We start from the raw sequence: 56,361 nt of genomic DNA on the forward strand, positions 1-56,361 counted from the left end.
GCCGTAGTGCGAGGGGTGGACGTCACGGACCTCCATGCCCGCGCGGTCGCGCGAGAGGCCGCCGGGGCCCAGCGCGGAGAGGCGGCGCTTGTGGGTCAGACCCGCGAGCGGGTTGTTCTGGTCCATGAACTGGGACAGCTGGGAGGTTCCGAAGAACTCCTTGATCGCGGCCACCACGGGACGGATGTTGATCAGGGTCTGGGGCGTGATCGCCTCGACGTCCTGGGTGGTCATCCGCTCGCGCACCACGCGCTCCATGCGGGAGAGGCCGGTGCGGATCTGGTTCTCGATCAGCTCGCCCACGGCGCGGATGCGACGGTTGCCGAAGTGGTCGATGTCGTCCACGTCCACGTGGATCTCGCGGGCCTCGCCGTCACGGGTGCCGGGCATGGTGGAACCGCCGTCGTGCAGGGTGACGAGGTAGCGGATCATGGCCACGATGTCGTCCAGGGACAGCACGGAGGCGTCCGGGTCCGAGAACGGCTTGTCCAGGCCCAGCTTGCGGTTGAGCTTGTAGCGGCCCACCTTGGCGAGGTCGTAGCGCTTGGGGTTGAAGTACATGTTGTCCAGCAGGGACTGCGCGGCGTCGACCGTGGGCGGCTCCCCCGGGCGCAGCTTGCGGTAGATGTCCAGCAGGGCGTCCTCGCGGGACTCCGTGGTGTCCTTCTCCAGGGTTGCGCGGATGGAGTCGAACTCGCCGAACTCCTCCAGGATCTTGGCCTCGCTCCAGCCCAGCGCCTTGAGCAGCACCGTGACGGACTGCTTGCGCTTGCGGTCCAGGCGGACGCCCACCTGGTCGCGCTTGTCGATCTCGAGCTCGAACCACGCACCGCGGGAGGGGATGATCTTGGCGGAGTAGATGTCCTTGTCGGACGTCCGGTCCTGGCCCTTCTCGAAGTAGGCACCCGGGGAGCGCACCAGCTGCGACACCACGACGCGCTCGGACCCGTTGATCACGAACGTGCCCTTCTCCGTCATCAGCGGGAAGTCTCCCATGAACACGGTCTGCTGCTTGATCTCGCCCGTGTTGTTGTTCATGAACTCGGCCTTGACGTACAGCGGCGCCGAGTAGGTGGCGTCGCGGTCCTTGCACTCGTCCATGGTGTACTTCGGGTCGTAGAACTCCGGCTCGGAGAACGAGAGGGACATGGTCCCCTGGAAGTCCTCGATCGGGGAGATCTCCTCGAAGATGTCCGAGAGCCCGGACGTGGTGGACACGCTGGTGTCACCGGTCTCCTGGGCCTCGACCACGCGGGTCTGCCAGCGCTCGTTGCCCACCAGGCGGTCGAAGCTGTCGGTCTGCAGCGCGAGCAGGTTGGGGACGTCCAGCGGTTCGTGGATCTTCGCGAAGGAGATGCGACGCGGAATGTTGTCGCTCGTGGGGTGGTTGGCGGAGACGTTCGTATCGGTGCTCGAGGCGACCAAGATGTGATCCTTCCACAGACATGCAGTGAATACGCGAGGTTCCCGGGGAGAGAGAAAGGGGCCGGTGACGACGAGTGTCGCGGACCGCCCCTGCGGCGCCCACCGCTATATGAAGGCACGCATGTATAAGGGACAACGCAAAGCACTAGCTTAGGCGAACCACCGGGGCTTGTCCACACCCTTGCTGGACGAAACCCCGCCCGGGCCGTAAGATGCCCGGTCGGCGCTCAGGCGACGCCGTTCGCGCGCGCCTCCGACGCCGCCCGGACCGCACCGAGGCGCCACGGATCTCCGTGACCGGGCAGCACCAGCCCCGCCCCGGTGTCCGCGATCGCCGCGAGGGAAGCCAGGGCCATGTCCGCATCCGCGGTGGCCGCGCCGGCCACGATGCGCGGCCCGGTCAGACCGGTGTAGGGGTCGAGGGTCACGAGGGCGTCCCCCGTGATCACGGCGTCGGCGTCCGGAAGGTGCAGCGCGCAGTGCCCCCAGGTGTGCCCCGCGGTGGCCACCACCCGGGGGCTTCCCGGGACGGGCACCGTCTGTCCCGCGGTGAGCTCCCGGGTGACGTCCACCCCGCGCACGGCGGCGGCCCCGCCCGCCAGCATGGATCCCAGGACGGGGACGGCCCGGGGGTGGCGCAGCGGGTACACCGCCGTGGGGCGTTCGTGGGCGTAGGAGTAGGGGTGCGCCGCGAGGTGGCGCTCCTTCTCGTGGGCGTAGACGGGGATCCCCAGGCGTCGCACGAGCTTGGCCGCGACTCCCACGTGGTCGAAGTGCGCGTGGGTCAGCACGAGAGCCCGAATGTCCTGCGGTGCCCGCCCGAGCTCGCGCACCGCCCACCCCAGCTCGTTCCACACCCGCGGCAGCCCCGCGTCCACGAGCGTCAGCCCGCGCGAGTCCTCCAGCAGGTAGCAGTTGACGTGGTGGTTCTGGATCATGTGGATCCCGGGGGCGACGTCTCGCAGGAACACGGTGTCTCCTTCTCCGCCCACCCCGCTCCCGCGCGGTGGGCCTGTCCCGGCCCGCACGGTGGTCGGGTGTCGTACGACGGAGCGGGCCTGCCAGGAGGCTACTCCCGACAGGCCCGCTCGTGGCACCACCCCTGGGGGTCGTGCGTGGTGCGCTCAGCCCCGCTTGTAGAACGGCATCGCGGTCTGCGCCACCTCGACGCCGCGGCCGCGGGCGTCCTGGACACTCACGTTCCCGGCGGCGATCTCCTCCAGGGCGTCCGTGGCCACGAGGGCCATGGCCACGGGCTTGCCGAGGGTGGGCGAGGGCAGGCCACTGGTGACCTCACCGACGGTCCGCTCCCCCGCGAGCACCGTGTACCCGGCACGGATGGGCTTGCGCCCGAGACCCTCCAGCCCGATCAGGGTGCGCTCGGGAGCGTTCTGCAGCATGGCAGCCAGGGCGTCGTGGCCCACGGTGCGGGTCCCGGCCTCGTCCTTCTTGCGCAGGGCGACCTCCACGAGCTTGCCCAGTCCCGCCTCCACGGGCGTGATCTCGGTCGAGAGCTCGTGACCGTAGAGCGGCATGCCCGCCTCCAGGCGCAGGGAGTCCCGTGCCGCCAGTCCCGCGGGCTGCACGGGTGCGTCCTCGGTGCCGAGCTCCTCGGCGGTCGCGAGCAGGGCGTTCCACAGCGTCCCGGCATCCGCGTTCGCGCAGTACAGCTCGAAGCCGTCCTCACCGGTGTAGCCCGTGCGGGCGGCCAGCACGTCCGCACCGCCGCAGCGGGCGACGGCGCACGCGTAGTACTTCAGGCCCGCCACCTCCTCGGCGGGGTCCAGTCCGGTGGCCCGGAGCACCTCGAGCGCCCGGGGTCCCTGCACAGCGATCAGGGACGTCTCAGGGCCCTGGTTCTGCACCGTGACGTCGAAGCCCTCGGCCCGCTGCTGCAGCGCCTCGACCACCGTGTCCTGGTTGCCGGCGTTCGGCACCACGAGGTAGCGGTCCTCGCCCAGGCGGTAGGTGATGAGGTCGTCCAGCACGCGGCCGTCCTCGTCCACGATCACCGAGTACTTGGCCCGGCCCACGCCGATGCCGGACAGCACACCCACGAGGGCGTGGTCCAGGAAGGCCCCGGCCTGCGGCCCGGTCACCTCCACCTCGCCCATGTGGGAGAGGTCGAAGATCCCGGCGCCACGGCGCACGGCATGGTGCTCGGCGGTGTCACTCGCGTAGCGCACGGGCATGGACCAGCCGCCGAAGTCGGTGAACCGGGCCTCCAGGCGCTCGTGGGCCGCGTGCAGTGCGGTCTGACGCTCGCTCATCACTTCTCCTCTCCGGACGCGGCGGCGTGCGCGGCGTCGAACGCTTCGATCGGCGGGCACTCGCACACCAGGTTCCTGTCACCGGCGGCGTTGTCGATGCGCCCCACGGGGGGCCAGTACTTCACGCGGCGCAGCCCGGACACGGGGTAGCCGGCCTGGCTGCGGGAGTAGGACCGGTCCCACTCGTCCGCGGTGAGCACCTGGGCGGTGTGCGGCGCGTGGCGGATCACGGACTCTTCCAGGGAGACCTTCCCGTCCGCGATCTCCTGCATCTCCGCGTGGATGGTCCGCATGGCCTCGATGAAGCGGTCCAGCTCCTCGATCCCCTCGGACTCGGTGGGCTCCACCATGAGGGTGCCCGCCACGGGGAACGCGAGCGTGGGCGCGTGGAAGCCGAAGTCCACGAGCCGCTTGCACACGTCCTCGGCCGTGACGCCCGAGGCCTTGGTCATGGGGCGCAGGTCCAGGATGCACTCGTGGGCCACCAGCCCGCCGTCCCCCGTGTAGAGCGTGGGGAACACGTCCGAGAGGCGGCGGGAGATGTAGTTCGCACCCAGCACGGCCGTGCGGGAGGACTCGGTGAGCCCCTGCGCGCCGGTCATGGCGATGTACATCCACGTGATGGGCAGCACGCCTGCGGAGCCGTGGGGCGCCTGGGCCACGGGGAAGCCCGCGCCGCGCTCGTCGAGGTCCGCCGTGGCGGGGTTGCCGGGCAGGTACGGCACGAGGTGCTCGGCCACGGCCACGGGGCCCACGCCAGGCCCGCCGCCACCGTGCGGGATGCAGAACGTCTTGTGCAGGTTCAGGTGGGAGACGTCCCCGCCGAAGCGGCCGGGACGTGCGAGGCCCATGAGCGCGTTCAGGTTGGCACCGTCCACGTAGACCTGCCCGCCGGCGTCGTGCACCGCGGCGCAGACCTCGGTGATGTCGGTGTCGTACACGCCGTGGGTGGAGGGGTAGGTGACCATGATGCCGGCCAGCTCGTCCCCCACGGAGTCGATCTTCGCCCGGAGGTCGTCCTGGTCGATCGTGCCGTCCTGGGCGGTGGCCACCACCACGACCTTGAGGTCCGCGAGCACCGCGGACGCCGCGTTGGTGCCGTGGGCCGAGGAGGGGATCAGGATGGTCTTGCGCTGGTGCTCGCCGCGGTCCACCTGGTAGCGGCGGATGGCCAGCAGACCGGCCAGCTCGCCCTGGGAACCCGCGTTCGGCTGAACGGAGACCGCGGCGTAGCCGGTGATCTCCGCGAGCCAGCCCTGCAGCTGCTCGATGAGATCGGTCCACCCGCGGGTCTGGTCCTCGGGGGCCAGGGGGTGGATGCTCGCGAACTCGGGCCACGAGATGGGCTCCATCTCCGCGGCCGCATTGAGCTTCATGGTGCACGAGCCCAGCGGGATCATGGTGCGGTCCAGCGCGAGGTCCTTGTCGGAGAGCTCGCGCAGCCAGCGCATGAGCGAGGTCTCCGAGCGGTGGGTGTGGAACACCGGGTGGGTCAGGTACTCGTCCGTGCGCAGCAGCGCCTCCGGCAGCTCGAACGCGGAGCCGTCCGGCTCGGACTCGCCCTCGGCGGCGCCGCACGCCTCGGCCACGGCGGAGAGGACCTCCACGACGTCCCGGTCCGTGTGGGGCTCGCCGAAGCTCACGCCCACGGTGTCCCCGTCCACGCGGCGCAGGTTGTAGCCGCGGTCCGCCGCGGCGGCCACCACGGTGTCGGCCTGGCCCGGCACCGAGAAGGTCACGGTGTCGAAGAACTGCTCGTGGGCCACCTCGACGCCCCGGGCGCGCAGCCCGGCGGCGAGGTCCGCGGCCATGCCGTGCAGCCGCTCGGCCAGGGCACGCAGGGCCACCGGCCCGTGGTGCACGGCGTACGCCGCGGCCACGATGGCCAGCAGCGCCTGGGCGGTGCAGATGTTGGAGGTGGCCTTCTCACGGCGGATGTGCTGCTCGCGGGTCTGCAGCGCCAGGCGGTAGGCGGGGGCGCCGGAGGAGTCCGTGGACACGCCCACGATGCGCCCGGGCAGGGAGCGCTCCGTACCCTTGCGGGACGCCAGGAACGCGGCGTGGGGCCCGCCGAAGAACAGGGGCACACCGAAGCGCTGGGCGGAGCCCACCGCGATGTCCGCACCCATCTCCCCCGGGCTGCGCAGCATGGTCAGGGCGAGCAGGTCAGTGCTCACGCTCACGAGCGCTCCGGCCTCGTGGGCGGCCTCGATCACGGCGGTGGGATCGGTGACGTCCCCGTCCGCGCCGATCTGGGCGACGACGACGCCGAAGAAGTCACCGTCCGAGATCGCCTGCGCGGCGGCGTCGGGATCGCCGAGGTCCGCGAGCACCAGCTCGATGCCCGCGGCGCGCGTGCGTCCGGTGAGCACGGCCAGCGTCTGCGGCAGGCTGCGGCTGTCCACCAGAACACGCATGCTCTTGGAACGGCGGTTGGCGCGGCGCATCATGAGCACCGCCTCGGCCACGGCGGAGGACTCGTCCAGCAGCGACGCGTTCGCGACCTCCAGACCGGTGAGGTCGATGACGGCGTTCTGGAAGGTCAGCAGCAGCTCCAGGCGGCCCTGGGAGATCTCCGGCTGGTACGGGGTGTAGGACGTGTAGAAGCCCGGGTTCTCCAGGATGTTGCGGCGGATCGCGGCGGGCGTCACGGTGTCGTGGTAGCCCTGGCCGATCATCTGGCGCATCACGGTGTTGCGGGAGGCGATCCGGCGCAGCGCGGACAGCGCCTCGGGCTCGTCCAGGGGCTCCGGCAGGTCGAGGGACTCGCGCATCCGGATGCTCTCCGGGACGGCTCGGTCGATCAGCTGGTCCAGGCTCTCGGCGCCCACGGCGCCGAGCATGGTGGTGAGGTCATCGGCGTCGGGGCCGATGTGGCGTGACAGGAAGGACATGCGAAAGTCTCCTGGGCTGCTCGTGGGCACGGCGTGCCCGATGAGTCCTCCCCGCTCTGTTCCATGACCTGAGAGATTTCGCCGGGGCCGCCCGCGGCGTGCCACCGACCTGCCCCGCCGGTGCTCCCCGTCCCGCAGGACGGTGAGCTCTTCAGAGTGGCCTGGTGCGGCGGTACGGGTGCCTGAGAGATTCCCGGGGAGGGTTTGCTCCTTCGGCGGTGGCGCGGTCCTGGACGGTTCCCCGCCCCTGACCCACCACGCTCTCCCGCCGCACTGTGACGGCCGAATGGTCAGGAGACAGTTTCGCACATCACACCGACGACGTGAATGCCCCCGTCCGGGGGCGACGCACGAGGCCCGGGATGCGCAGAACCCCGCACCGTGCGGTGCGGGGTTCTGGGGTGAGCCGGTCGAGCGGCGTCAGAGCACGCTCACTCGGGCTCGGCAGGCGCGCGAGGCGCCCCGGATCACTTGACGGTGACGGTGGCGCCGGCGCCCTCGAGGGCTTCCTTCGCCTTGTCAGCGGCTTCCTTGGTGGCGCCTTCGAGGACGGCCTTGGGGGCGCTGTCCACGAGGTCCTTGGCTTCCTTCAGGCCCAGGGAGGTCAGGCCACGAACTTCCTTGATGACCTGGATCTTCTTGTCACCGGCGGACTCGAGGATGACGTCGAACTCGGTCTTCTCCTCCTCAGCGGCACCGGCGTCGCCGCCGGCGGGGGCCGCACCGGCCACGGCCACGGGGGCGGCAGCGGTGACGTCGAAGGTCTCCTCGAAGGCCTTCACGAAGTCGGACAGCTCGATGAGGGACAGTTCCTTGAAGGCCTCGATGAGCTCTTCGGTGGTCAGCTTAGCCATGGTGTTGGCTCCTTACTTGTACGTGGTGCCGGAGCGGGTGGCTCCGACGAGGTGTGCGTGGGAAGAACACGGGTCTGTGCGGGACGGGGCCCGACCACCCGGAACCTGGGGTTCCCCGAAGGGGATCAGGCAGCGCTCTCGCCCTGCTCGTCCAGCTTGGCGCGCAGCGCATCCGCGGTGCGCACGGTCTTGGACAGCGGGGCCTGGAACAGCGCGGCGGCCTTGGACATCGACGCCTTCGCGGCACCGGCGACCTTGGCCAGCAGAACCTCGCGGGACTCGAGGTCCGCAAGCTTCTTGATCTCGTTCTCGTCCATTGCGACGCCGTCCAGGTAACCGCCCTTGACGACCAGCTGGGGGTTGTCCTTGGCGAAGTCACGCAGGCTCTTGGCGGCCTCGACGGCGTCACCGGACACGAAGGCGATGGCCGAGGGGCCGGTGAGCTGGCCCTCGAACGCCTCGATGCCCGATTCACGCGCGGCAATGGCGGTGAGCGTGTTCTTCACCACGGCGTATTCGGCGTTCTCACCGAGTGCACGGCGCAGCGTCTTCAGCTGAGCCACGGTGAGCCCGCGGTACTCCGTCAGGACGGCAGCGTGCGAGTTGGAGAACAAGTCCTTCAACTCTGCAACCGCGGCAGCCTTTTCAGGATTCGCCATGGTGCTCCTTCCTTACATGTGGATGCCGGCTCCGTGTCCGCCGGAGGCTGACACGACAAAAGCCCCGCGCAGATGCCCGGGGCTCGACCATGCTCGGATGCGCACATGTGAGTACGTGCTCCGATGAAGGGTTCGTGCTGGTTCACCTGCGCTGGACGGTTCTCGATGCCGAGAACCTCTTAGACCACGCACACCGAAGTGCGCATGATGACCGGCGGTCTTTGGTGCCACCACCGTACCCCACGGGTGTGCCACCGTGCAATGTGCCTTTGCCCGCCCCTGCACCCGGTGCGGTGGCCGTGGGTGCGGGCAGCCACGAACTGTCCCGCCCGCGCTGCACGGCACGCCTGTGCAGCGGGGTGCCGCTCAGCAAGGGGGCCGCGCGGCACCACGGTCGCGCGGGTCACCGCCCCGTGATGCGCTCCGGGAAGCTGTAGACGTTGCACCGGCCCCGTCGGTTGAAGCCCACCACGGTCACGCCGCGCTCCCGCCCCGCGCTCACCGCGAGCGCCGAGGGCGCGCTGACCGCCGAGAGCACGGGGATCCCGGCCATGGCCGCCTTTCCCACGAGCTCGAAGGATGCTCGCGCGGAGACCTGCAGCACCACCTCGTCCAGCGGGAGCAGCTCTCGTTGAACGGCCCACCCGACCACCTTGTCCACGGCGTTGTGGCGGCCCACGTCCTCCCGCACCACGAGCGGCTCGTCCTGCCCCACGGGGAAGAGAGCGGCGGCGTGGACTCCCCCCGTGGCGTCGAAGATCCGCTGGTGCCCGCGCAGCTCGTCGGGCAGGGAGACGAGCCGTGCCGCACTCACGAGGGGCCGGGGCGGGGCCACCAGGTGCGCACTCGGTTTCACCACGGAGTCCAGGGACGGCGTGCCGCACACCCCGCACGAGGAGCTCGTGAACACCTGGCGCCGCGCGCCGCGGTCCGGGCCTGGAGCACGGGGGGAGAGCCGCACGTCCACCACGTTGTACGTGCGGTGCCCGTCCTGGTCCACCCCCGAGCGGTAGTCCATCTTGAGCACGTGGGAGATCTCCGTGATCACGGCCTCGCTCAGCAGCAGGCCGGTCACGAGTTCGAAGTCGTCCCCGGGAGTGCGCATGGTCACGGTGAACGGCTCACCGTCCAGGCGGATCTCCAGCGGCTCCTCCCCCGCGAGCCGGTCCGGCCCCGCGGCGAGCACTCCGGTGGCGTCGAAGCTCCGCACACGGGCGGGGACGATTCTGCGCGCCACCATCTCAGGCGTCCAGTCCCACCCAGGTGTGCCGCCCGTCCTCGAAGCTCTCCCGCTTCCAGATGGGCACGCACTCCTTGATGCGGTCCACGAGCCGGGAGCACGCCGCGAAGGCCTCCGCTCGGTGGGCCGCGGCCACGGCCACCTCCAGGGCGCTGTCCCCCACGGCGAGCGCCCCGATGCGGTGCTCGGCCCACAGCCGGACCCCCGGGTGCTCACGGGCGACCTCCCGCACCGTGTCCGTCATGACCTGCTGGGCCGCGGGGTGCGCACTGTACTCGAGCCCCGTCACACCGCTCCTGCCGCCGTCGTGGTCCCGGATCACCCCGCTGAAGCCGACCACCGCACCGCAGCCGGGGTCGGCCACCTCGCGCCGGGCGAGGTCCCCGTCGAGCGGTTCCTCCGTGATCCGAGCCCGGAGCACGGGGTCTTCCGCCGCGGGCGCGTAGCGCGGGTCACCGCCCGGGGACGACGCCGCCGCGTCCGGGACCGCGGCCCGGGCGGCGTCGTGTGCCGGCCCCGGCCCGCAGGTGGCAGTGGTGCCGGCGACCACCCTGGCGTCCGCGTCGTCCGGGTGGGAGTCGTCCTCGGCCGCGGGGAGCACCTCGTCACCGGAGCGGGTCACCGAGCGGTCCTCCCCGTGGCCGTGGACGTCCTCCAGCTGCGCGCTGATGTGGTCGATGAGGGGATCCAGCACCGCCATCCCGTCCTTGACCCCGCCGCGGGAGCCCGGGAGGTTCACCACGAACGTCCGCCCCACGTGACCGGCCACGCCGCGGCTCATCGCGGCGGTGGGAGTCTTCTGAAGTCCCTGCGCCCACAGCGCGTGCACGATGCCCGGGGACTGACGTTCCAGCACCGCGGCAGTGGCCTCGGGAGTCACGTCGTCCGAGTTCAGCCCCGTTCCCCCAGAGGTGACCACGAACCGCGGCCCCTCCTCCGTGTGGGAGTGCGCAGTGAGACGCCGCAGTGCGGTAAGCACCTCCGGTCCGTCCGGAACCACGTGCACCCTGGTCCGCAGACCCCTGCCCTCGAGCCAGTCCCGCAGCACAGGTCCGCACAGGTCCTGCGCCGTTCCCGCGGCCGCGGAACTGGAGACGATCACGACCTCCGCCCGGCGTCCCACCAGGTGGAAGTCGCCGATCTCGTCCCGGTGGGCGGGACGCTGGGCGCCCACGTTCCGCTCGCCGTGTCCGCTCACGATGCGCTCCAGTCACCGCTCTTGCCGCCCGACTTGGCCAGCACCCGGGTGTCCTCGATGCTGGCGGCCTTGTCGACGGCCTTGACCATGTCGTACAGCGTGAGAGCTGCCACGCTCGCGGCGGTCAGCGCCTCCATCTCCACACCGGTGACACCGCGGGTGCGCACGGTGGCCTGCACGACCACCCTGTCCCGCTGCGGCTCGAGGTCCACGGTCACCTTGCTCAACGGCAACGGATGGCACAGGGGCACCAGCTCCGGCGTGCGCTTGGCCGCCATGATGCCCGCGATCCGAGCCACGGCCAGGGCGTCGCCCTTGGGCAGGTCCCCGTTCGCGAGCAGCTCGACCACGTCCGGGCGCGTGACGAGCACGGCCTGGGCCGTGGCCTCCCGGGACGTCACGGCCTTCTCGCTGACATCCACCATGTGCGCCGTGCCGTCCTCGCGCACGTGCGTGAGACGCTGCGGCGTCCTGTCCTCGGGCTGATCGCTCACTGTTCTCCTTGGGGTCGTGGGCCGTGGGGCGCCGTGCGTGGTGGGGCGTGGTGCGGGCGGGCGTGGTGCGGGCGGGTGTGCGTGCGGGCGGGTGTGCGTGCGGGCAGGCTTTCCGGGTTCAGGGGCCGTTCCAGGCTCCGCGAGGTGCTCCGGTCGCCGCATCCGAGGTCTCCGAGCGACAGGCCATCGCTCCGGCCGCCTCGTACGAGGTCTCCGAGCACCGGGCCACCACCCCGCCGTCGAGGACGAGCACGTCCACCTCGGTCCCCCGGGGCAGGGTACCGGTGCCGGGCGGGACGCGGACGAGCACGTCCGCCCGGGCGGCCGCGGTCAGCAGGTGGGAGGACGCGCCACCCACCAGCGCGACCCGCGGCGGCGCGCTGGGCAGCAGCGTGGCCCGACGCAGCTGGGTGCGGGACTCCAGGGGCTCCACCGGGGCGTCCAGCCGGGCAGAAGCCCAGCGCGCGGGCGGGCAGCAGGCCCACACGTCCGCGAGCGCGGCGCGCACGAACACCTCGCACGAGACCCACGTGCTCACGGGATTGCCCGGCAGGCACAGCACGGGTGTCCCCCAGAGCAGCCCGCAGCCCTGCGGACCTCCGGGCTGCATGTCCACGTGACCGAACCACATCTGCGTGCCCGCCCGTTCGAGGCCCTGACGCACCACCTCGAAGGCGCCCGCGCTGATGCCTCCGCTCGTGACCACGAGGTCCGCGCGTGACTCCTCCAGTCCCTCGCGGAGGGCCGTGAGGAACGCGTGGGGGTCGTCGTCCACGCGCAGCCGGCTCACGTGCTCGGCACCGTGGCCTGTCAGCCACGCTTCGAGCAGCGGCCCGTTCGCGTCGTGCACGGACCCCGCGGGCAGCGGTCTGCCGGCGGGCACCACCTCGTCCCCGCCACTGACCACGAGCACACGCGGACCGTGCTGCACCGTCACCGGGTCCTCCCCCGTGAGCCCGAGCGCCGCGCACGCCCCCAGCGCGGCGGCTCCGAGCACCGTTCCGGCGGGCAGTGCCACCTCCCCCCGGGCGACGTCGCTGCCGGCCTCCCGCACGAAGCTGCCCTCCCGCGGGACGTCGGCGGCGGCGACCGTGACGGTGGGGGTGTCGAAGCGCGGGGGCAGGACGCGCTCCACGGGGATCACGGCATCGGCTCCCTCGGGGAGCACTGCCCCGGTCATCACGGCGGTCGCGGTGCCGGGGACGTGGGGCGCCGGGGCGGCCCCGGCGGCGCGGGTGCCGTGCACGGGGAGCGTGACCTGCCCTGCCCTGTGCGCGGGGGCGAGGTCCGCGACCCGCACCGCGAAGCCGTCCATCTGCGAGTTCGTGTGGGGTGGCAGGTCCAGAGGAGCCACGAGATCCTCCGCAAGCACGCGCCCGCGAGCCGCCGCCAGTGGAACCGGCCGTGCGGCGTCGTCCTCGCGGCCCCGGGCGCGGGCGCAGCGGAGCAGGGCCCGGACCGCCTCCCGGTGCTCGGAGATGGTGCGGTGCGCGGACGGGGTGCGGGACATGGGTCCAGGGTAGTCACCCTCCCGGGGGCGGCGAGGGTGTCGGGGTGGAGACCTACACTGGGGCGCATGTCCGTTTTCCTCGGCAACCCCCAAGTGCTTCCCACGCGGGGAGTGCCCACGCAGGGACCGCTGACGGACCGTTTCGGACGAACCGCCACGGACCTGCGCATCTCCATCACCGACAAGTGCAACCTGCGGTGCACCTACTGCATGCCCGCGGAGGGCATGCAGTGGCTCCCCCGGGAGTCCCTGCTGACGGTCGAGGAGATCGTGCGGCTCGCACGCATCGCCGTGACCGAGTTCGCAGTGCGGGAGATCCGCCTCACCGGGGGTGAACCTCTCATCAGGCCGGATCTCGAGCAGCTGGTGCAGGCCCTGTACACCGCACTGCCGGGCGTGCCCGTGTCCATGACGAGCAACGGGATCGGCCTGGCCGCCCGGGCACAGGGGCTCGCGGACGCCGGAATGACGCGGATCAACATCTCCCTGGACACCCTGTGCGCGGAGACCTACGAACGTCTCGCTCGCCGTGGGCGGCTCACCGAGGCGCTGGACGGCGTCGCCGCGGCCCGACGCGCGGGGATGAGCCCCGTGAAGATCAACGCGGTGCTCATGCGGGGCGTCAACGAGCACGAGGCGCCCGAGCTGCTGCACTGGGCGCTCGAGAACGCGTGCGACCTGCGCTTCATAGAGCAGATGCCCCTGGACGCGGACCACGGCTGGACCCGGGAGAACATGGTGAGCGCCGCGCAGATCCGCGAGAGCCTCTCCCGGGACTTCGACCTCACCCCGGACACCGCACCCCGGGCCGGTGCGCCCGCCGAGAAGTACCTCGTGCGCCGGAGGGCCGAGGACCGGGTGGTGGGCACCGTGGGCATCATCGCCTCGGTGACCGAGCCGTTCTGCGAGGACTGCACGCGCACCCGCATCACCGCCGAGGGCCACGTGCGCTCGTGCCTGTTCTCCCAACACGAGACCGACCTGATGCACCTCCTGCGCTCCGGCGCCACCGACGCCCAGGTGACCCAGCGCTGGCGCGAGGCCATGTGGGTCAAACCCAGGGCGCACGGGATGGAGCACACCGGCCTGGACTCCGGGGACTACATCCAGCCGGACCGCAGCATGAGCGCGATCGGGGGCTGACGCGGTGCGCGTGAGGTATTTCGCCGCGGCGGCCGCCGCCGCCGGCACCGACGAGGAGCACGTGGCCACGCCGTTGGCGCTGAGCCGTACCGACCTGGCGCAGCTGCTCGTGAGCCTGCACCCCGTGGCTCCGCCCGGTGAGCCCGCCCTCGCGCAGGTGCTCCCCCGCTGCTCGTGGCTCGTGGACGGCGTGGCCGCCAAGGATCCGCTCTCGCCCGTGGCTCCCGGCGCCACCGTGGACGTCCTGCCGCCCTTTGCCGGTGGCTGAGCCCGTGCCCACCCCAGCTGATCCCCCGTGGGCCCGCGGCCTCCCGGTACGACGTCACGCGGGACGCGACGACGCCCGGGACCTCGCCCACCGCGTCGGAGCGGCGCTCGCCCACCGCGCCGGAGCTGATCCTGCCACCGAGCCGCGTGGGGCACCCCGTGGCCCCGGAGGTGCCCCCACCGAGCACGTGCCGCTGCCACGGGTCACCGGCCGGGTCCTGGCCGAGGACGTCGAGGCCGCCTGCGCCGTGCCGCACTACGTCTCCAGCGCCATGGACGGCTACGCGGTCCGCGGTCCCGGACCGTGGGAGCTGGTGGGCGGTGACTCGCCGTCAGCCCCCTCGGGGCCCGACGCCCCGGTGCCTCTTCCCAGCGCGGCGTCGGCGGTGGCCCTCGCACCGGGCACTGCCGTCCCGGTGGTCACGGGTGGCGTGATCCCCGAGGGCACCACGAGCGTGGTCCGGGAGGAGTTCTCGTGCCGCTCCGGCTCCATCGTGCGCCTGGCGCCGGGCGCCCCTCCCTCCGAGCTGGAGGGCCGCCACATCCGCGCGACGGGCACGGAGTGCCAGGTCCACGAGGTGCTGTTCCACGCCGGCCGGGTGCTGTCCCCCGCGGACGCCGCCTTCGCCGCCGTGGCCGGGCTGGACCACCTCCCCGTCCGGCGGGCACCCCGGGTTGCCCTGCTGCTCACGGGCTCCGAGGTGCGCACGAGCGGTGTGCCCGCGCCCGGTCTGGTGCGCGACGCGTTCAGCATGTCCGTGCCCCACGCGGTCACCGCATACGGAGGCGTGCCGGGCACGGTGCACCGGGTGCACGACGATCCCGCATCCCTGAGCACGGCCTTCCGGGAGGTGTGCGCAGAGCACGACGTGGTGCTCACCACCGGGGGAACGTCCCGCTCCGGTGTGGACCACGTCCGCCCCATGCTCGAACGGGAGACCCGGGTGCTCGTGGACCAGCTCGACCTGCAGCCGGGGCACCCCGCCCTGCTGGGTGCCGCGCGGCGCAGCGCCGTGCTGGCTCTTCCCGGCAATCCGCTGGCCGCGCTCGTGGTCGTGCTCCTCGTGGGTGGCCCGTTGCTCGCCGGGTTCTCGGGGCGCGCCGCGCCGGGCCTCGTTCCCGTCACCGTGGGCGTCGACGCCGCGGGCGGACGCCGGGAGAAACTCGTGCCCGCACGACGCCGCGGGGACGCGTGGGAGCCGTGCCGCGCCGTCGGCCCCAACATGCTGCGGGGTCTGAGCGAGGCGGAGGGGCTGCTGAGCATTCCGCGCGCGGGCCTCGTGCCCGGAGACCGCTCTGTGGTGCTGCCGCTGCCCTGGTGACCTCCGGTGGACCGCCCCGCGCGGGCGGCACGTCCCCCGAGGGGTCAGACGACGCTGAAGTCCTGCTCCCAGATCGCGGACTGCCCGGCCTCCTGGAACCCGAGCTGCGCGTTCACCCAGTTCATGCGGTCGTTGCCGCTGTGGGTCCACGAGTACACGGTGGTGACCTCCGGGGCCACGGCCGTGAGCTGCTCCAGATTCGCCAGCTTGAGGCGCATGCCCAACCGGTGGCCTCGGTGCTCCCGCACCACGAGCGTCTCGTCCTGCAGCGCCAGCACGGGGCGGTGCTGCGCGAGGATCAGCTCCGTCATGCCCACGAGCTCACCGGTGCGCAGGTCCTGGACCACGGCCATGAGCGAACGGTCGCCGTCCTCCTGGCGCAGCTGCTCGGTGCGGCGCACCCGGTCCCCGTCCCAGGGATCCGGATCCGCCACGATGGGGCGCACGAACGAGTCCGTGGGGATCTTCGCGTGCAGCTGCGCGAGCGGGGCGAGCAGCTCCTCGGGGGCCTCTCCCACCCACGTGTGCATGCGGTAGTGCTCGGCGAACGGGCTCGAGCTCAGGGACTCCTGGATGCGCTGCAGCCGGGTCTCCGCCAGGGGAACGGGCAGCAGGGCGAAGCTGCTCACCGTGCGCAGGCCGTACCCGGCGTGCTGGGCGAAACGGGTCTGACGGTGGCTCGCCGGCAGCCGGCCGGAGCCGTCCGCGGCATCCAGCCACGCCACCGGCGCACCGGCACCGCCGGAGGGCTCCTCGCCGTCCGAGCTGCCGTCCACGCTGCCGTCCCCCGGGCCCGCCGGATCCCGGGCCTCCGACGCGGGGTGCTCGGTGACGAGCCGGACCACGCGGCGTGACTCGCCGTGCGCCAGCTGCTCAGCGGCCCCCAGAAGGCCGCGTCCAATGCCCTCCGACGTCTCGTCCGGGTCCACGTGCACCACGATCTGCGCCATCCCGGTGTCCGCGATGAGCGGCATCCGCACCTCGGCGCGCCCCACCAGCCGGTCCTCCAGGAAGGCGCACAGGATGTTGACGCGCTCGTAGGGGTCCTTGAGGTCCCGGAAGATGTCATGGGCCTCGTTGCTCAGCTGGTCCGTGCCCCACACGTGGCGTCGGGAGGACTGCACCAGGGAGGCGACGTCCCCCAGCAGCCGCTGGGCGTCCGCGTCGAACGCCTCGGGGATGCGCAAGAGCTCGATACGTACCGGTGACGACTGCGTCACTGTGTTCTCCTTCCGTGCCGTCCACAGCCCGGACGGCACCCGGTGGCGGATCCGCGCCGGGATCCAACCTCCAGTACATCATGGAACGCCCATCGCGATCCGGCCCCGAACATGGCAGTAGGGCCCGGCCTGGGACGGCACGGACCCTACTGTCACTGCTGCACCGTGGCACCCTGCGGGGCCCCACGGCGAGCCGGGATCACGCCTGGGCGTTCACCTCGGTGGCGTTCGGGTCCACGGGGATGCCCGGGCCGAACGTGGTGGCCACGGTGGCCTTGGTGATGTAGCGACCCTTGGAGGCGGAGGGCTTCAGACGAAGCACCTCCTCCAGGGCTGCACCGTAGTTCTCGGCGAGCTTCTGCGCGTCGAAGGACGCCTTGCCGATGATGAAGTGCAGGTTGGAGTGCTTGTCGACGCGGAAGTCGATCTTGCCGCCCTTGATGTCGTTGACGGCCTTGGCCACGTCCATGGTCACGGTGCCGGTCTTGGGGTTCGGCATGAGGTTGCGGGGACCCAGGATCTTGCCCAGGCGACCCACCTTGCCCATCATGTCCGGGGTGGCCACGGCGGCGTCGAAGTCCGTCCAGCCGCCCTGGATCTTGGCAATCAGGTCGTCGTTGCCCACGAAGTCGGCGCCGGCGGCCTCGGCCGCGGCGGCCTTGTCACCGGTGGCGAAGACGACCACGCGGGCGGTCTTGCCGGTGCCGTTGGGCAGGTTCACGGTGCCGCGGACCATCTGGTCCGCCTTGCGGGGATCCACGCCGAGACGCATGGAGACCTCCACGGTGGGATCGGACTTGCTGCCCTCGGCCAGTTCCTTGGCCAGGGCGACCGCCTCGGCGGGAGCGTAGAACTTGCCCGCCTCGATCTTCTCGGCAGCTGCCCGGTATGCCTTGCTGCGCTGTGCCATCTGCTTCTTCTCCTTGTGCAGTTGTGGTCTGCGGACCGCGCTCGGCCCTGCCACGATGAAGTGTGTTGCTGGTGAGTCGGGAGGACTCAGTTGACCTCGATGCCCATGGAGCGGGCGGTGCCGGCGATGATCTTCGCGGCGGCGTCGATGTCGTTGGCGTTGAGGTCTTCCTTCTTGGTCTCGGCGATCTCACGGACCTGGTCCATGGTGATCTTGCCCACCTTGGTGGTGTGGGGGACGCCGGAACCCTTGGCGACGCCGGCGGCCTTCTTGATCAGCTGCGCGGCGGGCGGGGTCTTGGTGACGAACGAGAACGAGCGGTCCTCGTAGACGGTGATCTCCACCGGCACGATGTTGCCGCGCTGGGATTCCGTGGCCGCGTTGTAGGCCTTGCAGAACTCCATGATGTTGACGCCGTGCTGACCCAGCGCCGGACCCACGGGAGGAGCCGGGTTGGCGGCGCCTGCCTGGATCTGCAGCTTGATCAGGCCTGCGACCTTCTTCTTCTTGGGAGCCATGTGATGGTCCTCTTTCTGGCTGTGCGTACCGCCGCACAGGAGCGTACGACGGCGGGTGGTCGCCGTGGCGCGGCGACCGGACGGAGAAGCCCCGGACCAAAGCGCATCCGGGGAACTCCGAAGTCTGGGGTGCTAGATCTTGGTGACCTGGTTGAAGCCCAGGGTCACGGGGGTCTCGCGCTCGAAGATGGAGACCAGCACCACGAGCTGCTGGGATTCCACCTTGATCTCGGAGATCGTGGCCGGGAGGGTCTCGAACGGGCCCTCCTTCACGATCACGGACTCGCCCACCTCGAAGTCCACCGTGACCTGCGGGGCGGCGCCACCCTGGGCGCCCGCACCGGAGCCGGCGGTCTCGCCGAGGCCCTTGGCCTTCTCCGGGGTCTCGAACGTGGGGGCCAGCATGTCGAACACCTCGTCGAGGCGCAGCGGCGCGGGGTTGTAGGCGTCCTGGCCCACGAAGCCCGTGACGCCCGGGGTGTGGCGCACCGCGCCCCAGGAGGCGTCGGTGAGGTTCATGCGGACCAGCACGTACCCGGGGATGCGCACGCGGCGCACGGTCTTGCGCTGGGAGTTCTTGATCTCCACGACCTCTTCCATGGGCACCTCGATCTGGAAGATGTCCTCTTCCATGTTGAGGGACTGGATGCGGGTCTCGAGGTTGGTCTTCACGCGGTTCTCGTAACCGGCGTAGGTGTGGATGACGAACCAGTCGCCCTCCTGGCGGCGCAGGTTGGCCTTGAACTCGGCCACGGGATCCACCTGGTCCTCGGCCGCCTCCTCGGAGACCTCGACCTCCACGAGCGGCACCGGAGTGGCCTGGCCGTTGCCCTCGGCGACGTCGAGGTCCGCCTCCTGGACGGCCTTCCCGTCGGTGACGTCCTGCGAGTCCGTGGGCTCGGCGGACGCGACAGTGTCGGACACGCTCTCCGCCGACTCCTCGCGCGCAGCGTCCCCGGACGGGGTGTCGAGCTGCGCGGGCTGAGTGTCGTCGTTCTCGAGCTCGTGATCGGTCACTGGCTTCTCCTGCTTTCTGTGGACGGCTGGACGTGCTGCGCGGTCTTACTGGGCCTGGTCGCCGTTACCGAAGAGCCAGAGGGCCAGCTGCCCGAAGGCCAGGTCCAGCAGGGAGATCAGCACCATCATGAAAGCGACGAACACCAGCACGACCAGGACGTAGTTGACGAGTTCCCGCCGGGACGGGGTGACGACCTTCTTGAGCTCCCCCACGACCTGGCGGATGAACAGCCAGATCCGTCCGAAGAAGCCGCGCTTGCGCTCCGAACCGGCGGGTTGACCCGGGGTCTGTCCTGTGACGGTGTGCGACATCGGCTCTCCCCTGCGTCAAGCAGCTTCTCGGCGGTGGTGTTCGTGCCGTTGTGGGTCGTGAAGCAGGGCAGACAGGACTCGAACCTGCAACCTGCGGTTTTGGAGACCGCTGCGCTACCAATTGCGCCACTGCCCTTCATCTGTCGCGTCGTGGGAACCACGACCGCGGCAACGGTGCCCGAGCCTATCACCGGCTCGTGTCACCCGGATCCGTTCCGCCGTGGGGCAACGGGGTCCCGGGTGGCGGCACCAACCAACTATGGTACGCGGCCGCCTCGTTCCGTGCAAAGCCGGGGGCGGGGCACCTAAGCTGGGAGACCAGCGCCCGGGTTCCGCCGCGGGCGACGCCAGCCAGCCCAGGAGAGATGATCCCCATGTCACCAGCGCAGCAGCGCATCTCGCACCGGATCGCGGCGATCGCGGAGTCCGCGACCCTTGCGGTGGACGCGAAGGCCAAGGCCCTCAAGGCCGAGGGTCGTCCCGTGATCGGGTTCGGTGCGGGCGAACCGGACTTCTCCACACCCGAGGACATCGTGGCGGCCGCGGCCGAGGCCCTGCAGGACCCGGCGAACTTCCGCTACTCCCCCGCCGCCGGTCAGCCGAAGCTGCGCGAGGCGATCGCCCGGGCCACCGCGCGCGACAGCGGCTGGGACGTCAAGAGCTCGCAGGTGCTCGTGACGAACGGCGGCAAGCAGGCCGTGTACCAGGCCTTCCAGACCGTGGTGGACGACGGCGACGACGTCCTGCTCCCCGCCCCGTACTGGACCACCTACCCCGAGGCCATCCGCCTGGCCGGCGGCAACCCCGTGGAGGTCTTCGCGGGCGCGGAGAACGACTACAAGGTCACCCCCGAGCAGCTCGAGGCCGCCTGCACCCCCGCCACCAAGGCGCTGCTGTTCTGCTCCCCGTCCAACCCCACGGGCTCGGTGTACACCGAGGAGGAGACCCGGGCGATCGGCGAGTGGGCCGCGGCCAAGGGCATCTTCGTCATCAGCGACGAGATCTACCAGCACCTCACCTACGACGACGTGCAGTTCGTGTCCATGGCCCAGGCCGTTCCCGCGCTGCACGAGCACCTGATCCTGCTCAACGGTGTGGCCAAGACCTACGCCATGACGGGGTGGCGCGTGGGCTGGATGGTCGGTCCCGAGGACGTGGTCAAGGCCGCCACCAACCTGCAGTCCCACCTCACGTCCAACGTGAACAACGTGGCGCAGGCCGCCGCACTCGCCGCCCTGGAGGGCCCCATGGACAAGGTGGCCGAGATGCGGGAGGCGTTCGACCGGCGCCGTCGGACGATCGTGGACGGGCTGAACGCGATCGAGGGCGTGAACTGCCCCGTGCCCACGGGCGCCTTCTACGCGTACCCGGACGTGACCGCCCTGCTCGGACGCGAGGTCGACGGCGTCACGCCGCAGACCTCCGCCGAACTCGCGGAGCTGATCCTCGAGAAGGCCGAGGTGGCCGTGGTCCCGGGCGAGGCGTTCGGCCCGTCCGGCTACCTGAGGCTGTCCTACGCGCTGGGTGACGACGACCTCGCCGAGGGGCTCTCCCGGCTGCAGGCGTTCCTGGGAGGGAAGAACTGACATGGCAGCCACCGACACCGTGAAGAACCTGGACGCGCACCTGCCGTCCCCCGTGGCCGTGCCGAGTTCGCTCCTCGTGGGCGCCGGACTGATCGGCGGCTACGGCATCGCCCGCCTCACCGGCGTGCGCGCCCTGGGCGGCGTGGTCCTCGCGGCGTGCGGCGCCGCAGCGGGCCGCACGTGGCTCGCGTCCGCCGGGCCCTCGACCGCCACGACCCTCGGGATGCTCTACGGCGGGAGCTTCGGCGCGTCCCACCCGCTGGCCAAGAAGATGGGCGCGTGGCCCTCGGTGCTCACGGTGGCCGCGGTCAACGCCGCGGCCTCCTGGGCGCTCGTGGACCGTCACAACTTCGGGCCCGACGCCGCCTGAGACCGTTCCCGGCGCGCCGCACCGCGCGCACCACCTGGCACCGCGCTGAAGCGCACCACGGCCGTGGGCCCCACCGAACGGTGGGGCCCACGGCCTTCGTCACCCCGTGCGCGGGTGGCGGGGACGGGCCGGGGCCGGGTGACGGGCCGGGCGTCGGGACCCGACCCCCGGTCCGTCCCCTCCGGTGGGGTGCCGGAAGCGGAGCACCGTCCTCTCCCGGGTCAGCGCCTGCGATGCCCCCGCGCCCTCACTCCTGTGAGGCGGCCCGGGCCGCGGTGCCGTCCGAGCGGCGTCGTGCCCGGAGCCCCAGCAGCAGGTCCACGGCCAGGAAACCCAGCAGCGAGAGACCCAGCAGCGGGACGAACAGCCCCACGGCGACCGTTCCCAGCCCCAGCGCGAGCCACGCCCACACCGGGGTGGCGCGCAGGGCCCCGCGCGGTGGCAGCGGCCCGAACTGCACGCCCGCGGCCCGGGTGGGGCGGCGCCGCCACCACATGGTGTACCCGCTCACCACCAGCACCACGATCGCCGCGGCAAGTGCGAGCAGCACGAGCTGGTTGGGCAGCCCGAACAGCAGCCCCATGTGCGCGGCGATGGCCCACTGGGTGAGCTTCGCGGGAAGGCCCCACTCGGAGAACCGCACCTGGTCGGTGACGTGCAACCGCTGCGGGTCCACCGCCACGCTGTCCACCTGGGTGGGCCAGGAGCGCTCGTTCTCGGAGACCGTCCACGCCGCCCCGTCCGCGGAGGCGGGCTTGAGCTCCACGATCCGCGAGTCCAGACCCGCCTCCCGGGCGGTGGCCAGCACCGCGTCGAAGGAGCCCTGCGCCCCGGCGTCGTCGGGTCCCTGGTGACCCTGGTGCCCGTCGTGACCGTGGTGACCGGCGTGCTCGTCCTCGGCCCCGCCGCCGGAGGCCCCGCCGAGGTCGGTGGAGACCTTGGGCGTGGTCCAGTTCAGCGCGGTGCGCAGCTGCGCCACGTTCTCCCCCGCGTGCGCGGACCACGTGAGGCCCGACGCCGCGAGGAACAGGAAGCCCACCGCGAGCCACACGCCGGTGGCGGTGTGCCAGGAGCGGGTCCGCCGGTAGGCGTTCGCCTCTGCGGGCCGGGGCACCAGCGTCACCCGGGCGCGGCGGCCCCGCGCCACACGACGCCGGTGCAGAACCACCATGCAGAGACCGCTCAGGGCGAGGACCCACAGCCACGAGGCCGCCAGTTCGCTGTAGAGCCGACCGGGCTCGCCGAGGAGCAGGTCCCGGTGGAGCCGGTCGATGGTGGTGCGCAGCGGCAGGGCCCCGCTGGTGCCGTACACGGTCATGTCCCCCGTGACGCGTCCCGTGCCGGGATCCACGAACACCGCACGGGACTCGCCCCGTTCCAGTGCGGGATCCGCGAACATTACCCGCGTGGTCCCGCCGTCGGACGCGGGCCGGACGTTCACCGGCGAGTCGGGTGAGCCGATCGAGCGCCGGGCGGCGTCGACCTGATCGTCCAGGCTCAGGGGCTGTGTCGAGGCGGTGCCGGTGAGCGCATTCGCGTAGACCACCCGCTCCAGCTGGGGCGTGAACACGTACAGGGCCCCGGTGACCGCGGCGACCACCAGGAAGGGGCCCACGAGGAGCCCCGCGTAGAAGTGCAGCCGTCGCAGCAGCGGCAGCAGCCACACGGACATGATGGGTGCGCCGGTGCGGGCGCGTTCGGACGACGATGCATCCAGTGCTGTGGACATGGTGAAGTACCTCTCGATGAAAGACAGGCCGACGGCACCCCGTGCCTGACGGGGTGTGGTCGGTGGTGGACTGCTCAGATCGAGAGGAGGGGCGGCCCGCGCCGCGAGATCACGCGCACGGGCGACCACGTGCGCGGTGGCAGGAGGTAGGCCAGCGGGACCGGGCGCAGCCCGTGGCACGGCACGAGCACCGGGCGCAGCAGCACCACGGCCGAGAAGAGGAGCTGGACGGCGGCGTGCAGCAGGCGCCACCAGCCGTCCTCGGCGTGGCGCAGCAGCACGAAGGTCACGGCCGCGGCCGCCAGGTGGGCCCAGATCATGGGGCCGTGGAGCATCTCCGCGCCGTGGGACATCCCCGGGACCGGGCTCGCGGCCGCGGCCTCCGTCAGACCGGCGCCGCCGTGACCGGCCAGGGAGTGCAGCACGGACGGGTCGTGGTGCGCGTGGGAGCTCACCCCGGCGGCGTGGCGGGTGGATGCCGGGGAGCCCGAGTGACCACCTGCCGAGAACATCACGTGGAACGGCACCTGGCTCAGCAGTACTGCGAACCCTGTGCGCAGCGCGCCCATGCGGTGCCCGGCGAGCAGCACGCAGGCCATCCCCGCCAGCGTGAACGCGACCCCGAGCAGGAGCGCGCTGGGCGGGCTGGGATCGATCGCGTAGTGGGACGTGGCCGCGCAGAGGATGCTGATGCCAGCGGCCGCCCAGCCTCGGAGGAACCGGGCGGGGCGGCTCACGGGCGCGCTGGAATCCATCGGGTGGCCTGGGGCAGGTGGGGCAGGTGCTGCGGAGTGCGGCTCAGTCGTCCACGGCGTCCCGGCCGCGGCGCACGATCAGCGGGTCCGGCGGGTACACCACCGAGGTGTCCTTGTCCTCGTAGTCGAACTGGTTGAGGAAGAAGCGGATGGCGTTGAGCCGGGCACGCTTCTTGTCGTTGGACTTGATGGTGATCCACGGGGCGTGGTCCGTGTCCGTGCGCCGGAACGTCTCCTCCTTGGCCACCGTGTAGTCCTCCCAGCGGTCCAGCGACGCGAGGTCCATGGGGGAGAGCTTCCAGCGGCGCACGGGGTCGATCTGGCGGATCGCGAAGCGGGTGCGCTGCTCGTGCTGCGTCACGGAGAACCAGAACTTGGTGAGGTGGATCCCGGAGTCCACGAGCATCTTCTCGAACACCGGCGCCTGCAGCATGAACTCCTCGTACTGCTCGTCCGTGCAGAACCCCATGACGCGCTCCACGTTGCCGCGGTTGTACCAGGAGCGGTCGAACAGCACGATCTCGCCATTGGTGGGCAGGTGCTGGATGTAGCGCTGGAAGTACCACTGCCCCTGCTCACGGTCCGAGGGCTTGTTCAGCGCCACCACGCGGGCGGCGCGCGGGTTCAGGTGCTCCGTGAAGCGCTTGATGGTGCCGCCCTTGCCCGCGGCGTCCCGGCCCTCGAAGACCACCACGTGCTTGAGGTCGTTGTCCTGGCCCCAGTACTGGAACTTCAGCAGCTCGATCTGCAGCTGGTACTTCTCCAGCTCGTAGTCCTCCCGGGACATCCGCTCGTCGTACGGGTAGCCCTCGCGCCACGTCTCCACGGCGCTTCCCCCCGGGTCGATCAGGTCCGGGTCCGGGGACTGCCCGTCCCGCACCGTGTACCCCTGATCCACGAGCTTGTCGATGAACTCGCGCAGGTTCTCACGGGCCGGTTCTTGCTGGGCGGTCATCTGGTCCTCCTGGTGGCCTGGCGTCGCGAACGGCGTGTTCACAGTTCTCGGCTCCGATCTTAGTTCCCCGCATTAACCCCGGGTGAATGTCCGGGGCGTGCCGTGGCGGGAACGTTCACGGAACCCGTCCGTGCGCGGGGGCGTCGCCCGCCCCGCACGAACCCCCGGTCACTAGGATGGAGGGTGTCAGAACGACCACGACACCACAGAGGAGCACTGACCCCATCATGCGAATCGGGCTTATGACCAGCGGCGGCGACTGCCCCGGGCTCAACGCGGTGATCCGCGGGGCGGTGCTGCACGGCATCAAATCCTTCGGCCACGAGTTCGTGGGCTTCCGTGACGGCTGGCGCGGCGTGGTGGAGGGCGACATCATGGAGCTGCCCCGCCAGAGCGTGCGCGGCCTCGCCCGTGAGGGCGGCACCATCCTGGGCACCTCCCGGACCAACCCGTTCGACGGCCCCCACGGCGGGCCCGAGAACATCGCCAAGGTCCTGGAGAGCAACAGCATCGACGCCGTGATCGCGATCGGCGGCGAGGGCACCCTGGCCGGGGCCAAGCGTCTCGCGGACGCCGGGCTTCCGGTGGTGGGCGTGCCCAAGACCATCGACAACGACCTCCAGGCCACGGACTACACCTTCGGCTTCGACACCGCGGTGTCCATCGCCACGGACGCCATGGACCGGATCCGCACCACCGGCGAGTCCCACCACCGCTGCATGGTGGCCGAGGTGATGGGCCGCCACGTGGGCTGGATCGCACTGCACTCCGGCATGGCCGCCGGCGCCCACGCGATTCTCATCCCCGAGTTCCGTGAGTCCATGGAGCAGGTCTCCGAGTGGGTGCGCGAGGTCCACGACCGCGGCCGGTCTCCGCTGGTGGTCGTGGCCGAGGGCTTCATCCCCGACGACCGCGAGGAGGCCATCGCGGGCAAGGGCGTGGAGGCCTCCGGCCGACCGCGCCTGGGCGGCATCGGCGAGTTCGTCACCCAGGAGATCGAGCGCATCACGGGCATCGAGACCCGCAACACGATCCTGGGCCACATCCAGCGTGGCGGCGCCCCCACGGGCTTCGACCGGGTGCTGGCCACGCGCCTGGGGATCGCCGCCGTGACCATGGTGACGGACCAGGAGTGGGGCAAGATGTGCGCCCTGCACGGCACCGACGTGGTCCGCGTGGACTTCTCCGCGGCCCTCGACGGTCTCAAGGCCGTCCCCCAGGACCGCTACGACGAGGCCAAGGAACTCTTCGGCCGCTGAGCCCTGCTCCACGACGTGGGCCCTCGGAGGGACTGCCTCCGAGGGCCCACGTCGTCCTGGTGCCGCCGTCACCCGTCGCGTCCACCTGTGGCCTGGGGCGACGACGCCGCACGGCTCAGATCCGCATGCCTCCGCCGCGCGGTCCGCGCATGAGTCCACCTGCTCGGCCGACCACCGAGCCGGCCTCCGGCGGCACCACCACGGTCTGCGACGCCGCCCACTGCTCCGGTGCGGGAGCGGAGCCGTCGGACTCCTCCTGGCCCACGGCGTGAGGCATCTCCCGCACGGTGAGCACCGCCTCCGGATCCACCGAGCGCTTGAGCACGGCGAGGGCGATGGGCCCTGCCTCGTGGTGCAGCTGGGCCGCTGTCACACGACCCACGACCCGCCCGGACAGCTCCACCGCCGCCCCCGCCTCCGGCAGGGTGTGCTGGGAGCCGTCGAGGTCCAGGAAGGTGAGCCTGCGGGGCGGATGCCCCAGGTTGTGCACGCGCGCCACGGTCTCCTGACCGCGGTAGCAACCCTTGGACAGGTGGACGGCCGTGCGCATCCAGTCCAGCTCGTGGGGAATGGTCTTCTCGTCCGTGTCCGCGCCCCAGCGGGGGCGCCAGGACTCGATCCTCAGGGCCTCTGCGGCCCACGATCCCGCGAGCTGGAAACCTTCCCGTTCAAGGCCCTCGACCACGGGCGCCAGAGCGTCCCGCGGCACGAGGTGCTCGAACCAGGTGCGAGCGCTGCCGGGGTGGTCCTGCTCAGCGGCGTACCCGTGACCGCCCGCGGCGATCCCGGGCCAGGGGTCCTGCCACACCGGGCCCACGGCGGGGCCCGAGCGGTCCGGGAGCAGCGCGGGGATCCGTGCGGAGAGGTCCTGCGTGGCCGCCAGGACGGCCCACTGCGCGGAGACATCCTGCACATCCACCCGCAGGGCAAAACGCATGGAGGTCAGCCAGTCCGTCAGACCGGAGGTTTCCCCGGCCTCGGTGATGAGCCACGTGGTGGTGCCGTCGTCGATGACGTGGGGCGCGTACTCCACGCGTCCCTGCACGCTGAGGAACAGGGCCTCGGTGCTGCGGCCGGGTTCCAGGGAGGTCAGCACCTGGGAGGAGAGCGTGGTGAGCCAGCTCAGACGGTCCGGGCCGCTCACGGTCACGACGCCGCGCTGGGACTGGTCCACCACGGCTCGTCCGCGGGCGAGGGCCCGCTGCTCCGGGACGGGGTCACCGTAGTGGGCGGCCACCCCGGCGTCGAGGCCCTGGGCGGGCACCGCTCCGTGACGCCCCAGCAGCACGGAGGGGAACACGGAATCCGCCGTGCTCACGACCGCGGATCTGCCGTGGGCTCGACCTTGGTGAGCTCGGCGGAGGCGTGCGTGGCCAGCTCCCGCCCCTGGGCGGCCATGTCCCAGGCCCACATGAGGTGGTTGTTCACGAGTCCGTAGAGGCGAGTGCCGGACTGGTACTCCTTGGCACCCTGGGCGCGGATCACGGCGTCGGTGCGCAGGTCCACGCGCGGGCCCTTGATCTGTCCGAGGTACAGCTCCGCCACCCCACCGGGCTGGAGGATGCTCACGGAGATGTCGAAGCCACCGTTCGCGTTGCGCAGCTTCTCGACGTCCTCCGCAGAGGTGAGCACGGGGACGGGATCGGGGGGCAGCATGCCGGGGCCGATGTCACCGTCCTCACGGGGACGCGCGAGCTCCCAGAAGCCCTGCTCGTACGTGGCCTCGCGCTGCGGCTCGCCCTCTTCGTCGAGGAGCGTGGTCTGCGCGCGGTAGATCACGAACGGGAGCCCGGTCTGCTCGAACGAGACGCGCTGGCGAAAAGCGCGCTGCTCGGCGTCGCCGTACCCCATGAAGCCGTTGCCCTCCCACGTGCCCAGGAGCCACGCGAAAGGGACGAGTTCGGGGGTCAGGTCAGAGGGGATCTCGATGGGCACGAGCTACATCTGCCCCTTGAAGAGGCTGAACACGACCTTCGCGCCAATTCCGAGGATGGCGAGGGTCGCGAGACCCAGGAGGACCAGGTAGAAGATTTCGAGTGCAAGCATGGCTTCACGCTACCACGGCGGCCAGTACCTGACCCGTGAAAACTGCCACCATTCCCAGCAGCGCCACGGGCGTCACACCGAGCGTGATCATTCCCCGCCGCGCCAGGTTCTCGGGGGCCGCAGAGATCACGCGGGCACCCGCGACCACGAGGATTACGGTCAACGGGGCGCCCACACCGGCCACGGTGAGCCACCCGCTGAGACCCTGCTCGTGGGCCACGGTGGAGAACGCGATCCACCCGGAGGCGGCCACGGCCGCGAGCACCCCCGTGACGGACGCCAGAGTGGACTCCAGCCGGTACTTCGCACCCTCACCGCGCACGAGCTCGGCCACGCACACCGCCATGAACGAGACACCGATGACGGCGGGCAGCCACACGAGACGCTGCGACGGCACCAGCTGCACCAGCAGGCACGCCAGGGCGCCGGCCGAGGCGATGAGCACGTTGTGGCGGCGCCGGGCCTGGATGCCTGCCGCGGCGGGCCACCCCACGCCGATCGTGACCGCCATGCCCACGGAGACCACGAACGGCGCCCAGCCCCCCAGGAGGCCGGCCGTGAGCGCGAGGACCAGCGCCACCACGGCGGCGATGATGATGCGCGCGTACTTCATGGGGAGGTTCCTCCGGGCCGGCCTGCGGGCGGTGATCTGTTCCGCGCCCTGGTGCCAGGGTAACCGCCATGCGTCCCCCGCCGGGCCCCGACCACCCGCCGGGCGCGGCCGGGGCGGTGGTCGGGACCGCGCTGCCCAGGGGCCGGGCCCCGGTGGGGTGCCCCGCGGCGTCGGCACACCCCCGCCTATACTGGCCCGGTCATCGGCCGGGCCCGCTCGGGGCCGGTCCCCACGCCTGCGAGCGGAGCACACCGTGTCCCACATCGCCCTGCTCAGCCCCGCCCCCGGTGCGGTGGACACCGCGCTGCCCGCCCTCGAGCTGCTCCCCCACACGGTCTCGGTGCACCCGCTGACGGCGACCGGAGCGCTCACCGGACCGAGTCGCCCGGATGTCGTGGTGCTGGACGGAACCGCCGATCTCGTGGGCGCCCGCAACGCGGCGCAGGCGCTCTCCGCCGCCCAGCGCCCGCTGCCCGTGCTGCTGAGCGTGACGGAGGGCGGAATGGCGGCCGTGGCGGCGTCGTGGTGCGTGGACGACGTGGTGCTGAGCACCGCGGGGCCCGCCGAGGTGGAGGCCAGGCTGCGGCTCGCGAGCGCGGGAGGTGCCGCGCCGGAGCCGGAACCCGAGGGGAGCGTGCTGCGCGCGGGCTCGCTCAGCATCGACGAGGACTCCTACACGGTGAAACTCGCGGGACGGGCCCTGAACCTCACGTTCAAGGAGTTCGAGCTGCTGCGGTTCCTGGTCCAGCACGTGGGCCGGGTCTTCACCCGCAGCCAGCTGCTGTCCGAGGTGTGGGGCTACGACTACTACGGCGGCACCCGCACCGTGGACGTGCACATCCGGCGGCTGCGCGCCAAGCTCGGCTCGGACCACGAGCACCTGATCACCACGGTGCGTAACGTGGGGTACAGCTTTGCGGCAGGCAGGGAGACCTCTGCCTGAGCACCGCGCCGACGACCGCCGAGGAGGCACCGCCATGTCCGTCACCGTGACCCCGTACGACAGCATCCCGTTCCCCGAGGACCTCGTGGCCCTCGCGGAGCACTCCCGCGCGCACGACGGCGAGCCGCCGTTCTCGGACCAGACGCTCGTTGAGCTGCGCTCCGGCCGGGCGGGGGTCACATGCGTGGTCGCCACCGACGGCGAGGACCTCGTGGGAGCCGCCGTGGTGATGCCCCAGCCTGACGCCGCCTCCACGTTCACCGTGGAGCTCACCGTGGACCCGGAGCACCGCAACCGGGGCGTGGCCACGGCCATCGCGGGCCAGCTGCGCGGTCTCGTGGACGGCACCGTGGAGGCCTGGGCGCACGGTAACCAGCCCGCGGCGCGCCGGCTCGCCGAGCTGCACGGACTCACCGCTGTGCGTGACCTGCTGCAGCTCAAGCGCACGGTCGCCGGCGCCCAGGACGTGCCCCTCGAGGTGTCGCTGCCGGAGGGCGTGGAGATCCGCGCGTTCGAGGTGGGCCGGGACGAGCAGTCCTGGCTGCGGGTCAACTCCCGCGCCTTCGCCCAGCACCCCGAGCAGGGCCGTCTGACGCTGTCCGACCTGCAGCAGCGCGAGGGCGAGTCCTGGTTCGACCCCGCCGGTTTCCTCCTGGCGGTGACCACCGAGGACCCGGACCGGGTGGTGGGCTTCCACTGGACCAAGGTGCACACGGGCGGCGAGGGCGCCGCCGACCTGGGCGAGGTCTACGCCGTGGGCGTGGACCCCGAGCAGCAGGGCGGCGGCCTGGGCCGCGCGCTCACGGCCGCGGGCATCAACCACCTGGCCGAGGAGGGACTCGAGGAGGTCATGCTCTACGTGGACGCCGACAACACGGCGGCCGTGTCCCTCTACGAGTCCCTGGGCTTCGAGCGCTGGCACGTGGACGTCATGTACCGGGGCTGAGCCCCGCTACCATCGGTACGGGATCCCCGCCCCCTCCCTGCGGGCGGCACGCGAGTTTCGGAGCACGGAGAGCAGAGCATGGCGAAGAACAGCACCCTGAGCACGTACGACATCCTCGCCGCGGGGTGTCTCTGCTGGCGGGTGGTGGACAACGAGCTCCAGGTGCTGGTGATCCACCGTCCCCGCTACGACGACTGGTCCTGGCCCAAGGGCAAGCAGGACGACGGCGAGACGCTGCCGGAGACCGCCGTGCGCGAGCTGCGCGAGGAGACAGGGCTGCGCATCACCCTGGGGGTCCACCTGGGCGACTCCGAGTACAAGGTCCGCGGCAACGACAAGCTCGTGCGCTACTGGGCGGCCGAGGTCTCCCCCACCGCGCAGACGGCCCCGGAGGACGACGAGGTGGACGAGATGCGGTGGGTCACCCCCGCCCGCGCCCACGAGATGCTCAGCAACAAGGACGACCGCGCGCCACTGGAGCGGCTCACCCGGCTCTACTCCCAGGGCCTGCTGCCCACCCGCCCCGTGATCGTGATCCGCCACGCCAAGGCCAAGCCGCGTTCGTCCTGGCAGCGGGCCGAGGGGGACCGCCCTCTCGCGGCCACCGGCAAGCGGCAGGCCCTGGCCGTGACCCGGCTGCTCGCGGCGTGGCAGCCCGAGCGCGTGGTTACTTCCCCCTGGCTACGCTGCATGTCCACGGTGGTGCCCTACGCCACCAAGCACAACGTGAAGGTCAAGGAGCGTCCGCAGCTCACCGAGGCCACCCACAAGCGCCACCCCAAGCGCGCCGCCCAGGTCACGGAGCAGCTCTTCGACAGCGAGCGCCCCGTGGTGCTGTGCACCCACCGCCCCGTGCTCCCCACCGTTCTCAAGGTGCTCGCGTCCCACATGCCCTCCAGGATGGCCAAGGAGCTGCCGGACTCTGACCCCTACCTGAGCCCGGGTCAGATGATCGTGATGCACATGCCGCGCGGCTCCCAGCGCTCCCGCGCCGTGGCGTTCGAGATCATCTCCCCGTTCGACGACTGACCACCCCGCGGTGGCGCCCCCGCGGCCCCCGCCAGCAGAGAGCGCGACGCGAGCGTGCGGCGTCGTGAGAGGAGAGCCATGAGCGAGATCCCCACACCGTACGAGGACCTGCTGCGGGACGTCCTGGAGAACGGGACGCCCAAGACGGACCGCACCGGGACCGGGACGCTGTCGGTGTTCGGGCGCCAGATCCGCTACGACCTCAGCTCCTCCTTCCCCCTGCTGACCACCAAGCGTGTGCACTTCCGCTCCGTGGCGCTCGAGCTGCTGTGGTTCCTCTCCGGCTCCTCCAACGTGCGCTGGCTGCAGGAGCGCGGGGTGAGCATCTGGGACGAGTGGGCGGACGAGAACGGGGACCTGGGTCCGGTGTACGGCGTGCAGTGGCGCAGCTGGCCCGCCGGGCACGGGGAGACGATCGACCAGATCGCGCGCGTGGTCGAGTCCATCCGCACCACCCCGGACTCCCGGCGGCACATGGTCACCGCGTGGAATCCCGCGGAGGTGGACCGGATGGCGCTGCCCCCGTGCCACGCGCTGTTCCAGTTCTACGTGCAGCCGCGCGAGGACGGCCCGGACGCCCTGAGCTGCCAGCTCTACCAGCGCTCGGCGGACCTGTTCCTGGGCGTGCCGTTCAACATCGCCTCCTACGCGCTGCTCACCGTGATGGTGGCCCAGCAGTGCGACCTGGTGCCCGGCGAGTTCGTGTGGACCGGCGGGGACTGCCACATCTACACCAACCACCTGGAGCAGGTACGCACGCAGCTCGCGCGCGAGCCCTACCCGTACCCCACGCTGCGGCTCACGCGTCGCCCGGAGACCATCTTCGACTACGCGTTCGAGGACTTCGCGGTGGAGGGCTACCAGCACCACCCCGGCATCAAGGCACCGGTGGCGGTGTGAGCGCGGACCGTTTCCCCGCCCCATCCCGGACCCAGCCCCCGGCGGACGACGACGCCGCTCACGCCCCGTCCGCGAGCGGCACGAGCGGCGTCGTCGTGGGGGCCATCTGGGCGCAGAGCCCGAGTGGTGTGATCGGGGTGGACGGCGGTATCCCGTGGCACCTGTCCGAGGACCTGAAGTTCTTCGCGCGCACCACCATCGGGCACCCCGTGGTCATGGGCCGGCGCACGTGGGAGTCCTTCCCGGAGAAGTTCCGTCCGCTGCCGGGACGGCCGAACATCGTGATCACGTCCCGTCCGGAGTCCGTGCCCGCGGACGGCGAGCGCGTGTGGGCCGTGGGCTCCTACACCGAGGCCCTCGACCTCGCCGTGTCCCTGCTCCCGGCTTCCGGGCCGGAGCACGAGGACACCGCCCGTGAGGTGTGGGTGATCGGCGGGCCGGGAGTGTGGCACGAGGCCGTGTCCCACCGGCCGCTGCCGCTCACCCGTGCCCTGGTGACCACCGTGGACCTGGACGTCACCGGGGACACCCACGCTCCCGCGCTGGAGGGCTCCTGGTCCCGCCGGGAGGTCGCGGACTGGGCCGAGTCCCGCAACGGCACCCGGTTCCGGATCGACGAGTGGACGCACACCCCCGTGGGATAGCGTGATGTCCCACACACACCGAGCGGAGGAGTCCCCCGTGAGCGACGAGAGCACACCGAGCACCGTCACGAGCCCTGAGCTGAAGATCGTGCCCAACCACGACGACTCCCGCTACGAGCTGTGGGACGGCGGGCAGTACATCGGCTTCCTGGGCGTGGAGGTGCTCCCGGACGGCACCGTGGACCTGCAGCACACCATCATCTCCGAAGCCTTCGGCCGACAGGGCTACGCCCGCACGCTCGTGACCCGCGTGCTGGACGAGTACCGCGAGCGCGGCACGAAGGTGCGGGCCACGTGCAGCTACGTGCGGGACTTCATGGACCGCTTTCCGTCCTACCGGGACCTGCTGGCCACCACGCCGGACCCGCGCGCCGAGGGCTGAGCCCGGCCCCGTGGCGTGGCGGGCCGGGAGGTCGTGGCCGGGTGCGCGCGGAGCAGAGGTGTGCGGACGGGGCGGGGGCGAGCGGCGCCGTGGTGGGTTGCTCACTCGTGGCCGGGGACGAGGCGTCGACCCTCGTCCCAGCCCCGGACCGGGCCCACGCCTCCTGGCTAGACTGGGCGGCATGACTTCACACCCCGCCGCCGTAGGTTTCATCGGTTGGCGCGGCATGGTCGGCTCCGTGCTCATGGACCGCCTGCGCGCCGAGAACGACTTCGCGGAGCTGGACCCCGTGTTCTTCTCCACCTCCGCCGCTGGGGAGCCGGCACCGGAGATCGACGGTCTCGGAGACACCGGCACCCTGCAGGACGCCCACGACCTCGAGGCGCTCGCCAAGCTCCCGGTGCTCGTGACCACGCAGGGCGGGGACTACACCACGGCCGTCCACGGAGCCCTGCGAGCCGCCGGCTGGGACGGCATCTGGATCGACGCCGCCTCCACGCTGCGCATGGACGACGACGCCGTGATCGTGCTGGATCCCGTCAACCGGGACGTCATCGACGCCGCCCTGGACCGCGGTGCGAAGGACTTCGTGGGCGGCAACTGCACCGTCTCGTGCATGCTCATGGGCCTGGGCGGGCTGTTCCGCAACGGGCTGGTGGAGTGGGCCACCTCCATGACCTACCAGGCGGCCTCCGGCGGCGGCGCCCGCCACATGCGCGAGGTGCTGCGGCAGTTCGGGGACCTCAACGGCACCGTGGCCGAGCAGCTGTCCGATCCGGCGTCCGCGATCCTGGAGATCGACCGCGCCGTGCTGGCCGCCCAGCGCGGCGGGGAGCTGGACACCACCCAGTTCGGAGTGCCCCTGGCGGGTTCGCTCATCCCCTGGATCGACGCGGACCTCGGCAACGGCCAGTCCCGCGAGGAGTGGAAGGCCCAGGCGGAGACCAACAAGATCCTGGGCCGCTCCGGGGACGCCACCATCCCCGTGGACGGGCTGTGCGTGCGGATCGCCGCCATGCGCTCCCACTCCCAGGCGCTCACCCTCAAGCTGCGCGAGGAGATCCCCGTGCCCGAGATTGAGCGGCTCCTGGACGAGGACAACGAGTGGGCCACCGTGGTGCCCAACATCAAGGAGGACACCATGAGGGACCTCACCCCCGTGGCCGCCTCCGGTTCGCTGCAGATCCCCGTGGGTCGCATCCGCACCCTGTCCATGGGACCGCAGCACGTCTCCGCGTTCACCGTGGGGGACCAGCTGCTGTGGGGCGCGGCCGAACCCGTGCGCCGGATGCTCAAGATCGCCCTCGGGACACTCTGAGACAGCGGGGTTCCGTCCGGCTGCGTGGCCGTCACGACGGCGGCCCCTCGTCAGTGCCGCGGCTGCCCTGGTCACTGGCCTGTCGAGGGGTCCGTGGCACGCATGTGCCGCGGCCCCTGCTCCCACCCGTGCGGCTTGTCCCGTGCCCGCCGGTAGCGCCACTCGGCCACGAGGTTGGACCACCAGCGCCACATCCGCAGTGCCGCCCGCTTGATGCGCATGTTGAGCCGGTGCGCCCACTCGAACTCCGTGCTCCAGATGCCCAGCCCCAGGAAGATGAACAGCCACCCGGGCCCCGGGGTCACGAGCATCACGAGCCCCGCGAGCGCGAACACCCCGCCGAGCACGATCACGATGCCCTTGTGCAGCACCCGCAGCACGGGGTGCCGTTCGGAGAAGGCTCGCAGCCGCAGGACGGCGTCGTGCACCCGCCCGCCACGTTCACCGCGCTCGATCTCCTCGTGGAGCTCGGAGCTCACGACAGCACCGCCCGGGGCTCGGAGAACGACGCCGCCGCGGGGCGCGCGCATCTCACAGGGACAGCCCCAGCAGCACCGGTTCGGGTTCCAGGCGCACCCCGAACACCTGCTCCACACCGCGCTGCACCGCGCGGGCCACTGCTGCGACGTCCTCCCCGGTCGCCTCCCCGCGGTTGGTCATGGCCAGGGTGTGCTTGCTGGACAGGGACGCCCGGCCCCCGGCAACGTCCTCCCCGGCCAGGTCCAGCAGCTCGTTGCGTGTGCCGGGCAGCCCGAAGCCCTTGCCGAAGCCCGCGTGGTCGATCAGCCACGCGGCGGAGAACTTCACGGCGCCCTCCACGGTGCGGCCTCGTGCATCCAGGACCGGGTACCGGGGGGCGTCCGCCGGAATCCGGTCCGTGAGCTCGTGCTCGGGCACCACGGGGTTCGTGAAGAAGGAGCCCGTGCTGAAGGTGTCCCGGTCCTCGGGATCCAGCACCATGCCCTTGCCTGCCCGCAGCCGCAGGACGGTGTCCCGCACGGTGGTCAACGGGGCACGCTCCCCCACCTCGACACCCAGAGCGGTGGCCAGCTGCGCATAGCGCACGGGCGTGGAGTCCTCACGCCGCTCCAACCGGAACGTCACGGAGAGCACCACGTACCGCGGTGAGCCGTGGTCCGTGCTGCGCTTGAGCAGGGAGTCACGGTAGGAGAACTCGAGGTCCTCGAACGAGAACGTGCGGCTCCGCTGCTCCTGCCGGTCCCACACGCGCACCCGCACGATGTTCTGCGAGACCTCCGAGCCGTAGGCGCCCACGTTCTGCACCGGGGTGGCGCCCGTGGTCCCGGGGATCCCGGCGAGCGTCTCCAGCCCGGCGAGCCCGCGCTCCACGGTGTCCCGCACGAGGTCGTCCCACGGGTGTCCGGCCGCGGCCTCCACGAGCACGGAGCGCTCGTCCGCGGCGTCGCCACCGGTCTCGGTCCCGGTCTCGGTCTCGGCGCCACCGTGGGCCGGGGGCAGATGCTGGGCGGCGCCGTGGTGGGCCCCGCCGTGGGGAGATGCTCCGGCCGGCTCGCGGGCGACGTCGTCAGACGGTGCACTGCCCGCCGTGCGGCGCGGGTCCGTGACCGTGAAACCCCGGGTGCCCACGAGCACCACCGTGCCCTCGAACGGCTCGTCCGAGGCGAGGATGTTGGACCCCCCGCCCACGATCAGCACGCGCTCCCCCGCCTGGTCGGCGCGCGAGACCGCCGCCACGAGCTCCTCCTCCGTGCTGGCCTCCACGCAGCGGGAGACGGGGCCGCCCACGGCCGTGGACGTGAGCTGGGAGAGTCGCGGTGCATTCATGGTGGTCAATCCTAGTGCGGGAACCTCACGACGGCCTGGGCCTTGACGAGCACCTTGAGCGCCGTGGCGGTCTCCGGCTTCGCATCGGGGTCCGAGAGGTCCGGGGCGGTCACCGTGAGGTCCACGCGCGCGGTGCGCGCCTGCGGATCCACGGCCCCGACCACACCGCTGACCGACAGCGCGGTGCTCGGCTCGACCGCCGTGCCGTACGCGTTGGGAACCACCACGGGCTTGGTGAAGCGGGTCTGGTAGTCCACCACGGCACCCGGGTCACCGGCCCACTCGGTCACCAGCCCCACGGCCACGCCCATGGTGAACATCCCGTGGGCGATCACGTTCGGCAGACCCACCGACCGGGCGAAGTCCTCGTTCCAGTGGATGGGGTTCATGTCCCCCGAGGCTCCCGCGTAGGCCACGAGGTCCGCGCGGGACACCTCGATGCGCCGCTCGCCGATCTTCTGGCCCTTCTCCAGGCTCTCGAACTCCACGCTCACTGGTCCTCTCCTCGTACGAGCAGCGACGACACGGTGGTCGCCACTTTCTCCCCGTCCACCGTGGTGACCTCCACGCGTGACGTCACCATGGCCCCTGTTCCCAGCGGTCGCACGGCATCCACCGTGACCGCCGCCGTCAGCTCGTCCCCCGCCACGACGGGCCGGTGGTGCGTGAAACGCTGGTCCGCGTGGACCACGCGCGAGAAGTCGATCCCGGCCTCGGGGTCGTTGACCAGGGCGGCGTCGGCCCGCTGGGACACGACGATCGCGAAGGTGGGCGGGGCCACGAGGTCCGGGTAGCCGGCCGCCTGCGCGGCGGCGACGTCGTGGTGCACGGGATCCGTGGCCTTCACAGCGGTGGCGAACTCGCGGATCTTCTCGCGGCCCACCTGGTACGCGGGGATGGACGGGTAGGTGGTGCCCACCACGTCAGGGGATACGGCCATGGTCTCCTCGATTCGACGGACGGCTTTCCGCCCAGCCTATCGGCCCCTCCGCTCCCCGGTCCGCCGACGACGCGTGGCCGGGGACGGTGCACTCGCGCTCGTCAGGTGCGGGACTTGGCCGACGACGGCGCACCGGGTACTCGTCACCGAGGCCCGGGCACCGGGGGTGGTAGCGCGGGCCCCGGCCACCGGGGGTGGTAACCCGGCCCCGCAACCTCCCGCGTGCACGAATGCACCGGCCATCCACGGCGCGGGACCAGCGGCGGAGCCGGACACGGAAAAGGCGCCGCTCCCCGAGGGGAACGGCGCCTGAACGGTAGCGGTGGACGGGCTCGATCCGTCGACCTCACGATTATGAGTCGTGCGCTCTAACCAGCTGAGCTACACCGCCACATCATGGATGAAACCCGCGGTTCACAAGGTTCCGCAGGTTGTCATCATGAGAGCCCCGACCGGGAATCGATCCCGGGACCTCCATCTTACCAAGATGGCGCTCTACCACTGAGCTATCGGGGCAACGCGGAATACTCTAACAGCATCTCATCGCGATGCACAAAACGGCTCTGGCCCCTGAATCACGCGACGGGGCGCCCGCCCCGGCGCCGGGGAATCGGGCCCGCGCAGGACGGGCTCGCCGGTAGGCGCAGGGGGGCGATCAGAGCGGGGGCGCCGGGGCGGATGCTGTGAGGTGGAGTAAACGCAGCACAGGGCTCCGATTTCTGCACTAACGGAGCAAATGCACACCCCGGGTGGGTGGACGGCTGACCGCCCAGCACCGAGGGCCGGGTGGACCCCCACCACCCAGTCCCCCGAAAGACGCGCGGCCCCTCACCCCACCGGGGATCCTCCGAGAATCCGCCGGGGTGTGAGAGGCCGCGCGTCAGTGGTGGTCGGATCAGCGTCCGGAGTAGCCGCCGTTGGTGCGGCCGTAGCTCTTCTTGCGGGGGCGGTCCTGGTAGGAGGAGCCACTGCCGCGGGGACGCCCGCCACCGCGGTCGTCCCGGTAACCACCGCGGTCGTCCCGGTAACCACCGCGGTCGTCGCGGTAGCCGCCACGGTCACCACGGTCATCCCGGTAGCCGCCTCCGCGGTCGTCCCGGTAGCCTCCACGGTCGTCCCGGTACCCGCCGCGGTCGCCACGGTCGTTGCGGGGTCCGCGGTCACGGTCCCCGCCGCGGAACCGGTTGCCGCCACCACTGCGGGCACCACCCGGTCCGCGGTCCTCCTGGATGCGGATGGGCGCGCCGTTGATCTGAGTGTTGGAGAGCTTGTCGAGCGTGCCCGCGGGCAGGTTCTCGGGCAGGCCGACCAGGGTGAAGGTGGGGCGGATGTCGATCGCACCGATCTGCGAGCCGTTGAGTCCGCCCTCGTGCGTGAGCGCACCCACCACGGCACCGGGGACCACGCGGTCGCGGTGGCCCACGGCCAGCTTGTAGGTCTTCATGCCAGCCTCGTCACCCGGGGAGCGCCGGTTGCGGGGGCCGTCCCCGTCCTTGCGCTCGCGGTCGCGCTTGCGCTGCGGCACCTCGGGGAGGTCCTCCACGAGGAAGGGGCGGCCGTTCTGCGCGATCACGGCCAGGGCCGCGGCGATCTCCACGGCGTCCACGTCGTGCTCGGCCTCGTAGCGCTCGACCATCTCGCGGAACAGCCCGAGGTCCTCGGACTCGATGGTCTCCTCGATCTGCTGCGCGAAGTTGTCCTTGCGGGTCTGGTTGACCTCGTCCGTGGTGGGCACGCGCATCTGCTCCACGGGCTGACGGGTGGCCTTCTCGATGGCGCGCAGCAGGTACTTCTCGCGCGGCGTCATGAAGAGGATGGCCTCGCCCTTGCGCCCGGCACGGCCGGTGCGCCCGATGCGGTGCACGTAGGACTCGGTGTCGTGGGGGATGTCGTAGTTGACCACCAGGGAGATCCGCTCGACGTCCAGGCCGCGCGCGGCCACGTCCGTGGCCACGAGGATGTCGATCTTGCCGTCGCGCAGGGAGTCCACGGTGCGCTCGCGCAGGTTCTGCGGGATGTCGCCGTTGATCGCGGCGGCGGTGTAGCCGCGGGCCTTGAGCTTGTCCGCGATCTCCTCCGTGGCGGCCTTGGTGCGCACGAAGACGATGACGCCGTCGTAGTCCTCGACCTCGAGCACGCGGGTCATGGCGTCCAGCTTGTGGGGGCCCATGACCTGCATGTAGCGCTGGCGGGTGTTGGTGCCCGTGGTGGTCTTGGCCTTGACCGTGATCTCCTTGGGGTCCCGCAGGTACTGCTGCGCGATCCGGCGGATTGCCTTGGGCATGGTCGCGGAGAACAGCGCGACCTGCTTCTCCTCCGGGGTCTGGGCCAGGATCTTCTCCACGTCCTCGGAGAAGCCCATGCGCAGCATCTCGTCGGCCTCGTCCAGCACCACGTACGCGATGTCGTCGAGCTTCAGCGAGCCCTTGGAGAGGTGGTCGATCACGCGACCGGGCGTGCCCACGACCACCTGCGCGCCGCGCTTGAGCCCGGCCAGCTGCGGGCCGTAGGAGGAGCCGCCGTACACGGGCAGGACGGTGAAGTCCTCCAGGTGCGTGGCGTAAGAGCCGAACGCCTCGGCCACCTGCAGCGCGAGCTCACGGGTGGGGGCCAGCACGAGCACGCGGGTGCTGCGCTGCGGACCGTGCAGGTCGGAGAGCTCCGCGAGCTTGGACAGCGCGGGCACCGCGAACGCGGCGGTCTTGCCGGTGCCGGTCTGGGCCAGGCCCACGACGTCCCGGCCGCTGAGCAGTGCGGGGATGGTGGCGGCCTGGATGGGCGAGGGGTACTCGTAGCCCACCTCGTCCAGGGCCGCCAGCACACGCCCGTCCACGCCGAGCTCGGCGAACGTGGGCAGCTGGGGCTCCTCGGTGGGCGCCTGCGCCGCCTGGGCGGCGGGGCTGTCGACGCCGCCCGGCTCGGTGGCGGGCGTTGCGTCCTGGGCCGCGGCGGCGTCGTCGGCGACGACCTCGGTCTCCCCGGGCGCGCTTGCGGGGGCGACGGTCTGGGCGGTCGTGTGGTCTTCGGGGGTGGATTCAGTGGGCACGGAAGAACCTCGCTTGGGTGGAATGGAGTGACTGACACCGGTGCGAGCGGAACCTCCGCTGAAGTCCTGGACCGACATGCCGGAGCGGCGAAACGGTGGATTGAGGACATGAGACCGGGATGATGACACTCCAGCCTACCGCACGGCGTCCCCGGATCAGCCCTCCAGGCGGGCCACCACGATGTTCTGCTCGTCACTCACCACGGTGTACCGGGCGCCGTAGACCTGGCCCGCGTACGCCGCCACGTCCTCCGGGGGTGTGCTCCCCCAGGTCTCGCTGGAGCGGTCCAGGACCACGTACTGGGGGTCGGGATCCTGCCCGTTGCCTATCCAGTGCACGTCCGCGCGGCTCACGAGGGCGTTCATGAGGGAGAGGTCCGTGGCCACGCTCGCGCCGGCGGGGATCTCGGCCACCGCCGTGGTCTTCGCGTCCGCGCGGGGGTCGGGCCGCCACGCCTCGGGAGAGGCCAGCCGCGCGAGCGGCAGCTGCGTCCCGACCGCGAGCGCGACGAGCAGGGCGCACCACGGGGCAGCCGCGGCCACGGCCCACAGCGCGGTGGCCTCCGCCCGGCCCCGGCGTTGCGACCGTGCGGCCCGCGAGACCAGGCGCTGCTGCGCCCGCACGGAGTCCCCGCGCAGCCGGACCACGGCGTCCACGAGCGACACGAACACCACGGGCATCAGGACCGCGCTGTAGTGCCACCCCGCGCCCCAGTAGCCGTCGTTCGGCGAGAGCATGCGCCACGCCAGGGTGGGCAGCGCCACGAGCGCAATGGGCGAGCGCACCGCCACCACCGCACCCGCGAGCAGCAGCAGCACCCAGGTGCCGAGCTTCTGCGCGGGCACCACCTGCAGGATCACCGCGCTCGCGGGGTCCCGCAGCAGGCCCGCCAGGTCCAGCTTGTCCGCGTACGCGAACTCGCCCGCGGGGTTCAGCGCGGGCAGCACCACGCCCACCGCGAGCGCCGACACCAGCACACCCCACACCACGAGCGCCGCTCCACCCACCACGGCCGGGTCCCGCAGCGACATCCGCGCCCCGCTCCCCCGCTCCCGGCGCACCGGGGACGACGCCGCCCGGTCCGGTTCGTGTCGTGCCCCCACCAGGTCACGACGGGAAGCCGCAACCTCCCAGCTCGGCCCACCCCCGTCCGCTGAGGTGGTGGGCGCCGTCGGGCGGGAGGGCCGCGCGCAGAAGGCGTCCCAGCGGCGTCGTAGTCCGGGGAGCCGGTGCCGCACCGCAGGGCGTGCGGCGTGACCGAGCATGAGCGCTCCCACGGCGGCCACTGTGAACCCCAGGTCCTCCTTGACCAGCGCCACCGGCGCGCACCACAGGGTGGCGGCGAGCCAGCGACGCTCGCGCAGGGCCCAGAGACCCGTGGCGAGCAGGGGCACGGCGAGCGCGATCTCGTGGAACTGCACCGCCACCGCGTTCTGCAGGCCGAAGCTCAGCGCGTACGCCACACCGATGGCGGCTGCGGGAGCCGGGTGCATCGCCCGCGCGGCGCAGCGCGTGATGACGGCTGCGGACGCCCCGAACAGGACGTTCTGAACAATCATGGGGGTCAGCGCGGAGGGGAACAGCGCGTACACGGGGGTCAGGACGATCAGCAGCGGGTGGAAGTGGTCCCCCAGCAGGTTGAAGCCGTCCCCCTTGATATCCACCACGGGCCCCTCGCCTGCCGCGTAGGAGGACAGCAGCTGCGTGAAGATCGCGTTGTCCCACGAGGGCACGTCCCAGCGGATCCACTGGCTCCAGGACAGCGCGCAGTACAGGGCCGTGGCCAGGGAGCCCACCAGAACGGGGAGCAGCCACGCCCAGTGGGCGCCCCGCGTGCCGCGAACGGGCGGTGCTACCGCCGGGACTGCGGGATTCTGGCGGTCCAACGGTCCTCCGTCCGGGGGTCGAGGGCGCCGGCCCGTGGGGGACGGGACAGGCGGGGCCATGGCACGGCCGGCCCGCCGTCGCTGGGCCGAGCCGAGTGGAACGGGGCCGTGCTCTCAGCGCGCGGCCCCGGACGAGCGCCATCGGCCGGGAACGGCGGTTGTCGGCGCCTGCCACGCAGACTACCGGCAGCCGGAGCGCCGCTCGGTGAACGCAGTCGCCGTGACGACCGGGCCGTGCCGGACTCGTGCCGCGTCTGCGACGTGATCGGCGGAACCGGTGGGGAGACCGCGGCCAGACGTCGGCCCGGCGCGGACGCCGGAGGCAGTCTTCTCCCGGAGAGCGGGACCGCGCACGGTGTCGGAACCCGGTGGCATCATCGCCCCCATGACCACGGAGGTGACCACGCGCGGCGCGGGGACGGAACACGCGCCCGCCCGGTGGCGCTGGACCCCGCGGGGACCGCTCCACCTGGGGCAGACGCTGCGCGTGCTCGGTCGCGGTGCGGAGGATCCCACGTGCCGGGTCCTCGGCGAGGACTGCGTGTGGATCACCACCCGGTGGAACCGTCTGCCCGTGAGCGCGCGCTTCACCCGGCCCGCCGGTGCGACCGGAACGAATCCCCTGGACCGCGACGTCCTGGTGGAGGCCTGGGGTCCCGGTGGCGAGGGGTGGCTGTCCACCGCTCCCCGCTGGGTGGGCCACGAGGACTCGTGGGAGGACTTCGACTCCTCGGCCGCGTTCTCCGAGCTGCCGCATGCACTGGTCCGGGCCCGGCACGAGCACCCCGGCCTGCGGCTCCCGTCCGCCGGGAACCTGCTGGAGCGGGCCGTGGTGGCGATCCTCGAGCAGCGGGTGACCGCGATCGAGGCCGTCCGTGCGTACCGGGCGCTGCTGCGCTGGAACGCCGAGTCCGCCCCCGGGCCCGCTCCGCACGGAATGCGTGTTCCGCCCACACCGGAGCAGTGGCGGCGCACACCGTCCTGGCAGTGGCACCGCGCCGGGGTGGATCCGGCGCGCTCGGCCACCGTCATGCGCACGGTGCACCGGGCCGCCGCACTCGAACGCCTCGCCCTGGATCCCGATCCTGCGCGGGTGCGCACGGCGCTGCAGAGCATCCAGGGGATCGGTCCGTGGACGGCCGCGGAGATCACGCAGTGCACCCACGGGGACCCTGACGGGGTGAGCGTCTACGACTACCACCTGGCGAACTACGTGTGCTGGTTCTTCGACCGCGCACCGGGCTCGGACCAGCGGATGCTCGAGCTTCTGGAACCCTGGCGTGGCCACCGCCAGCGCGTGGTGCGGCTCATCAAGGCCAGCGGCCACCGCAAGCCGTCGTTCGGGCCGCGGTTGAGTCCGCAGGACCACCGGCACCACTGAACCGCGGGAACGGCGGGAACCGGAGTCATGCGAGGCGGCACCGGCGCTGCGAGCGCCCTGGGGCGACTGGTGCGACGGGAACCACCGGCAGGTCTGACAGGGAGGACGCCTTCCACGCGGGTGACCGTGCGTGGTCACGGCACGACGGCACCCGTGCCGCCCCTGCCGGGGGACAGCCGGCACCGCACGCCGTGGCACGCCGTTGAGGTATGCCTGGCCTGCGTAGAAGTTCCCCCGAATCCGGAGCACACTTGCTGGCATGTCACAGCACACCATGGCAGAACCCCATGCCGAGAAGTCCGGGGACCGACTCAACAAGCTCCGCGCCGCCGTCCTGGGCGCCAACGACGGCATCGTGTCCGTGGCCGCCACCGTGGTGGGCGTGGCCGGCGCCACCGCGGCCACCGGCCCCATCCTGATCGCGGGCTCGGCGGCCGTGATCGGCGGCGCCCTGTCCATGGCGCTGGGCGAGTACGTCTCCGTGTCCAGCCAGAAGGACTCCGAGGAAGCACTCATCGAGAAGGAGAAGTGGGAGCTCCAGGAGATGCCGGAAGCGGAGCTCGAGGAGCTCGCGGAGCTCTACCGGGAGCGGGGCCTGAGCGAGGCCACCGCCAAGCAGGTGGCGATCGAGCTCTCGGAGAAGGACGTCCTGCGGGCACACCTGGATGCGGAGCTGGGCATCGACCCGGATGACATCGTGAACCCGTGGTCCGCCGCGATCTCCTCCGCCCTGGCGTTCTTCCTGGGGTCGCTGCTGCCGATGCTCGCGATCCTGCTTCCGCCGCCGGAGCTGCGGATCCCCATCACGTTCGCCGCGGTCCTCGTGGCGCTGGGCCTCACGGGCACGCTGGGCGCCCGGCTCGGCAAGACACCGCACGTGGCGCGCGCCGCCGTCCGCGTGGTCGTGGGTGGCGCCCTCGCCCTGGGTGCCACGTTCCTGATCGGCTCCCTGCTGGGGGTCTCGGCGGCCTGACACGCCGCGCTGCACGACGCCGCCCGGGCCCGCAGCGCCCCGGCGCACGACGAGGGCGGTTCCCCGTGCTGGGGAACCGCCCTCGCCGTGTCTGTGCCCCGCGTCCGCGGGGCCGGATCCGCGCAGTGCTGCGCGGGCCAGGATCAGTTCTGCGGAGCCTCGGGCTCGGCCGCGGACTCAGCCTGTGCCGCCTGCTTCTCGACCTCTGCCCGGACCTCGTTCATGTCGAGGTTCTTGACGGCCGTGATGACCTCCTCCAGCGAGGAGGCGGGGAGCGCTCCCGGCTGGGAGAACACGAGGATGCCCTCGCGGAACGCCATGAGGGTGGGGATGGAGGAGATCTGGGCGGCGGCGGCCAGGCCCTGCTCGGCCTCGGTGTCCACCTTGCCGAACACGATCTCCGGGTTCTTCTCGGAGGCGGACTCGTAGGTGGGTGCGAACTGCTTGCAGGGGCCGCACCAGTCTGCCCACCAGTCCAGCAACACGATGTCGTTGTCGGAAATGGTCTGGCCCAGAGTGTCCTGGGTGATGTCAACGGTAGCCATGGTCTCCACCATAGGAGCCGCCCCCGAGGGTCTCCAGACCGTTCACTGGTGGCACAAGGAACGCCTCCCGGGCGTGTTGCAGGGGCACGCACCTGACCCTGGCGGCTCGTGCGGCAGACGCGGCGGTGCGCACCACCGGTGGCGCGGCCCACCCGAGCTCACGGCCCCACCCACCACCCGCCGATACTCCTGGAACGCCCCCGGCACGACGAAGGGGCTCCCCGGATCCAGTGATCCGGGAAGCCCCTTCGTGATGTCCAGGACATGTCCTCGGTGGCAGGTGAGGGATTCGAACCCCCGTAGGCATTGCCAGCTGATTTACAGTCAGCCCCCTTTGGCCGCTCGGGTAACCTGCCGAGACGCCCTGCGCACGCGGCGATACCGCGCGGCGAAGCACCTCAACAGTACACGGGGAGCGGTGCGGGCCCAAAATCGCGGGTGGTGGCCCCGTCGGCGCACCGTGCCCGGTTCCCGGTCAGCCTCCCGGCCAGAGCGAGCGGCTGCCGCGCACCGGATGCGGCCACGGATGCCCGCCCGGCGGACGCCGCGCGAACCACGCCCACGAAGGGCGCCACGGGAGGACCCGCCGCCGAGTAGCACGGGCACCACCCAGATGCCAGGGACCCAAACGGTTGACCACAACTGATCAGCAGCCTGATCATGGACGAGCAGACAACCACACCCGGGCCCGACCCCCTCCAGAGGAGGGTGACGGACCCGGGACAGGAAGGCGAAACACCATGAACACCACAACCTCCCCCTCTCGTGCCATCGTCCTGGGCGGCGGCGGCTCCGCCGGCATCGCGTGGGAGAGCGGACTGCTCGCCGGACTGCTGGAGGCCGGAGCGGATCTGGGAGCGGCAGACCTCGTGGTCGGCACCTCCGCGGGCTCCGCGGTGGCCGTGCAGCTGCGCGCCGGCGGTCTCCAGCTCGACGCCCTGCGCGCCGAGATGGGCCCCGGTGCCAGCAGCGGGCGGTCCACTCCCGACGACGCCGCACCGGCCTTCGACGCCGAACAGTTCATACAGCTGATGGGCGAGGCCGCGCAGCGCGCCACCACGCCCGAGGCGGGACGCGCGACGATCGGGGCCCGGGCGGCGTCGGCCACCCCCGCGATGACCGAGGAGGCGTGGCTCGCGCGCATCGGGGGCATGCTGCCCGAGCAGTGGCCGGCGGGGCGCCTCGCGCTGACCGCGGTGGATGCCGGCACCGGGGAGTTCGTGGTGTTCAACGCGGACAGCGGTGTGCCGCTCGAGCGGGCCGTGGCCGCGAGCTGCGCCGTTCCCACGGTCTTCCCGCTCGTGCACGCGGGGGACCGCGCCCTCATGGACGGAGGCATGCGCTCGGCCACCAACGCGGACCTGGCCGCTGGCTTCGACCGGGTGCTCGTGGTCTCGTGCAACCCCGAGCCGCCCACGAGCCCGTTCGGCCCCACCCTCGACGAGTCCCTGCGGTTGATCGAGGAGACCGGTGCCGCTCTGCACGTCACGGCGGACGAGGCCAGCCACCGGGCGTTCGGGATGAATCCGCTGGATCCGGCGCGTCGGATACCCTCGTTCGAGGCCGGTCTCGCGCAGGCGCGTCAGCTCGCGGACCGGGTCACAGAGTTCTGGAACGCGTGAGCACACGGCCTCGCGCGCTCCGCCGATCGCACCGGAACAGCCGAGGAGCAAGAGCATGGCATCAGAGTCGTCGTTCGACGTGGTCAGCAAGGTGGACAAGCAGGAAGTGGCGAACGCCCTGAACCAGGCGCAGAAGGAAGTGGCCCAGCGCTACGACTTCCGCGGTGTGGGCGCGGACATCGACTTCTCGGGCGAGAAGCTCCTCATCAAGGCCAACTCCGAGGAGCGTGCCCAGGCGGTGCTGGACGTGTTCCAGTCCAAGCTGGTCAAGCGCGGGATCTCCCTGAAGTCCCTGGACGCGGGTGACCCGTACGCCTCCGGCAAGGAGTACCGGATCGAGGCCTCCATCAAGGAGGGCATTGCCCAGGACCAGGCCAAGAAGATCACCAAGCTCATCCGGGACGAGGGTCCCAAGGGCGTCAAGGCCACCATCCAGGGCGACGAGCTGCGCGTCTCGTCCAAGTCCCGCGACGACCTGCAGGACATCATCTCCCTGCTCAAGGGCTCGGACCTCGAGGTCGACCTGCAGTTCGTGAACTACCGCTGAGCTCACGCGTTAGGGGCCGGGACGGATTCCTCCGTCCCGGCCCCTCGTGCGTTCCGGGCAGCGGTGCTCACCGGCATCTCCGCTCCCCTGGGCGGGCCCTGTCCGACGCCGCCTGGTTCGGTGCGCGCCGTCCGCCGGTTCACGACGACGCCGCCGCACCGCCCCCGGGGCGCGCCGGCTCAGCGTCCGCCCGGGCGCCCGCCGTTGCGGGCCATGTTCTCGAGCCGCGCCACGCGGTCGTCCGTGGCCGGGTGGGTGCGGAAGAGCCCGGTGACCGAGCCGCCGCGGAACGGGTTCGCGATCATCAGGTGGGACGTGTTGACCACCTTCTGGTCGGCCGGGTTCATGGGCCGCTGCGAGGCCCCGCCCTCGATCTTGCGCAGTGCGGAGGCGAGCGCCAGGGGGTCCCCGGTGAGCTTGGAACCGTCCTCGTCCGCGTCGTACTCGCGGGTCCGGGAGATGGCCAGCTGGATCACGGTGGCGGCCAGCGGTGCCAGGAACGCCATGAGCAGACCCACCAGGGGATTGCCGCGGTTGTCGCCGCCGCGCCCGCCGAAGATGGCGGCGAACTGGAGCATCTGGGCCGCGGACGTGATCAGACCGGCCACCGCGGCCGCCACCGACGAGGTCAGGATGTCCCGGTTGTAGACGTGCATCAGCTCGTGGCCCAGCACGCCGCGCAGCTCGCGCTCGTCCAGCAGCTGCAGAATGCCCTCCGTGCAGCACACGGCGGCGTTCTCGGGGTTGCGGCCCGTGGCAAAGGCGTTGGGGCTCATGGTCGGGGCGATGTACAGCCGGGGCATGGGCTGCCCCGCCTTCTGGGACAGCTCGTGCACGATCCGGTACATGGCCGGGGCCTGCTGCGGAGTCACAGGCACTGCGCGCATGGAGCGGATCGCGAGCTTGTCGGAGTTCCAGTAGCTCACGGCGGTGCCGATCAGACCCATGACCGCGAAGACCATGATGAACACGGAGTTGCGGGTGGCCCCGGAGATGGCCCAGCCGATTCCCAGCAGGACCGCCCACATCCCGCCCAGGAGCAGGACGGTTTTCAGGCCGTTGAAGTGACGGTGCATCAGGTGGTTCTCCTCAGTGTCGGGGGTCTCTGGATCATGAGGCCGTGGATGGTGGAGCTGCGGATCGCGGCCGGATCGGGGGTCTGGGGGATCAGGGGTCTGCGGGATCGGGAGTCTGTCCGGTGGTTCAGCTTCTCGTGGGGCCGGGTCAGTAGGTGACCCACGGGAAGCAGATCCACTCGCCGTTCAGTCCCAGCACCCAGTCGCACTGGTCAGTGGGTGAGGGGGACGGTGTGGCCGGCGGGGCCGTGTCCCCGGCGGACGGTGTGGGGTCCGCGGTCGCCTCGGGACTGGGGCTGGGGCTGGGATCCACGGTTCCCTGGGAACCCTCGGGCGTGGGCTCGCTCGTGGGGTCGATCATCGGCAGGCTGCGCACGGGGCCGGGCAGTGCGGGCTCCTGACCGGGCAGGAAGGGGGCAGGGGCCACCGGGCTCTCGGGACGCGGCGCCGCCGCCTCTGGAGCGCCGGGCTCGGCAGCCGTTCCAGGCTGCGGATCGTCCTGCGCCTCGCCCTCGGGCTCCACGGCTCCCGCCGGTCCGGAAGCCCCCACCGGCCCCGGGGCGCCCTGGGAGGGCTCGTCCGCCGCGGTGCCGGCGGAGCCGGTCGCGGCGGGGGGACGGGCGCTGCGACCGGCATCCTCCGACACCGAGGCACTCGCGGCCACCGGGTCAGCCTCCTGGGAGGTGCTCGTCCAGGCCAACAGACCCACCGCCGACGCCGCGAGCACGAGGGCCGATCCCACCGCGACGACGAGCCCCGTGCCGGAGCCCACGAACGCGGCCACACCTCCCCCGGCGCCCGTGGCGCCACCCGTGGAACCGCTCGCCGCCACCGTTGCCGGGGCTGCCGTGGATCCACCGACCGCACCGAGCTCCGCCGCGACGGGTGCGACCGCTCCGGAAGCCGCGGCGGCGGCGTCGTGCGAGCCGAACTGCGCGGTACCGTCCGAGGGGGCGCCGAGCTGAGTGGCCGCACCCGAGAACGCTCCGAGCAGGGGAAGCGCGCCCAGTGAGTCCGCGAGGCGGCTTCCCGCGCCGCTCCACAGCGGCAGCGCGGCGAGCACGGGAAGCACCCAGGCCCGCATCCCCAGTCCCAGGTCCTGCAGCTGCAGGTACTCGGCGGTGCAGCGGCAGCACTGGTCCAGGTGCTGCTGGACGGCGCGCGTGCGCGCGGGCGTCAAGGAGCCCCGGGTGAAGGCGCCCAGCTGCGATGAGTACTGGTGGCAGTCCTCGAGTGCCTGTGCGGAGACGTGCTCCTGCACGTACGCGGCGCGCAGTCCTTCACGGGCACGCTTGCCCAGCGCGGACACGGCGTTCGGCTGCACGCCCACCACCGGAGCCACCTGACGGGGCCGGCGCTGCTCCACCTCGAGGTACCACAGCACCTCCTGCCACCGCTCGGGGAGGGAGGCGAAGGCCCGGGCCACCACGGCGGCATCCACCTGGCGCACCACGGAGTCGTCGAAGAGCTCCACACGGTCCAGCGGTCCGTCCGGCTTCGGGTCCTCCGGACGCGTGCGGGTGAGGTCGTTGGCGCGGTCCGCGGCCAGCCGCGACACCGCCGTGACCACGTAGGCCCGGAGGAACTCGCGCGGACCCTTCCCCTCTCGAAGGAGCGCCAGCACCCGCGTGAAGGCCTCGGAGACCAGGTCCTGGGCGTCGGCGTCGTTGCGGGAGTGCATGCGGGCGACGGCCAGTGCGGCCCCGCGGTGGCGTTCGTAGAGCTCGCCGAAGGCCGCGGTGTCCCCCTCGCGCACGGCACGGAGCAGCTGCTCGTCGCTCGCGGGGCCGGTGGCCTGGGCCGAGGGACGTCCGGAATCCGGGTCTGCTCTGTGGGGCATGATTCTCTCTGACGACGCGCGGTGGGATCCCCACCATTGTGACAGCCGCCGCTGGGAAGCGTCAGACCGTCGCCTGCATGACAGGTGGGCTCCATGCGGTGCCGCGGTCGGGGGCGGGACCAGCCCCCCGCCGGTCCCGCCCCCGTCTCCTAGCACCGCTCTCTTTCCCCCGGTGCCGGGCAGCCCACCCGGCGAAGAGACGCTCTCGCCCGCCGCGTGCCACGTAATGCGTCCCCGTACTGACCGTGGCACCGGCTCGTCGGTCCCAGAGCGATCGGACCGTCCGGAATCCGGCACAGCCCGCACCGGATTCACTGTGTAGACACCCGGTTCCACGGATCGTGACGCGAGAACCCGAAAAAATTTTTCCGGCCCTCACTGGGGGCGCCGTACGCCTCCCCCGAGTCCGCACTGCCCGCGCTTCGTCGGCCTGCGCACAGGGGTGGCGCATCCCCGCCGTGGCGCGGCGGGCCACGGGTAAGGGTGCACTAACTATTGTGAATAGCTCAGAATAAGGTTAGAGTCATGCCCATGGAGACCACCGCCGAGATCGCACCGCATCCCTCACGGGACGCGTGGACCTCGCATCTGCGCTCGCACGGGCGCAGGGTCACCAAGCAGCGTCTCGCGGTGCTCGACGCCGTGGACGCCGTGCCGCACGCCACCGCGGAGGAGACGGTCAGGCAGGTCCGTTCGGTCCTGCCGAACATGTCCGTCCAGTCCGTGTACGTGGTCCTCGCGGACCTCGCGGCCATCGGCATGGTGTCCAAGTTCGAACCGCCCGGTTCCCCGGCGCGGTACGAGATCCGCACCGGGGACAACCACCACCACGCGTACTGCATCCGCTGCGGAGTCATCCGCGACGTGCCGTGCGCCGTGGGGCACGCGCCGTGCCTCACGCCCTCGCAGGACCACGGCTTCGAGCTGCTGTCCGCCGAGGTGGTGTACCGGGGCATCTGCCCGCAGTGCCAGCAGGCTGCTGCGGCGGCGGACCGCGAGGCGTAGCACGTCACCACTTCCCGTCGGATCCCATCCATCACCCAGGAGGAATCATGTCTGACACCACTCCCCACGAACGCGGACTGCGCAAGACCGGTTCGTTCACCACCACCCAGGAGGGCCTGCCGGTCCCCACGAACGCTGACGCCCACTCGCTGAGCGTCGGCGCGGACGGCCCGATCGTCCTGCACGATTCCTACCTCGTCGAGAAGCTCGCCGCGTTCGACCGCGAGCGCGTGCCGGAGCGCGTGGTGCACGCCAAGGGCGCCGGTGCCTTCGGTGAGCTCGAGGTCACCGAGGACGTGTCCCAGTACACCAAGGCCGCCGTGTTCCAGAAGGGCACCAAGACCCCCATGCTGGCGCGCTTCTCCACCGTGGCCGGCGAGCAGGGCTCCCCGGACACCTGGCGCGACCCCCGCGGTTTCGCGCTGAAGTTCTACACCACCGAGGGCAACCTGGACATCGTGGGCAACAACACCCCGATCTTCTTCGTGCGCGACGGCATCAAGTTCCCGGACTTCATCCACTCGCAGAAGCGCCTTCCCGGCTCGGGCATGCGTGACAACACCATGCAGTGGGACTTCTGGACCCAGTCCCCGGAGTCCGCCCACCAGGTGACCTACCTCATGGGCCCCCGCGGCATCCCGAAGACCTACCGCCACATGAACGGCTACGGCTCCCACACCTACCAGTGGAGCAACGAGGCCGGCGAGCGCTTCTGGATCAAGTACCACTTCATCTCCGACCAGGGCACCGAGGGCCTGACCGGCCCGGAGGCCGAGGAGATCGCGGGCAAGGACGCGGATGCGCACCGCCGCGACCTCTACGACTCGATCGAGAAGGGCGACTTCCCGTCCTGGACCATGTACGTGCAGGTCATGCCGTACGAGGACGCCAAGACGTACCGCTTCAACCCGTTCGACGTCACCAAGACGATCTCCAAGAAGGACTACCCGCGCATCAAGGTGGGCAAGTTCACGCTGAACCAGAACCCGCTGAACTACTTCGCGCAGATCGAGCAGGCGGCGTTCTCCCCCGGCAACACCGTGCCCGGTGTGGAGATCTCCCCGGACAAGATGCTGATGACCCGCGTGTTCTCCTACCCGGACACGCACCGTCACCGCATCGGCGCGAACTTCGCGGACCTTCCCGTGAACTTCCCGTACCGCTCGGAGCAGAACTCGTACTCGCACGACGGCCCCATGCGGTACACGTTCAAGCACCCGAACCAGCCGGTGTACGCGCCCAACACCCAGGGCGGCCCCGTGGCCGGTGCCGGTTCCGCCGTGGCGGACAACATGCGCTGGGAGTCCGACGGCGACCTGCTGCGCACCGCCGCCACCCTGCACTCCGAGGACGACGACTTCGGCCAGGCCGGCACCCTCTACCGTGAGGTCTTCTCCGACGAGGAGAAGGCGGAGACGGTGGAGAACATCGCCGGTCACGTGGGTGACGTGATGGACGAGACCATCAAGGAGGCCGCGTTCCAGTACTGGGAGAAGGTCGATCCCGAGCTGGGCCGCCGTGTCCGCGAGGCCGAGGCCCGCAACTCCGGTTCGGACGCCTACGGCATCTGATCCGTCCCGGTGACCCGGCGCCGCGTCGCCGGTGACCCACAGGCCCCGTTCCCGCTCCGGCGGGGACGGGGCCTGTTGCGTGTCCGGGTTCTACTCGGTGTCCTGGGCCCCGGCGCGCTCCTCCTCGCGCTGCGTGACGAGCTCGAGCATCTCCTTCAGCTGCTCGGTGGGCAGGGTGGCCACGGGCGCCATGGCGTTGAGGCACACGGCCGCGGCACCGCAGTCCACGGCGAACTGCAGAATCTGGCGGGCGGGTGCGGAACGCACCGTCAGGGCGGGGTCCAGCGCGGCGACCTCCGCTGCGGAGGTGAAGACCAGGAGGGTGTCGGGTGCCGCGCCCGCCTGCTCGGGCTGCACCATCACGGGCACGGCGTCCTCGCCGTGGTCCCGGGTGCCGAGCATCAGGTGGGCGTCGGGGTTGAACAGCGCGCCCAGCACGTTGGCCATGTTGCCGCTGATCAGGGCCTGCTTGAGGGGATCGTTGTGCGGGGAGCTGCCCACCCACTCCACCTGCTGCCGGGAGATCCGGGTGGCGTGAGCGGAGGCCGGGTCCACCACGATCTCGTCGTACTGCCCGTCCTGGACCACCATCTGCACCATGGCGCTGGCCCGCTGGCGCAGCAGCACCGGTTCCTGCAGCTCCTGGTTCCGGTTGCTGCGCGTGAACATCTCGCGCGCCTGGTCCGCGCTGGTGTAGACGGCCAGCGCCCGGGAGCCGTCCGGCTGGTTCACGGTCTGCACGCGGATGTGGGAGTCCGGGCCGATGGGCTGACCGTCCTCCCCCGGGACCATGTCGGACCCGGAGACGTCCAGCAGCACCGTGCCCGCCAGCGCCTCCCGCAGCACTCCCGCGAGCGACCGGTCCCCCGGTGCCTCCGCGTGCGCCTGCGCCGCCGCCCGCAGCCGGGGGTGCACGTCCCCGTGGCTCTCGTCCTCCCCTGGATCGGCGAACGGGAGACTGAGACCCGCGGCGTCCGCGAGCTCCACGGCCCACAGCGGCACGTGCTCCTGGGTGCGGGGGAACTGCGTGAGCTGGGTGAGGACGTCCTGGGCGGTGTAGGAGCCCTCCTGCGCGTACGTGGCGGGCATCTGCCCGAAGTCGTAGGTCGCGTTCGTGCGCAGGGTGGGTTCGGGCCAGCCCTGCGCGGCGATCATGAGGGACATGGTGAGCCAGCTGCCGCGCCCGGCCACCCAGCAGCTGCGCTGCAGCTCCGAGAGCAGCTCCAGCACGGGGCTCTGCTCCTTGATGGGCCCAGCGGCGCCGGGGATCACGGCGCCCTCCCGGTTCTCGATGACCCGCAGGTGCACGCGCCCACCCTGCGGCTTGAACTCCACGAGCATGGAGTCCCAGCCCGGATCGGTGCGCAGCACGGACATCACCCACTCGCCCACCTGGGCCACGAGCTCGCGCTCGGTGCGGGTCGGAGGGGTCGGGCCGGACTCGGGTGCGGAGCTCATGTTCTCGTCAGTGTCCCTTCGGCCGGGTGTCCCCGGGCCAGTCTCGTCACGGGCGTGCGCGGAGCTCCCGGTCGGTGGTCCGGGCCGCGTGGCCCCCAGCCTAGCCAACGTGCGCGGCGTCACCCCGGCGGCGTCGTGTGCCGCGTCCCCCGGTGCGTCCGGGCGGCGCGTCCCCGTGCCCCCCGAGCCCCGGCCCACAGGTGGCCCCGCCGCACGACGACGCCGCCGCGCCCGGCGCGCGCCCCGCCCGTGCGGTCCGGGCGCCCCGGTCCCCGTGCGACCCCGCCCGGCCCGCGCCCAGCGTTCCGGCAGGACGGACCGGACGGTGGGACCCCGCACCAGTTGTTAGCCTGGACCCATGACGAAAACTTTGCAGGAGCTGATCGACGAGTCGATCTTCATCTCCACCGAGTACCAGGCAGTGCTGGCCGAGCTGTCGCAGGGTGCGGATTGGGACGTGGACTTCTCCGCGCCGTCGTTCACCCTGCAGACCACCCCGCCGGTCACCCTCACGCCCTACCTGCTGGGCACCGAGTCCGCGTCCCGCGGGTCCTTCGTGTGGTGCTGGCAGGAACTGGGCCACTTCAACCCGCAGGTGGTCTCCGCCGCGGTGCAGGCCAAGCAGGCCGGGGAGCGCCACGAGGTCGCGGAGCTGAGCACGGCGGAGCTGCCGCTGCAGGAGGGACTCGCTCGTCGGGTGACCCTGGCGGCCAAGGCTGTGACCGGTCTCTACGCCCACTACCCCGCGCGCGCCGGCGGGAACATCACCGCGTGGCTGCTGCTGGACGGCCAGCAGTTCGAGCTCCCGCGTCTCACCGAGCAGCGGATGATGCAGGTGATCGGGGAGTCCCTCACCACGGACACCGCCGTGGACCACAACCTGGCCGTGGCCAGCTACGCCAAGCTGCGTGGCGCCCACGTGGCATGGGACACGGACGCCACCTGCGTGGTCACGGTCCACGACGGCGCCCAGCGCTTCTGGTTCGACGACCACCAGATCACCGGTGTGGAACCGGCCGAGCCCTCCGTGGGGGAGGACGAGCTTCGCGAGCTCGAGCGTCAGGCACAGACCCACCGCGAGGCTCTGGTCCAGGACCGTCAGGCCGCCGTGGCCCAGGCGGAGCGTCTGGGTGAGCAGCAGCGCGCGGAGGCCGCGGAGCGCAAGCGGCGCGAGCGGGAGGAGGCCGCCGCGGCGGCGTCGTCCGCCCCCGCGGCCCAGCCCACGGACGAGGAACCGCTGCCCACCGAGCTGTCCCCCGAGGACATCGAGGCGCCGGAGCCCGAGCAGCCCGCCGGGGACGTGGCCGTGCCCGCGAGCCAGGTGCGGGACGCGGACGCCCCGTTCGACCAGGAGCCCACCGGGCCCGCCGAGCCCGGACGCGTGGAGACCACCGTGCTGCCCGGCCACCATGAGGAGACCCTCACCGCCGGACCGCAGGCCTCCCCGCACCCGGACACCACCGCCATGTCCCGGATCCCGGATCCCGATCTCGCGGCCGGCCAGCCCGGGACCGCCGAGGAGGAGACCCGCGCCGGGCTCGCCCGCGAGGAGGACGTGCGCACCGAGCGCGAGAGCGTCACCGTCTCCGAGGAGCGCGTGGTGCGCGAGGACGTCTCCCCTGCCGGCACGCGTGAGGCCCACGTGGAGCGCGAGGCCGTGGTGGCCCGCGAGACCGTGGCCGGACCCGAGGCCGCGGACGACGACATCTCCGCCCCCGCTGTGGTGGACGGCGAAGAGGTCGAGACCAACGAGCAGGCGGAGCGCAAGGGCAAGAAGAAGCGCGGCTTCCTCAGCCGTTTCTTCGACCTGTAGGCCCTCCCGGCGCGTCCTGCGCGCCCGTCCACCGGCGGTAGGATGCTCCGGTGAGTGATGAGATGACACCCGGCCCGGGACCCGACCAGCACGGTCGGGCCCGGGCCGGAGTCGGCTACGGGT

The 56,361-nt window shown here is 71.6% G+C and carries 52 protein-coding genes, 4 tRNA genes and 1 riboswitch (2 of these 57 only partly in view); of the genes, 21 read left to right on the plus strand and 35 right to left on the minus strand.

Translation table 11 applies throughout. The features are described from left to right. From rpoB to glp, 10 genes are all read right to left on the minus strand, one after another. On the minus strand, positions 1 to 1,425 hold the start of the coding sequence (rpoB, locus tag P8S73_RS04525; RefSeq protein ID WP_059281408.1) for a DNA-directed RNA polymerase subunit beta. Its footprint begins 2,085 nt before the window's first position; only the first 1,425 of its 3,510 coding nucleotides appear in the window; the start codon lies at positions 1,423 to 1,425; the stop codon falls past the left edge of the window. Between the two features lie 227 nt (positions 1,426 to 1,652). Next, positions 1,653 to 2,396 carry an MBL fold metallo-hydrolase gene (locus P8S73_RS04530; RefSeq protein WP_059281407.1) on the minus strand — a complete coding sequence of 248 codons (744 nt, stop codon included), beginning with the start codon at positions 2,394 to 2,396 and terminating at the stop codon, positions 1,653 to 1,655. A gap of 153 nt (positions 2,397 to 2,549) precedes the next feature. Further along, complete coding sequence (gene gcvT, locus P8S73_RS04535) at positions 2,550 to 3,695, minus strand: glycine cleavage system aminomethyltransferase GcvT (RefSeq protein WP_059281406.1); 1,146 nt, start codon at positions 3,693 to 3,695, stop codon at positions 2,550 to 2,552. Then, on the minus strand, positions 3,695 to 6,589 hold the full coding sequence (gene gcvP / locus P8S73_RS04540) for an aminomethyl-transferring glycine dehydrogenase (RefSeq protein ID WP_396350532.1): 2,895 nt from the start codon (positions 6,587 to 6,589) through the stop codon (positions 3,695 to 3,697). Before gcvP ends, gcvT begins: the two co-directional genes overlap by 1 nt. A gap of 160 nt (positions 6,590 to 6,749) precedes the next feature. Beyond that, positions 6,750 to 6,867, minus strand: a riboswitch (glycine riboswitch). A 189-nt stretch (positions 6,868 to 7,056) separates the two neighbouring features. Continuing rightward, entirely contained in the window at positions 7,057 to 7,443 is a 387-nt protein-coding gene (rplL, locus tag P8S73_RS04545) for a 50S ribosomal protein L7/L12 (RefSeq protein ID WP_019309658.1), read from the minus strand. A gap of 125 nt (positions 7,444 to 7,568) precedes the next feature. Next, the gene (gene rplJ, locus P8S73_RS04550) at positions 7,569 to 8,102 is read right to left on the minus strand and encodes a 50S ribosomal protein L10 (RefSeq protein ID WP_019309659.1); all 534 of its coding nucleotides are present in this window, start codon (positions 8,100 to 8,102) and stop codon (positions 7,569 to 7,571) included. Between the two features lie 403 nt (positions 8,103 to 8,505). Further along, the gene (gene fdhD, locus P8S73_RS04555) at positions 8,506 to 9,342 is read right to left on the minus strand and encodes a formate dehydrogenase accessory sulfurtransferase FdhD (RefSeq protein ID WP_257744157.1); all 837 of its coding nucleotides are present in this window, start codon (positions 9,340 to 9,342) and stop codon (positions 8,506 to 8,508) included. 1 nt (position 9,343) lies between these two features. Next, entirely contained in the window at positions 9,344 to 10,540 is a 1,197-nt protein-coding gene (locus P8S73_RS04560) for a molybdenum cofactor biosynthesis protein MoaE (RefSeq protein WP_220700412.1), read from the minus strand. Then, the gene (gene moaC, locus P8S73_RS04565; RefSeq protein ID WP_019309662.1) at positions 10,537 to 11,034 is read right to left on the minus strand and encodes a cyclic pyranopterin monophosphate synthase MoaC; all 498 of its coding nucleotides are present in this window, start codon (positions 11,032 to 11,034) and stop codon (positions 10,537 to 10,539) included. The genes P8S73_RS04560 and moaC overlap by 4 nt, the downstream gene beginning before the upstream one ends. A gap of 118 nt (positions 11,035 to 11,152) precedes the next feature. After that, the gene (gene glp, locus P8S73_RS04570) at positions 11,153 to 12,544 is read right to left on the minus strand and encodes a gephyrin-like molybdotransferase Glp (RefSeq protein WP_223110183.1); all 1,392 of its coding nucleotides are present in this window, start codon (positions 12,542 to 12,544) and stop codon (positions 11,153 to 11,155) included. 66 nt (positions 12,545 to 12,610) lie between these two features. Here glp and moaA point away from each other — a divergent pair, with 66 nt between their 5' ends. The 3 genes from moaA to P8S73_RS04585 are packed head-to-tail and all read left to right on the plus strand — an operon-like array spanning position 12,611 to position 15,276. Next, positions 12,611 to 13,687, plus strand: a complete 1,077-nt coding sequence (moaA, locus tag P8S73_RS04575; RefSeq protein ID WP_059281401.1) for a GTP 3',8-cyclase MoaA — start codon at positions 12,611 to 12,613, stop codon at positions 13,685 to 13,687. A 4-nt stretch (positions 13,688 to 13,691) separates the two neighbouring features. Beyond that, complete coding sequence (locus P8S73_RS04580; RefSeq protein ID WP_047978406.1) at positions 13,692 to 13,955, plus strand: MoaD/ThiS family protein; 264 nt, start codon at positions 13,692 to 13,694, stop codon at positions 13,953 to 13,955. A gap of 4 nt (positions 13,956 to 13,959) precedes the next feature. After that, positions 13,960 to 15,276 carry a molybdopterin molybdotransferase MoeA gene (locus P8S73_RS04585; protein WP_223110185.1) on the plus strand — a complete coding sequence of 439 codons (1,317 nt, stop codon included), beginning with the start codon at positions 13,960 to 13,962 and terminating at the stop codon, positions 15,274 to 15,276. Between the two features lie 44 nt (positions 15,277 to 15,320). Here the strand turns inward: P8S73_RS04585 and P8S73_RS04590 are convergent, their stop codons facing one another. From P8S73_RS04590 to P8S73_RS04615, 6 genes are all read right to left on the minus strand, one after another. Continuing rightward, complete coding sequence (locus P8S73_RS04590) at positions 15,321 to 16,496, minus strand: GNAT family N-acetyltransferase (RefSeq protein WP_059281399.1); 1,176 nt, start codon at positions 16,494 to 16,496, stop codon at positions 15,321 to 15,323. Between the two features lie 199 nt (positions 16,497 to 16,695). After that, positions 16,696 to 17,406 (minus strand): 50S ribosomal protein L1, encoded by a 711-nt coding sequence (gene rplA / locus P8S73_RS04595; protein ID WP_047978407.1) that lies wholly within the window; start codon positions 17,404 to 17,406, stop codon positions 16,696 to 16,698. Positions 17,407 to 17,492: 86 nt separating this feature from the next. After that, positions 17,493 to 17,924, minus strand: coding sequence for a 50S ribosomal protein L11 (rplK, locus tag P8S73_RS04600; protein ID WP_019309669.1), 432 nt, complete (start codon positions 17,922 to 17,924; stop codon positions 17,493 to 17,495). A 132-nt stretch (positions 17,925 to 18,056) separates the two neighbouring features. Continuing rightward, complete coding sequence (nusG, locus tag P8S73_RS04605) at positions 18,057 to 18,941, minus strand: transcription termination/antitermination protein NusG (protein ID WP_059281398.1); 885 nt, start codon at positions 18,939 to 18,941, stop codon at positions 18,057 to 18,059. 45 nt (positions 18,942 to 18,986) lie between these two features. Further along, complete coding sequence (secE, locus tag P8S73_RS04610) at positions 18,987 to 19,253, minus strand: preprotein translocase subunit SecE (protein ID WP_019309671.1); 267 nt, start codon at positions 19,251 to 19,253, stop codon at positions 18,987 to 18,989. A 63-nt stretch (positions 19,254 to 19,316) separates the two neighbouring features. Further along, positions 19,317 to 19,389 (minus strand) — tRNA-Trp (locus P8S73_RS04615). Between the two features lie 238 nt (positions 19,390 to 19,627). Here P8S73_RS04615 and P8S73_RS04620 point away from each other — a divergent pair. Together P8S73_RS04620 and P8S73_RS04625 are read left to right on the plus strand one after the other, a co-directional pair. Then, positions 19,628 to 20,839, plus strand: a complete 1,212-nt coding sequence (locus P8S73_RS04620) for a pyridoxal phosphate-dependent aminotransferase (RefSeq protein WP_059281423.1) — start codon at positions 19,628 to 19,630, stop codon at positions 20,837 to 20,839. Between the two features lies 1 nt (position 20,840). Beyond that, positions 20,841 to 21,209 carry a hypothetical protein gene (locus P8S73_RS04625; RefSeq protein ID WP_059281397.1) on the plus strand — a complete coding sequence of 123 codons (369 nt, stop codon included), beginning with the start codon at positions 20,841 to 20,843 and terminating at the stop codon, positions 21,207 to 21,209. A gap of 247 nt (positions 21,210 to 21,456) precedes the next feature. Here the strand turns inward: P8S73_RS04625 and P8S73_RS04630 are convergent, their stop codons facing one another. The 3 genes from P8S73_RS04630 to ppk2 form a co-directional block, all read right to left on the minus strand. Continuing rightward, the gene (locus tag P8S73_RS04630) at positions 21,457 to 22,938 is read right to left on the minus strand and encodes a PepSY domain-containing protein (protein WP_059281396.1); all 1,482 of its coding nucleotides are present in this window, start codon (positions 22,936 to 22,938) and stop codon (positions 21,457 to 21,459) included. Positions 22,939 to 23,012: 74 nt separating this feature from the next. Then, positions 23,013 to 23,675, minus strand: a complete 663-nt coding sequence (locus tag P8S73_RS04635) for a hypothetical protein (protein WP_059281395.1) — start codon at positions 23,673 to 23,675, stop codon at positions 23,013 to 23,015. A 61-nt stretch (positions 23,676 to 23,736) separates the two neighbouring features. Continuing rightward, positions 23,737 to 24,648, minus strand: coding sequence for a polyphosphate kinase 2 (gene ppk2 / locus P8S73_RS04640; protein WP_029603156.1), 912 nt, complete (start codon positions 24,646 to 24,648; stop codon positions 23,737 to 23,739). A gap of 227 nt (positions 24,649 to 24,875) precedes the next feature. On the opposite strand from ppk2, the gene P8S73_RS04645 reads away from it, so the two are divergent. Then, a complete protein-coding gene (locus P8S73_RS04645; protein WP_047978413.1) occupies positions 24,876 to 25,907 on the plus strand; it encodes an ATP-dependent 6-phosphofructokinase in 1,032 nt (343 codons plus the stop codon). 115 nt (positions 25,908 to 26,022) lie between these two features. Here P8S73_RS04645 and P8S73_RS04650 read toward each other — a convergent pair whose 3' ends face one another. The 3 genes from P8S73_RS04650 to P8S73_RS04660 form a co-directional block, all read right to left on the minus strand. Beyond that, positions 26,023 to 27,225 (minus strand): YgfZ/GcvT domain-containing protein, encoded by a 1,203-nt coding sequence (locus P8S73_RS04650; protein WP_396350533.1) that lies wholly within the window; start codon positions 27,223 to 27,225, stop codon positions 26,023 to 26,025. Then, positions 27,222 to 27,842, minus strand: a complete 621-nt coding sequence (locus tag P8S73_RS04655; RefSeq protein WP_257745112.1) for an FABP family protein — start codon at positions 27,840 to 27,842, stop codon at positions 27,222 to 27,224. Before P8S73_RS04655 ends, P8S73_RS04650 begins: the two co-directional genes overlap by 4 nt. 115 nt (positions 27,843 to 27,957) lie before the next feature. Then, entirely contained in the window at positions 27,958 to 28,566 is a 609-nt protein-coding gene (locus P8S73_RS04660) for a hypothetical protein (protein ID WP_259906492.1), read from the minus strand. 253 nt (positions 28,567 to 28,819) lie between these two features. Between P8S73_RS04660 and P8S73_RS04665 the strand changes: the two genes are divergently transcribed. The 7 genes from P8S73_RS04665 (at position 28,820) to asd (ending at position 34,728) form a co-directional block, all read left to right on the plus strand. After that, positions 28,820 to 29,509 carry a response regulator transcription factor gene (locus P8S73_RS04665; protein ID WP_059281393.1) on the plus strand — a complete coding sequence of 230 codons (690 nt, stop codon included), beginning with the start codon at positions 28,820 to 28,822 and terminating at the stop codon, positions 29,507 to 29,509. A gap of 34 nt (positions 29,510 to 29,543) precedes the next feature. Beyond that, positions 29,544 to 30,455, plus strand: coding sequence for a mycothiol synthase (gene mshD / locus P8S73_RS04670; RefSeq protein WP_059281392.1), 912 nt, complete (start codon positions 29,544 to 29,546; stop codon positions 30,453 to 30,455). 78 nt (positions 30,456 to 30,533) lie between these two features. Further along, positions 30,534 to 31,484, plus strand: coding sequence for an NUDIX hydrolase (locus P8S73_RS04675; RefSeq protein WP_059281391.1), 951 nt, complete (start codon positions 30,534 to 30,536; stop codon positions 31,482 to 31,484). 78 nt (positions 31,485 to 31,562) lie between these two features. Then, positions 31,563 to 32,384: a thymidylate synthase gene (locus P8S73_RS04680; protein WP_019309685.1), complete on the plus strand. Its 822-nt coding sequence runs from the start codon at positions 31,563 to 31,565 to the stop codon at positions 32,382 to 32,384. Then, on the plus strand, positions 32,381 to 33,028 hold the full coding sequence (locus P8S73_RS04685; RefSeq protein ID WP_019309686.1) for a dihydrofolate reductase: 648 nt from the start codon (positions 32,381 to 32,383) through the stop codon (positions 33,026 to 33,028). The genes P8S73_RS04680 and P8S73_RS04685 overlap by 4 nt, the downstream gene beginning before the upstream one ends. A gap of 37 nt (positions 33,029 to 33,065) precedes the next feature. Next, the gene (locus tag P8S73_RS04690; protein WP_059281422.1) at positions 33,066 to 33,410 is read left to right on the plus strand and encodes a GNAT family N-acetyltransferase; all 345 of its coding nucleotides are present in this window, start codon (positions 33,066 to 33,068) and stop codon (positions 33,408 to 33,410) included. 181 nt (positions 33,411 to 33,591) lie between these two features. Continuing rightward, complete coding sequence (gene asd / locus P8S73_RS04695) at positions 33,592 to 34,728, plus strand: aspartate-semialdehyde dehydrogenase (protein WP_082698356.1); 1,137 nt, start codon at positions 33,592 to 33,594, stop codon at positions 34,726 to 34,728. Positions 34,729 to 34,799: 71 nt separating this feature from the next. Here asd and P8S73_RS04700 read toward each other — a convergent pair whose 3' ends face one another. The 8 genes from P8S73_RS04700 to P8S73_RS04735 all read right to left on the minus strand — a co-directional run bounded on the left by P8S73_RS04700 (position 34,800) and on the right by P8S73_RS04735 (position 42,407). Then, positions 34,800 to 35,207: a PGPGW domain-containing protein gene (locus P8S73_RS04700; protein WP_019309689.1), complete on the minus strand. Its 408-nt coding sequence runs from the start codon at positions 35,205 to 35,207 to the stop codon at positions 34,800 to 34,802. Between the two features lie 52 nt (positions 35,208 to 35,259). Beyond that, positions 35,260 to 36,534 (minus strand): UDP-N-acetylmuramate dehydrogenase, encoded by a 1,275-nt coding sequence (locus P8S73_RS04705; protein WP_059281160.1) that lies wholly within the window; start codon positions 36,532 to 36,534, stop codon positions 35,260 to 35,262. 11 nt (positions 36,535 to 36,545) lie between these two features. Then, positions 36,546 to 37,028 (minus strand): MaoC family dehydratase, encoded by a 483-nt coding sequence (locus P8S73_RS04710; protein ID WP_019309691.1) that lies wholly within the window; start codon positions 37,026 to 37,028, stop codon positions 36,546 to 36,548. Beyond that, positions 37,025 to 37,474 (minus strand): MaoC family dehydratase N-terminal domain-containing protein, encoded by a 450-nt coding sequence (locus P8S73_RS04715; protein WP_019309692.1) that lies wholly within the window; start codon positions 37,472 to 37,474, stop codon positions 37,025 to 37,027. The genes P8S73_RS04710 and P8S73_RS04715 overlap by 4 nt, the downstream gene beginning before the upstream one ends. Before the next feature lie 317 nt (positions 37,475 to 37,791). After that, a tRNA-Met gene (locus P8S73_RS04720) sits at positions 37,792 to 37,865 on the minus strand. 53 nt (positions 37,866 to 37,918) lie between these two features. Next, positions 37,919 to 37,990, minus strand: a tRNA-Thr gene (locus P8S73_RS04725). Positions 37,991 to 38,369: 379 nt separating this feature from the next. Continuing rightward, entirely contained in the window at positions 38,370 to 40,520 is a 2,151-nt protein-coding gene (locus tag P8S73_RS04730) for a DEAD/DEAH box helicase (protein ID WP_135009714.1), read from the minus strand. A 156-nt stretch (positions 40,521 to 40,676) separates the two neighbouring features. Next, complete coding sequence (locus P8S73_RS04735) at positions 40,677 to 42,407, minus strand: DUF2079 domain-containing protein (protein ID WP_019309694.1); 1,731 nt, start codon at positions 42,405 to 42,407, stop codon at positions 40,677 to 40,679. 385 nt (positions 42,408 to 42,792) lie between these two features. Between P8S73_RS04735 and P8S73_RS04740 the strand changes: the two genes are divergently transcribed. Together P8S73_RS04740 and P8S73_RS04745 are read left to right on the plus strand one after the other, a co-directional pair. Next, on the plus strand, positions 42,793 to 43,788 hold the full coding sequence (locus P8S73_RS04740) for a DNA-3-methyladenine glycosylase (RefSeq protein WP_029603158.1): 996 nt from the start codon (positions 42,793 to 42,795) through the stop codon (positions 43,786 to 43,788). A 259-nt stretch (positions 43,789 to 44,047) separates the two neighbouring features. After that, positions 44,048 to 44,761 carry a VIT family protein gene (locus tag P8S73_RS04745; RefSeq protein ID WP_019309696.1) on the plus strand — a complete coding sequence of 238 codons (714 nt, stop codon included), beginning with the start codon at positions 44,048 to 44,050 and terminating at the stop codon, positions 44,759 to 44,761. 143 nt (positions 44,762 to 44,904) lie between these two features. On the opposite strand, the gene P8S73_RS04750 is transcribed toward P8S73_RS04745, so the two are convergent. Then, positions 44,905 to 45,306 (minus strand): co-chaperone YbbN, encoded by a 402-nt coding sequence (locus P8S73_RS04750; protein ID WP_029603159.1) that lies wholly within the window; start codon positions 45,304 to 45,306, stop codon positions 44,905 to 44,907. 274 nt (positions 45,307 to 45,580) lie between these two features. Then, a tRNA-Tyr gene (locus tag P8S73_RS04755) sits at positions 45,581 to 45,662 on the minus strand. Between the two features lie 384 nt (positions 45,663 to 46,046). Between P8S73_RS04755 and P8S73_RS04760 the strand changes: the two genes are divergently transcribed. Next, positions 46,047 to 46,928 carry a patatin-like phospholipase family protein gene (locus P8S73_RS04760; protein WP_019309698.1) on the plus strand — a complete coding sequence of 294 codons (882 nt, stop codon included), beginning with the start codon at positions 46,047 to 46,049 and terminating at the stop codon, positions 46,926 to 46,928. 55 nt (positions 46,929 to 46,983) lie between these two features. Continuing rightward, positions 46,984 to 47,475 carry a YajQ family cyclic di-GMP-binding protein gene (locus tag P8S73_RS04765; RefSeq protein WP_019309699.1) on the plus strand — a complete coding sequence of 164 codons (492 nt, stop codon included), beginning with the start codon at positions 46,984 to 46,986 and terminating at the stop codon, positions 47,473 to 47,475. Between the two features lie 179 nt (positions 47,476 to 47,654). Here P8S73_RS04765 and htpX read toward each other — a convergent pair whose 3' ends face one another. Both htpX and P8S73_RS04775 read right to left on the minus strand, forming a co-directional pair. Then, positions 47,655 to 48,551, minus strand: coding sequence for a zinc metalloprotease HtpX (gene htpX, locus P8S73_RS04770; RefSeq protein ID WP_124109482.1), 897 nt, complete (start codon positions 48,549 to 48,551; stop codon positions 47,655 to 47,657). A gap of 148 nt (positions 48,552 to 48,699) precedes the next feature. Then, on the minus strand, positions 48,700 to 50,391 hold the full coding sequence (locus tag P8S73_RS04775) for a sigma-70 family RNA polymerase sigma factor (protein WP_124109483.1): 1,692 nt from the start codon (positions 50,389 to 50,391) through the stop codon (positions 48,700 to 48,702). A gap of 531 nt (positions 50,392 to 50,922) precedes the next feature. On the opposite strand from P8S73_RS04775, the gene P8S73_RS04780 reads away from it, so the two are divergent. Continuing rightward, positions 50,923 to 51,396, plus strand: a complete 474-nt coding sequence (locus P8S73_RS04780; RefSeq protein WP_047978434.1) for a Fur family transcriptional regulator — start codon at positions 50,923 to 50,925, stop codon at positions 51,394 to 51,396. A 47-nt stretch (positions 51,397 to 51,443) separates the two neighbouring features. After that, positions 51,444 to 52,967 (plus strand): catalase, encoded by a 1,524-nt coding sequence (locus P8S73_RS04785; protein WP_124109484.1) that lies wholly within the window; start codon positions 51,444 to 51,446, stop codon positions 52,965 to 52,967. Between the two features lie 90 nt (positions 52,968 to 53,057). Here P8S73_RS04785 and P8S73_RS04790 read toward each other — a convergent pair whose 3' ends face one another. Continuing rightward, entirely contained in the window at positions 53,058 to 54,425 is a 1,368-nt protein-coding gene (locus tag P8S73_RS04790) for an SseB family protein (RefSeq protein WP_124109485.1), read from the minus strand. A 358-nt stretch (positions 54,426 to 54,783) separates the two neighbouring features. Here P8S73_RS04790 and P8S73_RS04795 point away from each other — a divergent pair, with 358 nt between their 5' ends. Together P8S73_RS04795 and rarD are read left to right on the plus strand one after the other, a co-directional pair. After that, the gene (locus P8S73_RS04795; protein WP_124109486.1) at positions 54,784 to 56,238 is read left to right on the plus strand and encodes a DUF6882 domain-containing protein; all 1,455 of its coding nucleotides are present in this window, start codon (positions 54,784 to 54,786) and stop codon (positions 56,236 to 56,238) included. Between the two features lie 50 nt (positions 56,239 to 56,288). After that, positions 56,289 to 56,361: the start of an EamA family transporter RarD gene (gene rarD / locus P8S73_RS04800; protein WP_396350534.1), read on the plus strand. It continues 866 nt past the right edge of the window; 73 of the gene's 939 nt are visible here — the first part of the coding sequence; the start codon lies at positions 56,289 to 56,291; its stop codon lies off the right edge, out of view.

Source organism: Kocuria sp. ChxB (assembly GCF_044359605.1).
Lineage (GTDB): Bacteria > Actinomycetota > Actinomycetes > Actinomycetales > Micrococcaceae > Kocuria > Kocuria rhizophila.

Bases quoted from the DNA above. Each gene is read 5' to 3' on its own strand.
- P8S73_RS04630 (WP_059281396.1), bottom strand. From the start codon at position 22,938: ATGTCCACAGCACTGGATGCATCGTCGTCCGAACGCGCCCGCACCGGC.
- P8S73_RS04795 (WP_124109486.1), top strand. From the start codon at position 54,784: ATGACGAAAACTTTGCAGGAGCTGATCGACGAGTCGATCTTCATCTCC.
- P8S73_RS04645 (WP_047978413.1), top strand. From the start codon at position 24,876: ATGCGAATCGGGCTTATGACCAGCGGCGGCGACTGCCCCGGGCTCAAC.
- P8S73_RS04765 (WP_019309699.1), top strand. From the start codon at position 46,984: ATGGCATCAGAGTCGTCGTTCGACGTGGTCAGCAAGGTGGACAAGCAG.
- asd (WP_082698356.1), top strand. From the start codon at position 33,592: ATGACTTCACACCCCGCCGCCGTAGGTTTCATCGGTTGGCGCGGCATG.
- P8S73_RS04780 (WP_047978434.1), top strand. From the start codon at position 50,923: ATGGAGACCACCGCCGAGATCGCACCGCATCCCTCACGGGACGCGTGG.
- P8S73_RS04760 (WP_019309698.1), top strand. From the start codon at position 46,047: ATGAACACCACAACCTCCCCCTCTCGTGCCATCGTCCTGGGCGGCGGC.
- P8S73_RS04705 (WP_059281160.1), bottom strand. From the start codon at position 36,534: ATGAATGCACCGCGACTCTCCCAGCTCACGTCCACGGCCGTGGGCGGC.
- rplL (WP_019309658.1), bottom strand. From the start codon at position 7,443: ATGGCTAAGCTGACCACCGAAGAGCTCATCGAGGCCTTCAAGGAACTG.
- P8S73_RS04660 (WP_259906492.1), bottom strand. From the start codon at position 28,566: ATGAAGTACGCGCGCATCATCATCGCCGCCGTGGTGGCGCTGGTCCTC.
- P8S73_RS04750 (WP_029603159.1), bottom strand. From the start codon at position 45,306: ATGGCTACCGTTGACATCACCCAGGACACTCTGGGCCAGACCATTTCC.
- P8S73_RS04620 (WP_059281423.1), top strand. From the start codon at position 19,628: ATGTCACCAGCGCAGCAGCGCATCTCGCACCGGATCGCGGCGATCGCG.
- P8S73_RS04785 (WP_124109484.1), top strand. From the start codon at position 51,444: ATGTCTGACACCACTCCCCACGAACGCGGACTGCGCAAGACCGGTTCG.
- gcvT (WP_059281406.1), bottom strand. From the start codon at position 3,695: ATGAGCGAGCGTCAGACCGCACTGCACGCGGCCCACGAGCGCCTGGAG.
- ppk2 (WP_029603156.1), bottom strand. From the start codon at position 24,648: ATGACCGCCCAGCAAGAACCGGCCCGTGAGAACCTGCGCGAGTTCATC.
- P8S73_RS04775 (WP_124109483.1), bottom strand. From the start codon at position 50,391: ATGCCCCACAGAGCAGACCCGGATTCCGGACGTCCCTCGGCCCAGGCC.
- rplK (WP_019309669.1), bottom strand. From the start codon at position 17,924: ATGGCTCCCAAGAAGAAGAAGGTCGCAGGCCTGATCAAGCTGCAGATC.
- P8S73_RS04740 (WP_029603158.1), top strand. From the start codon at position 42,793: ATGACCACGGAGGTGACCACGCGCGGCGCGGGGACGGAACACGCGCCC.
- P8S73_RS04680 (WP_019309685.1), top strand. From the start codon at position 31,563: ATGAGCGAGATCCCCACACCGTACGAGGACCTGCTGCGGGACGTCCTG.
- rplA (WP_047978407.1), bottom strand. From the start codon at position 17,406: ATGGCACAGCGCAGCAAGGCATACCGGGCAGCTGCCGAGAAGATCGAG.
- P8S73_RS04745 (WP_019309696.1), top strand. From the start codon at position 44,048: ATGTCACAGCACACCATGGCAGAACCCCATGCCGAGAAGTCCGGGGAC.
- P8S73_RS04625 (WP_059281397.1), top strand. From the start codon at position 20,841: ATGGCAGCCACCGACACCGTGAAGAACCTGGACGCGCACCTGCCGTCC.
- P8S73_RS04715 (WP_019309692.1), bottom strand. From the start codon at position 37,474: ATGGCCGTATCCCCTGACGTGGTGGGCACCACCTACCCGTCCATCCCC.
- mshD (WP_059281392.1), top strand. From the start codon at position 29,544: ATGTCCGTCACCGTGACCCCGTACGACAGCATCCCGTTCCCCGAGGAC.
- gcvP (WP_396350532.1), bottom strand. From the start codon at position 6,589: ATGTCCTTCCTGTCACGCCACATCGGCCCCGACGCCGATGACCTCACC.
- P8S73_RS04790 (WP_124109485.1), bottom strand. From the start codon at position 54,425: ATGAGCTCCGCACCCGAGTCCGGCCCGACCCCTCCGACCCGCACCGAG.
- htpX (WP_124109482.1), bottom strand. From the start codon at position 48,551: ATGCACCGTCACTTCAACGGCCTGAAAACCGTCCTGCTCCTGGGCGGG.
- P8S73_RS04675 (WP_059281391.1), top strand. From the start codon at position 30,534: ATGGCGAAGAACAGCACCCTGAGCACGTACGACATCCTCGCCGCGGGG.
- moaA (WP_059281401.1), top strand. From the start codon at position 12,611: ATGTCCGTTTTCCTCGGCAACCCCCAAGTGCTTCCCACGCGGGGAGTG.
- glp (WP_223110183.1), bottom strand. From the start codon at position 12,544: ATGTCCCGCACCCCGTCCGCGCACCGCACCATCTCCGAGCACCGGGAG.
- rplJ (WP_019309659.1), bottom strand. From the start codon at position 8,102: ATGGCGAATCCTGAAAAGGCTGCCGCGGTTGCAGAGTTGAAGGACTTG.
- fdhD (WP_257744157.1), bottom strand. From the start codon at position 9,342: ATGGTGGCGCGCAGAATCGTCCCCGCCCGTGTGCGGAGCTTCGACGCC.
- secE (WP_019309671.1), bottom strand. From the start codon at position 19,253: ATGTCGCACACCGTCACAGGACAGACCCCGGGTCAACCCGCCGGTTCG.